Source organism: Paenibacillus albidus, assembly GCF_014644435.1.
In the GTDB taxonomy this organism is placed as follows: Bacteria; Bacillota; Bacilli; order Paenibacillales; family Paenibacillaceae; genus Paenibacillus_AQ; species Paenibacillus_AQ albidus.
The window spans coordinates 1-57,671 of record NZ_BMKR01000045.1; the positions used below are offsets into that span (position 1 = coordinate 1).

Annotated in this window: 50 protein-coding genes, 1 tRNA gene and 1 other RNA gene (1 of these 52 running past the window's edge); 8 read left to right on the plus strand and 44 right to left on the minus strand. The window is 50.9% G+C overall.

Features of this window, described 5'->3' with window-relative positions:
* Window positions 1-1,001 precede the first annotated feature (1,001 nt).
* Both IEY53_RS30300 and IEY53_RS30305 read left to right on the plus strand, forming a co-directional pair.
* A complete protein-coding gene (locus IEY53_RS30300) occupies window positions 1,002-1,631 on the plus strand; it encodes a hypothetical protein (protein WP_189031509.1) in 630 nt (209 codons plus the stop codon).
* 75 nt (window positions 1,632-1,706) lie between these two features.
* A complete protein-coding gene (locus IEY53_RS30305) occupies window positions 1,707-2,495 on the plus strand; it encodes a hypothetical protein (RefSeq protein WP_189031511.1) in 789 nt (262 codons plus the stop codon).
* 198 nt (window positions 2,496-2,693) lie between these two features.
* Here IEY53_RS30305 and ssrA read toward each other — a convergent pair.
* From ssrA to IEY53_RS30355, 10 genes are all read right to left on the minus strand, one after another.
* Window positions 2,694-3,058: a transfer-messenger RNA gene (gene ssrA, locus IEY53_RS30310) on the minus strand.
* Window positions 3,059-3,251: 193 nt separating this feature from the next.
* A complete protein-coding gene (gene smpB, locus IEY53_RS30315) occupies window positions 3,252-3,731 on the minus strand; it encodes an SsrA-binding protein SmpB (RefSeq protein ID WP_189031513.1) in 480 nt (159 codons plus the stop codon).
* A gap of 826 nt (window positions 3,732-4,557) precedes the next feature.
* Window positions 4,558-7,392 (minus strand): ribonuclease R, encoded by a 2,835-nt coding sequence (rnr, locus tag IEY53_RS30320; protein ID WP_189031589.1) that lies wholly within the window; start codon window positions 7,390-7,392, stop codon window positions 4,558-4,560.
* Between the two features lie 397 nt (window positions 7,393-7,789).
* A complete protein-coding gene (secG, locus tag IEY53_RS30325; protein WP_189031515.1) occupies window positions 7,790-8,023 on the minus strand; it encodes a preprotein translocase subunit SecG in 234 nt (77 codons plus the stop codon).
* Between the two features lie 165 nt (window positions 8,024-8,188).
* Window positions 8,189-9,475 carry a phosphopyruvate hydratase gene (gene eno, locus IEY53_RS30330; protein ID WP_189031517.1) on the minus strand — a complete coding sequence of 429 codons (1,287 nt, stop codon included), beginning with the start codon at window positions 9,473-9,475 and terminating at the stop codon, window positions 8,189-8,191.
* A 59-nt stretch (window positions 9,476-9,534) separates the two neighbouring features.
* Entirely contained in the window at window positions 9,535-11,079 is a 1,545-nt protein-coding gene (gpmI, locus tag IEY53_RS30335; protein ID WP_189031519.1) for a 2,3-bisphosphoglycerate-independent phosphoglycerate mutase, read from the minus strand.
* 2 nt (window positions 11,080-11,081) lie between these two features.
* Complete coding sequence (gene tpiA / locus IEY53_RS30340; protein ID WP_189031521.1) at window positions 11,082-11,834, minus strand: triose-phosphate isomerase; 753 nt, start codon at window positions 11,832-11,834, stop codon at window positions 11,082-11,084.
* A gap of 25 nt (window positions 11,835-11,859) precedes the next feature.
* Window positions 11,860-13,041 (minus strand): phosphoglycerate kinase, encoded by a 1,182-nt coding sequence (locus IEY53_RS30345; RefSeq protein ID WP_189031523.1) that lies wholly within the window; start codon window positions 13,039-13,041, stop codon window positions 11,860-11,862.
* A 126-nt stretch (window positions 13,042-13,167) separates the two neighbouring features.
* Entirely contained in the window at window positions 13,168-14,178 is a 1,011-nt protein-coding gene (gap, locus tag IEY53_RS30350; protein ID WP_189031525.1) for a type I glyceraldehyde-3-phosphate dehydrogenase, read from the minus strand.
* Between the two features lie 117 nt (window positions 14,179-14,295).
* Window positions 14,296-15,348: a sugar-binding transcriptional regulator gene (locus IEY53_RS30355; RefSeq protein WP_189031527.1), complete on the minus strand. Its 1,053-nt coding sequence runs from the start codon at window positions 15,346-15,348 to the stop codon at window positions 14,296-14,298.
* A gap of 342 nt (window positions 15,349-15,690) precedes the next feature.
* On the opposite strand from IEY53_RS30355, the gene IEY53_RS30360 reads away from it, so the two are divergent.
* Together IEY53_RS30360 and clpP are read left to right on the plus strand one after the other, a co-directional pair.
* Window positions 15,691-15,765: transfer RNA gene (locus IEY53_RS30360), tRNA-Arg, on the plus strand.
* 192 nt (window positions 15,766-15,957) lie between these two features.
* Complete coding sequence (clpP, locus tag IEY53_RS30365; protein ID WP_189031529.1) at window positions 15,958-16,554, plus strand: ATP-dependent Clp endopeptidase proteolytic subunit ClpP; 597 nt, start codon at window positions 15,958-15,960, stop codon at window positions 16,552-16,554.
* A gap of 375 nt (window positions 16,555-16,929) precedes the next feature.
* Here the strand turns inward: clpP and IEY53_RS30370 are convergent, their stop codons facing one another.
* From IEY53_RS30370 to IEY53_RS30500, 27 genes are all read right to left on the minus strand, one after another.
* On the minus strand, window positions 16,930-17,568 hold the full coding sequence (locus IEY53_RS30370; RefSeq protein WP_189031531.1) for a GDSL-type esterase/lipase family protein: 639 nt from the start codon (window positions 17,566-17,568) through the stop codon (window positions 16,930-16,932).
* 123 nt (window positions 17,569-17,691) lie between these two features.
* Window positions 17,692-18,792, minus strand: a complete 1,101-nt coding sequence (locus IEY53_RS30375) for a PdaC/SigV domain-containing protein (protein WP_189031533.1) — start codon at window positions 18,790-18,792, stop codon at window positions 17,692-17,694.
* Window positions 18,793-18,976: 184 nt separating this feature from the next.
* Window positions 18,977-19,729 carry an SIMPL domain-containing protein gene (locus IEY53_RS30380; RefSeq protein ID WP_189031535.1) on the minus strand — a complete coding sequence of 251 codons (753 nt, stop codon included), beginning with the start codon at window positions 19,727-19,729 and terminating at the stop codon, window positions 18,977-18,979.
* 170 nt (window positions 19,730-19,899) lie between these two features.
* A complete protein-coding gene (locus IEY53_RS30385) occupies window positions 19,900-20,169 on the minus strand; it encodes an HPr family phosphocarrier protein (protein WP_019914358.1) in 270 nt (89 codons plus the stop codon).
* A gap of 98 nt (window positions 20,170-20,267) precedes the next feature.
* On the minus strand, window positions 20,268-21,197 hold the full coding sequence (whiA, locus tag IEY53_RS30390) for a DNA-binding protein WhiA (protein ID WP_189031537.1): 930 nt from the start codon (window positions 21,195-21,197) through the stop codon (window positions 20,268-20,270).
* A gap of 31 nt (window positions 21,198-21,228) precedes the next feature.
* Window positions 21,229-22,221, minus strand: coding sequence for a gluconeogenesis morphogenetic factor MgfK (gene mgfK, locus IEY53_RS30395; protein WP_505820370.1), 993 nt, complete (start codon window positions 22,219-22,221; stop codon window positions 21,229-21,231).
* Window positions 22,222-22,239: 18 nt separating this feature from the next.
* Window positions 22,240-23,139 (minus strand): RNase adapter RapZ, encoded by a 900-nt coding sequence (gene rapZ, locus IEY53_RS30400; protein WP_189031539.1) that lies wholly within the window; start codon window positions 23,137-23,139, stop codon window positions 22,240-22,242.
* Window positions 23,140-23,185: 46 nt separating this feature from the next.
* Window positions 23,186-24,136: an ROK family glucokinase gene (locus IEY53_RS30405; RefSeq protein ID WP_189031540.1), complete on the minus strand. Its 951-nt coding sequence runs from the start codon at window positions 24,134-24,136 to the stop codon at window positions 23,186-23,188.
* Between the two features lie 184 nt (window positions 24,137-24,320).
* Window positions 24,321-25,583, minus strand: a complete 1,263-nt coding sequence (locus IEY53_RS30410; protein ID WP_189031542.1) for a DUF438 domain-containing protein — start codon at window positions 25,581-25,583, stop codon at window positions 24,321-24,323.
* Between the two features lie 15 nt (window positions 25,584-25,598).
* Entirely contained in the window at window positions 25,599-25,817 is a 219-nt protein-coding gene (locus tag IEY53_RS30415; RefSeq protein ID WP_229696439.1) for a DUF1858 domain-containing protein, read from the minus strand.
* Between the two features lie 213 nt (window positions 25,818-26,030).
* Complete coding sequence (locus IEY53_RS30420; RefSeq protein WP_189031593.1) at window positions 26,031-27,521, minus strand: UxaA family hydrolase; 1,491 nt, start codon at window positions 27,519-27,521, stop codon at window positions 26,031-26,033.
* Between the two features lie 37 nt (window positions 27,522-27,558).
* On the minus strand, window positions 27,559-29,031 hold the full coding sequence (locus IEY53_RS30425) for a tagaturonate reductase (RefSeq protein ID WP_373293961.1): 1,473 nt from the start codon (window positions 29,029-29,031) through the stop codon (window positions 27,559-27,561).
* A 175-nt stretch (window positions 29,032-29,206) separates the two neighbouring features.
* A complete protein-coding gene (locus IEY53_RS30430; RefSeq protein WP_189031546.1) occupies window positions 29,207-30,211 on the minus strand; it encodes a LacI family DNA-binding transcriptional regulator in 1,005 nt (334 codons plus the stop codon).
* Between the two features lie 113 nt (window positions 30,212-30,324).
* Window positions 30,325-31,740: an MFS transporter gene (locus IEY53_RS30435; RefSeq protein ID WP_189031548.1), complete on the minus strand. Its 1,416-nt coding sequence runs from the start codon at window positions 31,738-31,740 to the stop codon at window positions 30,325-30,327.
* 162 nt (window positions 31,741-31,902) lie between these two features.
* Window positions 31,903-33,321 (minus strand): glucuronate isomerase, encoded by a 1,419-nt coding sequence (gene uxaC / locus IEY53_RS30440; protein WP_189031550.1) that lies wholly within the window; start codon window positions 33,319-33,321, stop codon window positions 31,903-31,905.
* A gap of 257 nt (window positions 33,322-33,578) precedes the next feature.
* Window positions 33,579-34,532, minus strand: a complete 954-nt coding sequence (gene trxB / locus IEY53_RS30445) for a thioredoxin-disulfide reductase (protein WP_189031552.1) — start codon at window positions 34,530-34,532, stop codon at window positions 33,579-33,581.
* A 56-nt stretch (window positions 34,533-34,588) separates the two neighbouring features.
* Window positions 34,589-36,337: a tetratricopeptide repeat protein gene (locus IEY53_RS30450; protein ID WP_189031553.1), complete on the minus strand. Its 1,749-nt coding sequence runs from the start codon at window positions 36,335-36,337 to the stop codon at window positions 34,589-34,591.
* A 243-nt stretch (window positions 36,338-36,580) separates the two neighbouring features.
* Window positions 36,581-37,528 (minus strand): ribose-phosphate diphosphokinase, encoded by a 948-nt coding sequence (locus IEY53_RS30455; RefSeq protein WP_189031554.1) that lies wholly within the window; start codon window positions 37,526-37,528, stop codon window positions 36,581-36,583.
* Between the two features lie 23 nt (window positions 37,529-37,551).
* Entirely contained in the window at window positions 37,552-38,379 is an 828-nt protein-coding gene (hisJ, locus tag IEY53_RS30460) for a histidinol-phosphatase HisJ (RefSeq protein WP_189031555.1), read from the minus strand.
* A 19-nt stretch (window positions 38,380-38,398) separates the two neighbouring features.
* On the minus strand, window positions 38,399-39,142 hold the full coding sequence (hisIE, locus tag IEY53_RS30465; RefSeq protein ID WP_189031556.1) for a bifunctional phosphoribosyl-AMP cyclohydrolase/phosphoribosyl-ATP diphosphatase HisIE: 744 nt from the start codon (window positions 39,140-39,142) through the stop codon (window positions 38,399-38,401).
* Window positions 39,139-39,897, minus strand: coding sequence for an imidazole glycerol phosphate synthase subunit HisF (gene hisF / locus IEY53_RS30470; protein ID WP_189031557.1), 759 nt, complete (start codon window positions 39,895-39,897; stop codon window positions 39,139-39,141). The genes hisIE and hisF overlap by 4 nt, the downstream gene beginning before the upstream one ends.
* Before the next feature lie 299 nt (window positions 39,898-40,196).
* Entirely contained in the window at window positions 40,197-40,934 is a 738-nt protein-coding gene (hisA, locus tag IEY53_RS30475; protein WP_189031558.1) for a 1-(5-phosphoribosyl)-5-[(5-phosphoribosylamino)methylideneamino]imidazole-4-carboxamide isomerase, read from the minus strand.
* A gap of 68 nt (window positions 40,935-41,002) precedes the next feature.
* Complete coding sequence (gene hisH / locus IEY53_RS30480; protein WP_189031559.1) at window positions 41,003-41,617, minus strand: imidazole glycerol phosphate synthase subunit HisH; 615 nt, start codon at window positions 41,615-41,617, stop codon at window positions 41,003-41,005.
* Between the two features lies 1 nt (window position 41,618).
* Window positions 41,619-42,227 (minus strand): imidazoleglycerol-phosphate dehydratase HisB, encoded by a 609-nt coding sequence (hisB, locus tag IEY53_RS30485; RefSeq protein ID WP_189031560.1) that lies wholly within the window; start codon window positions 42,225-42,227, stop codon window positions 41,619-41,621.
* A complete protein-coding gene (hisD, locus tag IEY53_RS30490) occupies window positions 42,214-43,524 on the minus strand; it encodes a histidinol dehydrogenase (RefSeq protein ID WP_189031562.1) in 1,311 nt (436 codons plus the stop codon). The genes hisB and hisD overlap by 14 nt, the downstream gene beginning before the upstream one ends.
* 25 nt (window positions 43,525-43,549) lie before the next feature.
* Window positions 43,550-44,206 (minus strand): ATP phosphoribosyltransferase, encoded by a 657-nt coding sequence (gene hisG, locus IEY53_RS30495; RefSeq protein ID WP_189031564.1) that lies wholly within the window; start codon window positions 44,204-44,206, stop codon window positions 43,550-43,552.
* A 46-nt stretch (window positions 44,207-44,252) separates the two neighbouring features.
* On the minus strand, window positions 44,253-45,470 hold the full coding sequence (locus IEY53_RS30500; protein ID WP_189031566.1) for an ATP phosphoribosyltransferase regulatory subunit: 1,218 nt from the start codon (window positions 45,468-45,470) through the stop codon (window positions 44,253-44,255).
* A 543-nt stretch (window positions 45,471-46,013) separates the two neighbouring features.
* On the opposite strand from IEY53_RS30500, the gene gnd reads away from it, so the two are divergent.
* The 4 genes from gnd (at window position 46,014) to gntK (ending at window position 50,863) form a co-directional block, all read left to right on the plus strand.
* Complete coding sequence (gnd, locus tag IEY53_RS30505; RefSeq protein ID WP_189031568.1) at window positions 46,014-46,910, plus strand: phosphogluconate dehydrogenase (NAD(+)-dependent, decarboxylating); 897 nt, start codon at window positions 46,014-46,016, stop codon at window positions 46,908-46,910.
* A 141-nt stretch (window positions 46,911-47,051) separates the two neighbouring features.
* Window positions 47,052-47,723: a GntR family transcriptional regulator gene (locus IEY53_RS30510; protein WP_189031570.1), complete on the plus strand. Its 672-nt coding sequence runs from the start codon at window positions 47,052-47,054 to the stop codon at window positions 47,721-47,723.
* Between the two features lie 147 nt (window positions 47,724-47,870).
* Window positions 47,871-49,232 carry a GntT/GntP/DsdX family permease gene (locus IEY53_RS30515; protein ID WP_189031572.1) on the plus strand — a complete coding sequence of 454 codons (1,362 nt, stop codon included), beginning with the start codon at window positions 47,871-47,873 and terminating at the stop codon, window positions 49,230-49,232.
* 101 nt (window positions 49,233-49,333) lie between these two features.
* Complete coding sequence (gntK, locus tag IEY53_RS30520) at window positions 49,334-50,863, plus strand: gluconokinase (RefSeq protein WP_189031596.1); 1,530 nt, start codon at window positions 49,334-49,336, stop codon at window positions 50,861-50,863.
* A 76-nt stretch (window positions 50,864-50,939) separates the two neighbouring features.
* Here gntK and IEY53_RS30525 read toward each other — a convergent pair whose 3' ends face one another.
* The 7 genes from IEY53_RS30525 to IEY53_RS30555 all read right to left on the minus strand — a co-directional run.
* Window positions 50,940-52,115, minus strand: a complete 1,176-nt coding sequence (locus IEY53_RS30525; protein ID WP_189031574.1) for an acyltransferase — start codon at window positions 52,113-52,115, stop codon at window positions 50,940-50,942.
* 54 nt (window positions 52,116-52,169) lie between these two features.
* Window positions 52,170-52,682 (minus strand): acyltransferase, encoded by a 513-nt coding sequence (locus tag IEY53_RS30530; protein WP_189031576.1) that lies wholly within the window; start codon window positions 52,680-52,682, stop codon window positions 52,170-52,172.
* Window positions 52,667-53,329 carry a pyrophosphatase PpaX gene (gene ppaX, locus IEY53_RS30535; protein ID WP_189031578.1) on the minus strand — a complete coding sequence of 221 codons (663 nt, stop codon included), beginning with the start codon at window positions 53,327-53,329 and terminating at the stop codon, window positions 52,667-52,669. Before ppaX ends, IEY53_RS30530 begins: the two co-directional genes overlap by 16 nt.
* A 6-nt stretch (window positions 53,330-53,335) precedes the next feature.
* Entirely contained in the window at window positions 53,336-54,370 is a 1,035-nt protein-coding gene (gene lgt / locus IEY53_RS30540; protein ID WP_189031580.1) for a prolipoprotein diacylglyceryl transferase, read from the minus strand.
* A gap of 12 nt (window positions 54,371-54,382) precedes the next feature.
* Entirely contained in the window at window positions 54,383-55,321 is a 939-nt protein-coding gene (gene hprK, locus IEY53_RS30545) for an HPr(Ser) kinase/phosphatase (protein ID WP_189031581.1), read from the minus strand.
* A 265-nt stretch (window positions 55,322-55,586) separates the two neighbouring features.
* Window positions 55,587-56,708: an ABC transporter ATP-binding protein gene (locus tag IEY53_RS30550; RefSeq protein ID WP_189031583.1), complete on the minus strand. Its 1,122-nt coding sequence runs from the start codon at window positions 56,706-56,708 to the stop codon at window positions 55,587-55,589.
* Between the two features lie 109 nt (window positions 56,709-56,817).
* On the minus strand, window positions 56,818-57,671 hold the 3' portion of the coding sequence (locus IEY53_RS30555; protein ID WP_189031585.1) for a PucR family transcriptional regulator. The gene runs 235 nt beyond the window's last position; only the last 854 of its 1,089 coding nucleotides appear in the window; its start codon lies off the right edge, out of view — the gene reads right to left on this strand; the stop codon is at window positions 56,818-56,820.

Here is a 57,671-nt window from a genome sequence, read left to right on the forward strand (position 1 = left end):
CGCTGGATACCGTTGATCGCTTGCTTGTCAGGTTATGATCTTAATTGCGGTCTATATAGAATTAAATACTGCTACTTTTTTAGAAACCTGGATTTACAAAAAAGACACCCCTAAAGGTGTCTTTTAGTTTACTCCATATGGAGCCGAGGGGAGTCGAACCCCTGTCCGAAGATAACGGCACATAAGTTTCTACGAGTGTAGTCACAGTGTATAGAATCTATGCTTTCTTAAACAACTAATCTATAACTTTCATGCGTGATCATAAGTCTTACAAAGCTAGAGAGATGATTTGCTTAATAAGAGTGAATCATGGATTCGTCTTCAAAGAGCAAATGATCGATCTTTTAAGCCCCCACCTGCTTCTTGAGCTGTCAAGGTTTGCTTTTTAAAAATGCTTGAACCTCTTCGTCGGTATTGGTAAGCGTACGTCGGCGACGAAAGAGTCTAGGTGTACCGGGCTTCAAATTTGCGGGCTGTTGCTGTTCGAGCATTGAGGCTCACTGATGACGTTGTTCCTCCGTAAGTTTTTTGGTTGTCCAGGAGAACGATTCAGGTTCAGACCAGTCATACCTTGCGTTTGATAGGTTTGCCTTTAAATTCTTATGGTTTCCCTGCTCATTCTTCAAGAACTAATAGTTAAAAAATGTTAGTCGTCACACATTTATTCAACTCCGGAAACTAACCTCAAACGAAAAAGACACCCTAAAGGTGTCTTCACTGATATTCCATTGAGCCGAGAGAGGACTTGCAAGTCCAAAATCACATATATCCAGTTTTACATCCTTTAAAAATTTTCCACTCAACTAATACTATCCATTCTTTGAAACAATCTATTAAAAATACTGATTAAAATTATTCTGAACGCTTTCTATTGAGAAACCTTTTAAAACACCTAAAATATTTAATATAATCCAAATAAAAAAACAGATGTATTTTTTTGGTATATATGATATATTTGGAAACAGGTTGGCCAATCAAATATTGCTAACGGAGTTGTTATTATGAAAAAAACAGCCAAAATCTTGCTGGGAGCATTGTTATTATCAAGTGCAATCTCCACATCTGCTTTTGCAGCATCAGAAGACACTGAGGTTACCGGACACTTTAGAGCACCTGTTGAAACATATGATGAAGATGGCAGGTTATACATTGATGGTACCCCCTACGCCTCACAAGAAGATCTAGAACAGATTTCTGAGCCCTCTGTTAGTAATCGCATTTCATTATTAGCTACACCTACAAACACCTGGATTATGGAAGGATCAGAAACATATTATTCAGGACAAAATATGGATACTTACAACAATGATTCTGATAGTAAAATTAAAATCACCCTTCAAACAAGCTCTTCATTAACCGCAACATTAACTGGCAGCCTTGAATACGGATTTTCTGCTGTTGCAAAAGCATCCATGAGTTTAGCTGTAGGACAGACTTTTTCCAAAACATTTACTCAAGAGTTTACTACTGAAGGATATCATGTTTACTCTTTAAAAAGTGCTGTAAAAACCATTAAGCGTAATTATGTATATTACGATACTGCATGGATCAACGAAACATTCCGTTCTTCGAGCATTGATTTAAATGGAGGCTCTGAGTTTTGGTTCTGGTCTAATCCTATTCCTCACTAAATAGAATGAACAGAGTGGTGGCCACTTTAAGTAAAGTGGCTTCTCTTTTTATATTAAACAAGGATGTGTGCGCTATTGAAACGTTTACTTACTATAATGTCTCTAGTTCTAATTGTATTTATAGCTGTGTCTTGCACTTCGCAGAAAAATATTACAAAAAAAGATCAAGTTGAAGATACTATTCTTAAAAAGATTCAATCATATACACTTAATGAATCAAATTATCTTCTGTTTGTGGAGAGCCCCACAACGGCTAATAAAAAAATCACTCTTTTCCTACCATATTCTGTAAATAATATGAATATTAAAGAAATTTCTCTTATTCAAGATAATGAGCAGGTCACCAATAAAACTACTGTTAATTCTCCTAACATTCTTGATAACAAACTTTACTTTACTTTGAATGAATTTATACCTTCTTTTAATAAAGCACAACTAACTCTTGATAATGGAAAAACTGTTGTAATTAATACGGGTCAATACATTTTACAAAAGTATATATCAGAAGAAAACATACCCGAAAACAAACTTAAGTTCCTTGATTCAGGAAATTTCCAAAATAAATTAGGCAAAATCACTTATTCTGCTAAATTTAATTACAAAGAGAAAAGTGCGGAGCAAGATGTTGATATCATTCTTCCTGATGATTTAATTTCTCTACGTAAGACTATTGATTTTAAACAAGTCAGTGTTAGTGATACTTTAGCCACATTTAAATTGGGCCTGAGTTTTCCTAAGAGCGAGTTCACTAAACTGCATGTAAATTCCTTAACCTTTGAAGTATTATGGTTTCAGAAATATAGTGATAAGAATGCAGTAATTTTAATTGGATCCATTCCCATTACATTAAATGATTACCAATAGCATAACACTTAAAATGAACAGGAGATCTCTCCCTCTTCTTTTCAGCTACCATCCAGCGATTTTCATGCGGCAAAATTCTAGATAATGTGAATACAAATAGTAGGTTAATCTATTATGATAACAAGCTGACTAACCATTTTTCAAAAATATTTAAAAGTAAAAAAAGACACCTTTAGGGGTGTCTTTTACTTTTACTCCATATGGAGCCGAGGGGAGTCGAACCCCTGTCCGAAGATAACGGCACATAAGTTTCTACGAGTGTAGTCACAGTTTTGATGTCACCCGAGTATCGCCCCGTAACCGGCTATACGTTGGGTCAGCCTGATTGTCTTCTTCTGCTGACCCCAGGCGGAGACCAGACAGCGTATCCCACTACTTGTTAGCCCCTATCCCTGTCACATGGGCGATGCAGGGTAGAAGCACGCACACAGGTTATTAAGCTGCGAAAGCGTAGTTGTTTTGTTGTTTGCCGTTTAATAGGCTTTAGCGTTGATGAAGCGGACGCGTCCCCACTACTCGCTGCTCATGCTCGAACTACCCCCGTCGAATCCAAGAACGGCCCCTCATTAGAAAAGGGCGCTTCGGATCAAGCGGATCATCCAGCAAGAGAGATCCAATCACAGCCTCTATTCCAGAGGACTGTCACGAAGCAATTAACTTACTTACACAGTATAGCACATTTATCAACACTTTAACACGTGGGTTAAAGGAATTGAAGGTTGAATCTGGAACGTCAGGCACAGCCAGGTATCCGGCTTATCTGGCGATCTTTTGTTTCTCGCGCAGCGCACGCTGGATATCGCGTTGAGCATCTTTTTTGGCGGCGGTGTCGCGCTTGTCGTATTGCTTCTTCCCTTTACCCAGGCCGATCAGCAGCTTCGCATACCCATTACGCACATAAATCTTTAGCGGCACAATCGAATAGCCATCCTGTTTGGACAGTCCAAGCAACTTGTGAATCTGCACCTTATGCATCAGCAGCTTGCGTGTACGTGTCGGGTCCAGCGGATTATTGCGGTTCCCTTGTTCAAAAGGGCTGATGTGCATATTGTGCACATGAATCTCGCCATTACGAATGGTGGCAAAAGCGTCACCAATGTTCGCACGACCGTTACGCAGCGACTTAATCTCGGTTCCCGTCAGCACCAAACCGGCTTCATAGGTGTCCTCGATAAAATAATCATGGGATGCTTTTTTGTTCTGGGCGAGTACTTTCCCGTCTGCTTTTTTACCCATGAGGATCACTCCTTGAATCATATTTCCTGTATCGAACGTCAGATCTATATTGTAACAAATGCACTCACCGAAGCGCAAGGAAGCGCCCCAATGAAACTTGATTATAACTATTTAATACTGACTTCTGTTAAAAAACAACGCCCTTCCCATAAAGGGAACGGCGCGTTAGGGTAATGTATTCTCATCAGACTAAAGCTGCTTACTCCCCCATAATGGGTTTTTTTGGACTGTTGAGAAACCTTTGCAAGTGAAAGATAGATGGATCAAGTTCCGTGCAGCAGACGACTGAGATCGGCTATGAGAAGAGAGGGAATTTCACCCGTTAATTCAGGCCGTTACCTTAGAGCGGGATGACTACAGGGAAATATGCCCGCTAATTTTGTGGAAATACCTATTATTGGGGGTTCTTGTCGATGTTAACGGGCGATATTCCCGTTACCCTGCTTGGAACCGGCTTTCTACCTTATTTAGCGGGTGGATTTCCCTCTAAGCTCTTCCGCCCCGCCTTCACTCCTCCGTTAGAGTGAGTGTCAGTAGTTAAAATAGACTTTCTCAACAGTCTAATTTCGCCCACCTATTCTTCTAACGATCTTGAGGCTTTATCAACAAATAGTCGGAGAATACGGCCTATTTCCAGCCCCTTAGGCTAAATCGAGCTTCGACAGCAGGATTAGTTGGATCCCCTCTCCACCCAAAAAGCTCAATTTACCTAAAAATGCAGATTTAAGCGGATTTTCTCCGACTAAGATCAAATCTAACTGTCGCGTTCACGTACTATTCGGGCATAGGGTCAACTATCCTGCCGAGAAAGCCGTTCGTTACTTAGTTACTTCTTTTTCTTCTTGCGCCCGCCGCCCTCGCGGCTAGCCGAGACCTGCTCCGAGGTCTCCACGTTGCCAGGAGTCACGGACTGGCCGATGAAGACGCCGCCTTTGGCTTTTTTCTTCTTGCCGCGGCCTTTGCCCGCACCGCCTGCAGCATCGCCACCGTTCGGGCCGCGGTCCTCGCGGCTGCGGAACTTCGTGCTGGCGTCCACGCCGCGGTAGTTGCCGCGGCCGTTGCGGTCGTGCCCGCTGCCAGGCGCGCTGTAGCCGCCCTTGCCGGAGCCGAAGCCGAAGTTGATGCCTCCGGCTCCACTTCGGCCCTGCTCCCGCTCGCCGCCGCCAGCGGGGCGCTCAGCAGCGGCATCGCCGCGCTCCGCACCCGCGCTCACGCCGGGTGCCAGCACCGCCGCCGCCCGGCTCGCGTCCTCGCCGGCGCCACGCCCGCGCTTACGCTTAGCGCGGGCGCTTGGCGCAGCCCCTGCGGCGGCTGCCCGTGGCCCTTCCCCGGCGCGCGCACCTGCGCCGGGCTTACCGAAGCCCGCGCCGCCAGCAGCGCCGGGCTTGCCTTTGCCGCTCCGGCCTTTACCGCCGCCGGCCTTACCCCCGGCGGCTGGCTTGCCGAGGCCGCCAGCGCCACGTCCGCCCTTGCCACCCGGGCGGCCGCCGAACCCGCCGCTGCGGCGCTCGCCTGCCGCGCGCGGCTTCATGTCCACGAGCTCAAAGTCGATCGTATGATCGTCCATGTTCACCTTGGCGACCCGGATCTTCACTTCGTCGCCAATACGGAACACCTTGGAGGTGCGCTCACCGATTAGCGCCATATGAGCTTCGTCGAAGTGGTAATAATCATCGGTCAGCGCACTGAGCCGGATCAGGCCTTCGACCGTATTATCCAGCTCAATGAACATGCCGAAGCTGGTCACACTGCTGATCATGGCGTCGAATTCCTCGCCCACCTTATCGAGCATATACTCCGCTTTCTTGAGTTGCTCCGTATCCCGCTCCGCTTCTACCGCTACACGCTCGCGCTCTGAAGACTGCTGGGCAATGTCCGGCATCCGGCTGGCTAAGTAATCGAAGCGCTTTTGGCTCAGTGTCCCGCCGCTTTCGATGACCTCACGCATTACCCGGTGAATGACCAGATCGGGATAACGGCGGATCGGCGAGGTGAAGTGGGAATAATATTCGGCAGCGAGGCCGAAATGGCCGGTGCTCTCCGAGTCATATTTCGCCTGTTTCATAGAGCGCAGCATCATCGTGCTGATGACTGTCTGCTCCTTGGTGCCATGGATCTCCTCAAGCAGGGTTTGCAAGGCACGCGGATGGACAGAATTGCCACGGCCTTTGACGTGATAGCCGAAGTTGGCGGCGAACGCCATAAAATTCTGCAGCTTCTCCGGATCAGGATCTTCGTGAATCCGGTACAGGAACGGAACCTTCAGCCAATGAAAATGCTCCGCCACCGTCTCATTGGCCGCCAGCATGAATTCTTCGATAATCTGCTCGGCCACCGAACGTTCGCGTTTCACAATATCTATAGCTTTGCCGTTCTCATCGACGATGATTTTGCTTTCTTCAAAGTCAAAATCAACCGCTCCCCGCCGCATCCGCGCATCGCGCAGCTTCATCGCCAGTTCTTTCATCACCATGAAGTCGTCAATCAGCGGGCTATAACGCTCCAGCAGTTCGGGGTCCTGGTCTTCCACAATCTTACGGACATTGGAGTACGTCATTCTCTCTTTGGTGCGAATCACGCTTGTGAAGACATCATGCTTCACAACCTTCATATGCTCATTGAACTCCATTTCACAGGACATCGTCAGCCGGTCTACCTGCGGGTTTAAGCTGCAGATCCCGTTCGACAGCCGGTGCGGCAGCATCGGAATCACGCGGTCAACCAAATACACACTGCACCCGCGGTCATAGGCTTCCTTATCCAGCTCCGAGTTCTCGCGGACATAGTAGCCGACATCGGCAATATGCACGCCCAGCTTGTAATGCCCGTTCTCCAGACGTTCGACGTTCACTGCATCATCCAGATCCTTGGCATCCTCGCCGTCAATGGTGACAATGTTCAGCCCGCGCAGATCGCGCCGGCCCTGCTGGACAATCTCTTCTTCCGTAATGGAGTCCGGAGCCTGCTCCGCCTCATTCATGACTTCGGCGGGAAAAGCCTCCGGCAGCTGATGCTTGCGGATAACCGACAGAATATCAACACCCGGATCATCCTTGTGCCCCAGTATCTCGATGACTTCCCCTTCGGCCGCAGCGCGTCCTTCCGGATAATTCACAATGCGGACAACGACCTTATCCCCGTCTACTGCCCCTTTAAACGATTGCTTGGGAATAAAAATATCCCGGTTAATCCGTTTGTCATCCGGCAGCACGAAACCATAGGTCTCCAGACTTTGGAATACACCTACCGTCTGCTGGACGCCTCTCTTGATGATCCGCTCCACTTCACCTTCCATGCGGCCGCCCGAAGGACTTTTGGAGGTTACACGCACCAGAACGATATCGGCATTCATCGCGCCTTTGAGATCATTCGCATGGATATAGACGTCGGGATGGTCCCGGTCGTCCGGAATCAGAAACGCAAAACCCTTGGCATGCGCCTGAAGCCGTCCACGCAGCAGATCCATCCGTTCAGGGACACCGTAACTGGCCCCGCGAGTCAGAATAATTCTGCCGTCCTGCTCCAGTTCCATCAGCAGCTGCTCTAATGCTTTAAGTTCCGAACTGTCCCCTATGGCGAAGTGGGCTACTAATTCTTCGTAAGTCATTGGTTTATAAGCGGTCTCCCGCATAAAATCGAGTAATACTTCCTGTGTTATCATGTGCGTCACCTCGGCCCTCCGCAGCTTTAAGCCGCTGGCATCTATGTATGTCTTGTCCCATTCGGCAAAAAGCCTTGCAAGCAAAATTTACCTTCATACTACTTCATACCCCTGTAGCGTGTATTCTAACCCAAGTTAACTGCCGGACTTAAATACACCTGCCAGAGCTTATATTCAGCCCAGCCCTTGCGGGGGCCGAATTCACCTTTCTTGAGCGTGTATTATAACCTGTCTTCAAAGGTTGTAATTCACCTCTTTAGTATACACGAAATTAATCCTCTGCATTCCCATATCCTCATCCAAAGCTTAACACTGCACATAAATGAGGCGGGTCATAACAAAAAAGCCTTCGCTCCATTCCATTCAGAAGAGAGCAAAGACTTAGGTTGTGAACCATTTAGTCAATTAGGACAGCTACAAGGATTGACATAATAAAGAATCCGGCAGCGAGTGCCACTGTTACGCGTTGCAGTACAAGTTCCATACCACGCGCTTTTGTTTTGCCGAAGAGATGCTCAGCACCGCCGGAGATGGCACCGGCCAGACCTGCGCTTTTCCCTTTTTGCAGAAGAACGACCACAATCAGACCGACGGAAAAAATCAGGAGCAAAATTTTCAAAAAGATATCCATTCACTTCCACCTCCTACGCCTAAGCATCACTATCTATGGTAAATTTGCTTTTCACGATTCATAAACAGCATTCTTATTTTATCATAGCACAAGATTTAACACAACAGCAAAAAGAAAGGCCCGCCGAACCGGCAGGCCTTCCGCACCTCTGCTTGCAGAAGTGAATTATCTCTTAAGGTTGTAGAACGACTTCATGCCGTTGTATTGAGCCAATTCGCCCAGCTCATCTTCGATGCGCAGCAATTGGTTGTATTTCGCGATACGGTCTGTACGGGAAGGAGCACCAGTCTTGATTTGGCCGGCATTGGTAGCCACGGCGATATCAGCGATTGTGCTGTCTTCGGATTCACCGGAACGGTGGGAGATTACTGCAGTGTAACCTGCACGTTTAGCCATTTCGATTGCATCGAAAGTTTCAGTCAATGTACCGATTTGGTTAACCTTGATCAGGATGGAGTTACCGATGCCTTCTTCGATACCTTTGTTCAGGCGCTCAGTGTTCGTAACGAACAAGTCATCACCCACGAGTTGGATTTTGCTGCCCAATTTTTCGGACAGCAATTTCCAGCCTTCCCAGTCGTCTTCGGAGCAGCCATCTTCGATAGTGATGATTGGGTATTTATCCACCCAAGAAGAGAGCAGATCAACGAACTCAGCCGGTGTGAAGGATTTGCCTTCGCCTTCCAGGTGATACTTGCCATCTTTGAAGAACTCAGTGGAAGCTACGTCCATACCCAGGAATACATCAACGCCTGGTTTGTAACCGGCTTTTTCGATCGCTTCCATGATGGAGGACAATGCATCTTCGTTGGAGGTGAAGTTAGGAGCAAATCCGCCTTCATCGCCAACTGCAGTGTTCAGGCCTTTAGCTTTCAATACCGATTTCAGAGCGTGGAAGATTTCCGCGCCTGTACGCAGGGCTTCTTTGAAGGTAGGAGCGCCAACTGGCAGAACCATGAACTCTTGAACGTCAACATTGTTGTCAGCGTGTGCGCCGCCGTTAACGATGTTCATCATTGGAACTGGAAGTTGTTTGGCGTTGAATCCGCCCAGGTATACATACAAAGGCACATCCAGAGCAGCTGCAGCAGCGCGGGCTACGGCCATGGATACTGCCAGGATTGCGTTAGCACCCAGTTTGCCTTTGTTGTGTGTGCCATCCAGGGTGATCATCAATTTGTCGATGCCCAGTTGATCCAAAGCGTCCATACCGATTACTTCCGGAGCAATCAGTTCATTTACGTTCTCAACAGCTTTCAGAACACCTTTGCCGAGGTAACGGTTCTTGTCTTCGTCACGAAGCTCTACAGCTTCATGAGCGCCTGTGGAAGCGCCGGAAGGAACGATAGCGCGGCCTTTAGCGCCGGATTCCAGATAAACGTCGACCTCTACAGTTGGGTTACCACGGGAATCGAGAACCTCGCGAGCATACACATCAGAAATAATAGTCATGTAAGTTAGTCTCCTTTTAAAGAAAGTTTGGGTCTTGCCTGGTGATGCTTATTCCTTGCTTATTTCCGGCTGGCAATCATGGATTGTCCGGTCATCTCCGCAGGCTGCGGCAGTCCCATCAAATCCAGAATAGTTGGGGCAACATCGGCAAGAATACCGGAGTCGCGCAGGACGACATTCTCATCGGTCAAAATGAAGGGTACCGGGTTGGTGGTGTGGGCCGTGAATGGACGTCCATTCTCGTCGAACACCATATCCGCGTTGCCGTGGTCAGCGATAATAATCGCTACGCCGCCTTTGGCCACAACAGCATCCACTACCTTGCCTACACATTCATCTGTTACTTCTACAGCCTTGATGGTTGGTTCCAGCATACCGGAGTGTCCTACCATGTCCGGATTCGCAAAGTTCAGAATGATCGCATCCTGTCTCTCCGCTTCAATCTCGGCCACACAAGCAGCAGCAACTTCATAGGCGCTCATCTCTGGCTGCAGATCATAAGTTGCCACTTTAGGCGAATTGATCAGAATCCGGGTCTCGCCAGGAAGTTCCTCATCGCGTCCGCCACTGAAGAAGAAGGTCACGTGCGGATACTTCTCAGTCTCGGCGATGCGCAGCTGCTTCTTGTTGTTCTGCACCAGCACTTCACCCAGGGTGTTATCCAGGTTCTTTGGAGAATACGCCACATATCCCTGCACCGTTTCGCTGAAGGTGGTCAAACATACAAAGTGCAGGTTCTGCGGGAACAAAGGACCACGGTCAAAACCGCGGAAATCCGCATTGGTGAACACTTGGGACAGCTGAATGGCACGGTCCGGACGGAAATTGAGGAATACGACAGAATCGCCGCTCTCTACAGCCGTCAACGGCTTGCCTTCACTGTCAACAATAACGCTTGGTTCAACAAACTCATCAAAGACCGAGTTCTGGTATGATGCTGTAACAGCTTGCAGCGCATCCGTATATTTCGGGCCTTCGCCATACACCATAGCGCGGTAGGCTTTCTCTACACGTTCCCAGCGTTTGTCGCGGTCCATTGCAAAATAACGACCGGACACGGTAGCGATGCGGCCTACGCCAACTTCTTCGATCTTGGCCAGCAGGTCCTGAATGAACTTCTGTCCACTGTCAGGAGCTACGTCGCGCCCATCCATTAAGGCATGGATGAACACCTCATGCATGTCTTCCTTCTTCGCCAGATCAAGCATAGCGAACAAGTGCTGAATGTGGCTATGTACCCCTCCGTCGGATACCAGCGCATACAGATGAAGTTTTTTGCCGGTAGCTTTGGCATTTCTTACTGCCGTAACCAGCGTCTCGTTGTCAAAAAATTCTCCCTCACGGATAGACTTATCAATGCGGGTCAGATCCTGATACACGATCCGGCCGGCACCGATGTTAAGGTGACCCACTTCAGAGTTCCCCATTTGTCCTTCCGGAAGTCCCACAGCTTCACCGCAAGCGGTAAGTGTAGTATTCGGATATTGAGTCAGGTAACGGTCGTAGTTAGGCTTGTTGGCTTGAGCAACAGCGTTGCCTTCGCTTGTTCCGCGCAGCCCGAATCCGTCCATAATGATTAATGCTACAGGTCTTGGAGCTGACATCCTTACTTCGCCCCCTCAACCAGGGCAACGAAGGAATCAGGCTGCAGGCTGGCGCCGCCGACAAGTGCACCGTCGATGTCGCTTTGACCCATATACTCCGTTACATTCTCAGGCTTCACACTGCCGCCGTATTGAATGCGTACCGCATCCGCTGTTGCCCCATCATACAGGCCTTTAATCAGGCTGCGGATATAGGCAATAACTTCGTTGGCATCTTGGGAAGTAGAGGATTTACCTGTGCCAATGGCCCAGATTGGCTCATAAGCAATAACTACCTTAGCCGCTTGCTCCGCACTCAGGCCTGCAAAAGCAGCCTCTGTTTGCACTTTGCATACGTCTTTGGTTTGATTGGCTTCACGCTCTTCGAGCTTTTCGCCTACGCATACGATTGGAGTAATGCCATGACGGAAAGCTGCGTGCAGCTTCTTGTTCACGATTTCGTCCGTTTCGCCAAAATAAGCACGGCGCTCGGAGTGGCCGATGATTACATAATCTACACCCAGGTCTTTCAGCATGATGCCGCTGATTTCGCCGGTGTAAGCACCGTTGTCCTCAAAGTGAAGATTTTGTGCGCCGATCTTGATATTTGTACCTTTAACTGCTGCTACCAGGGCAGGCAGGTTCGTGAAAGGTGCGCAGATAACCGTTTCTACGCCTTCAACTTCTGCTTTGCCTTTGATATCGGCAATGAAGCTTTCGGCTTCCGGAACCGTTTTGAACATTTTCCAGTTGCCCGCAATAATCGGTGTTCTCATGACTTGATTGCCTCCTTCTTGGGTCTTACTTGTTGTTCAGTGCTTCTACGCCTGGAAGAGCCTTGCCTTCCATGAATTCGAGCGATGCGCCGCCGCCAGTGGAGATGTGATCCATTTGGTCAGCCAGGTGGAATTTCTCTGCAGCTGCTGCGGAATCTCCGCCGCCGATGACAGTGTATCCTTCTGTGGTTGCGCAAGCTTTGGCTACAGCAATCGTACCCTCAGCGAATTTGTCGATTTCGAACACGCCCATAGGTCCGTTCCAAACCACCAGCTTGGAGTTTTTGATCACGTCGGCATACAGTTCACGGGTTTTCGGTCCAATATCCAGACCTTCCCACCCTGCCGGAATTTCGTTCACATCCACAACTTTGGTATTGGCATCTGCACCGAACTTGTCAGCAACTACAATGTCAACAGGAAGCAGGAAGTTTTTGCCGAGCTTCTTGGCTTTTTCGATAAATCCAAGCGCTACGTCAATTTTGTCGTTGTCTACCAGGGATTTGCCGATTTCATGGCCCAGAGCCTTGGTGAAGGTATAGGACAAGCCTCCGCCGATCAGTACATTGTCTGCCAGAGTCAGCAGGTTGTCGATCACGTCGATTTTGTCTTTAACCTTGGAACCACCGATGATGGCTGTGAAAGGACGTTCCGGATTGGAGAGGGCTTTGCCCAGTACGGACAGCTCTTTCTCCATCAAGAGACCGGATACGGCCGGCAGCAGGTGAGCGATCCCTTCTGTGGATGCATGTGCGCGGTGAGCGGCACCAAAGGCGTCGTTGACGAACAGGTCCGCGAGTTCCGCGAATTGCTTGGCCAGTTCAGGATCGTTTTTCTCTTCACCCGGATAGAAACGCACATTCTCAAGCACAAGAACGTCGCCTTCGCCCAGCTCGGCGATTTTAGCTTTAACCGCTTCGCCAACCGCTTCATCCACTTTAGCTACCGGTTTGCCGAGCAGCTCGGACAGACGCTCAGCTGCTGTAGTCAAACGCATCGAATCTACGAATTGACCCTTCGGACGGCCCATGTGGCTGGCCAGAATGACCTTTGCACCGTTCTCAATCAGGTATTTAATCGTAGGGAGCGTTTCACGGATACGTGTATCATCTGTAATTTTACCATCTTCTACAGGTACATTGAAATCTACCCGTACAAATACGCGTTTACCCTTTACTTCTACATCACGGACACTCTTTTTGTTCATGACTTTTCCTCCACACCCATAGTTTTTGCGGAAACAGGAATCCAAGGAATGCATTTAGAAAGAGCGGAAACAAGGAATTTCTGTTTCCGCTCTATTGAGATGTAACTTATATGCAGTCGCTGCTATTTACTTAGCCAGTTTTGCGAATTTCTCCAAAGTACGAACCAATTGTGCAGTGTAGGACATTTCATTGTCATACCAAGCAACGGTTTTAACCAGTTGTTTGTCGCCAACAGTCAATACTTTTGTTTGTGTAGCATCGAACAGGGAACCGAAAGTCATACCTTTGATATCGGAAGATACGATTTCATCTTCAGTGTATCCGTAAGTATCAGGATCGGAAGCTGCTTTCATAGCTGCGTTGATTTCTTCAACAGTAACGGTCTTGTCCAGAACAGTTACCAGCTCAGTCAGGGAACCCGTTGCAACTGGAACACGTTGTGCTGCGCCGTCGAGCTTGCCTTTCAGCTCAGGGATAACCAGGCCGATGGCTTTAGCAGCACCAGTTGTGTTAGGGATGATGTTCTCAGCAGCTGCACGTGCGCGTCTGAAGTCACCTTTGGCATGTGGAGCATCCAAAGTGTTTTGGTCGCCAGTGTAAGCGTGGATTGTAGTCATCAAGCCTTCGATGATACCGAACTTGTCGTTCAGGACTTTGGCCATTGGAGCCAAGCAGTTCGTTGTGCAAGATGCGCCGGAGATAACAGTCTCAGAACCGTCAAGAATGTCATCGTTAACGTTGTAAACGACAGTTTTCATGTCGCCAGTAGCTGGAGCAGAGATTACTACTTTCTTAGCTCCGCCTTTCAAGTGTTTCTCAGCTGCTTCTTTAGTTGTGAAGAAACCTGTACACTCCAGAACGATGTCTACGCCGAGGTCGCCCCAAGGAAGTTCTTCCGGGTTGCGGTTCGCCAGAACCTTAACTTCTTTGCCGTTGACTTTGAAGAAGCCGTCATGCACTTCAACATCACCTTGGAATTTACCTTGAGTTGTATCATATTTAAGCAAATGAGCAAGCATCTTAGCGTCAGTCAAGTCGTTGATCGCTACCACTTCGATACCTTCTACATTTTGAATACGGCGGAATGCAAGGCGTCCAATACGTCCAAAACCGTTAATACCAACTTTTACACTCATTGAATAGTTCCTCCTAGAGTTCGATTTATTTATTCAAGACAAGCCGTTAAGCCTGTCAAGACAACAATGTTAAGTATAATGCAAAATAATCTTCGCTGCTCCCCATTTTATGTAAAATTATAGGGAGCTCTGTACTTCCATGTCGATACGTCTGCCAATTTCCTGGGCCGCTGCTTCATCCGTAACCAGGATATTCTCCTGGCCGAACCGTAGCATGGCATGGATAGCCGTAGCTTTGCCTTTGCCTCCGGCAATTCCAATGACGACTTCCGTCCGCATAATATCCTCCAGACGCATACCCATCCGCAGCATAGTGTGAACGATCTTGCCATCTTCATTGAAATAGTAGCCGAACGATTCGGCAACCGCTCCTTCTCCCTGGATTTCCGAGACGGTGCTCTCATCCAGCTTGCGGCGGCGGGTCATCTCAAAAGCTTCCCCGATGCCGTGCACGATAATCCGTGAACTGCGAATAATGTTCACAATCTCTCCAATATTGGAGTCGAGGGCCAGTGACTGGTAGGCATCCTCACTCAGCAGATCCGGCACATGCAGCAGACGGTAATTCGCCCCGACCCGTTTGGCCATTGTGGAGGCAATCGTGTTGGCTTGAATCTCCATGCTCTCTCCCAATCCTCCGCGCGCCGGAACAAACCAGGCGTTCTTATAGGAAAGGGGAAGCAGCGTTGTTAGCTGGTCCGCCATTTCAGCCAGTGTGGAGCCGCCTGTAACGGCAACAATATCGTCGGGACGCAGTACACCGAGCAATGCCTTGGAGCCTGCACGCCCGAGCTCACGTTTTGTGAACGGGGAGGTTTCACAATCTCCGGGCACAACAATCACTTTACTTAGCCCATAGGTAGAACGGATCTTTTCTTCCAGCTCATCCAGGCCGAACAGGCTCTTGGCAGCTGGTTCCAGCAGGTCAAGCAGTCTGCGACCGGCATCGCTAATGCGCATGCCCACGCTCTCGATCTCGATGAGCCCTTGCGATTTCAGAAGATCTGTCTCGGCACGCAGCACCCGCTCAGTCATATCCAGCGAAGCGGCCAGCGTTCTGCGGCCTATAATATCCGACAGCATAATCTGATGAAGAATGGTATACCGCCTCTTAAGGGTTTCCATGAGATCAGGCAGAAGCTGCTTTTGGATTTCTAATAAATTACGCATGCTTTCACTCCTGCAACTTCGTCTTTCTCTTTCCCCTAGTTCATGGTCTTAAAATGTCCCGGGTTAACTTTTTAAGTCCCACCCATATTCTACCCAAATTTTGCACGAAGCGCAAGTCTTCCGAGAGTAGAATTCACAACCTCTTTTCATCTTATACATAGATCGGGACATGAAGCGGCCCCACAGTCAGGTTTACAAGCCCCGAAACCGTGTTTCAGCTGACTTTGGACGATCCCCTGCTTGTCCGCTAACCCTTGTAATTACTAGCTTCTGCAGGGATATTTCCGCTATCCTAAAATTGCATTGCAATTATATAATTTTTGTATTATAATAATTTCTGTTGCGCCCGTGGTCCAATGGATATGACGTAGGCCTCCGAAGCCTGAGATCCAAGTTCGATTCTTGGCGGGCGCGCCATTATTTTTAATTTTGCATATAATTTAACAGTATCTATACTATTGTTTAACCAAAGAGCCCCTTGCGGGCTCTTTTTTTGTAAGATAAGTTTGACTTTCTTTGACTTTTTGTTTGAATTTGTTTATCATGTGGTTAATACGGTAACAGTAAAAATGAACACATTCGAAGATCCATATCAAGGAGGTTTTCCACGTGAGTTATATTCCAATGGTAGTAGAACAGAGCAACCGCGGTGAGCGTGCTTATGACATCTATTCCCGCCTGCTGAAGGACCGCATCATTTTCCTCGGAACGGAGGTTAATGACGTGGTTGCCAATTCCATCATTGCACAAATGCTGTTTCTGGCTGCCGAGGACCCTGAGAAGGACATTCACTTGTATGTGAATAGCCCTGGCGGTTCCATTACTGCGGGTATGGCTATTTTTGATACAATGCAATACATTAAACCGGATGTATCCACCATTTGTGTGGGGATGGCCGCTTCCATGGGGGCCTTCCTGCTGAACGCCGGAGCCAAAGGCAAGCGTTTTGCACTGCCAAACAGCGAGATTATGATCCACCAGCCGCTTGGCGGCGCCCAAGGTCAGGCTTCGGACATCGAAATCCGTGCCCGCCGAATTCTGAAGCTGCGCGACAAGCTGAACCGTATCCTCTCCGAACGTACCGGCCAGCCGCTGGAGCGCATCGAAAAGGATACCGACCGTGATTACTTCATGAGTGCAGCAGACGCAGCCGAATATGGTATCGTCGATAAGGTGATTGAGAAGACACTGCCAAGCGGCGTGTAAGCAAGCATTCACCTTAGTCCTAACAACTGTAATAGTCGGCAAAACAGCGATTCTCCGTTACCTGGAGAATCGCTGTTTTGTATTTTCGGGTCATGGAGGGCTTATTTCAGCGGAGGGGACTTCGGAAAATGCAGACTGGATAGTGTCCAATCTATATAACAAGTAGTAGTGGACCGAGGTGCGCTTATTTTCAAAATAAACGCATTTTTGCCAAGCTTACGGACTCAGATGCACCTATTCACGGAATCCCCCTTCACATAAGACCGCTAAACAAGCAATAAGAGCGACTCAGTCCGTAAGCTCAACCAGATACGCCAAATAATTGCAATAAGGGCTGTACGGTCCGTATTGTGCTAGAAATCCCGTCCACCCTGCTCAGCCCAGCCTGCCGTAACCCAGTGCACTTAACTTCTCGGCAATAACACGATAGCCTCGTCCATTTGGATGCACATGATCGATGAACAGCAGGTTTCCTTCATTTCCGGAGAAGTCATTGTAAATGGAGGCAAACCCGACTACATGGCTGCTGTAACGGGCAGCATGGCGATTGAACTCCAGTACCCAGTCTGTCGCTGCCGCTATCCGAGGATAGGGATTGTACAAGCCTACAATTCTTATAATGCAGGGCTTACGGTCACCAGCCTTCAATTGCTCCAGCGTACCGATAAGTCCACTGAAGTTCTGTTTGCATTCCTGCAAAGCACTGCGCAGCACCCGGCCCTGGCTTCCCGGGTAGTTTGCTGCTCCTCTGGCCGCACGTATCAGATCATTGCCGCCAATGGACAGCGTGATGATGTCTGCCTCGCGGATTGCCTGCCTGTACATACTGCTTCCACGCAGCCGCTGCATGAGCTCTGCCGTCGTCAGCCCGTTTATCCCCAGGTTAGCGGTAGCTATGGCAGCACCCAGTCTATTCTCCGCCATCCTGCGGTATACCGGAACAAAACCGTGGCCGGGCAATGCCCCGAATCCCTTCGTCAATGAATCGCCAATGGCGGTATATTGATAGCCCATTGGTTCTCCCTCCCTGTCCCCTAAGCTGGCATCTCCTTCAGCATATGAATATACCAGGAAAAGGGTAACGGGGAGATGTCCGCAGGCGCTATTAGCGGAGCCCGGGTCTCTCAGCCTTCGATTCTACTTTAAAGCAGCGAACGGGCTGCTACCATCTGGCAGTAGCTCTTTGAAGCTGAAGGTGTATTCAGGGAATCCTGCGGCGTAGGCTGTGTATTCATAGACCTGGAAGAATATTGTAACCTTGCCGTCTTTTAAGTAGAACTGCTTCTCTGTAGCCAGCCCGTTGAAGCCACCCAGATAACCGTCATGATTTTTGATCAAATTGCCCAGCTTGGTGTTAAGTTCCACTTTGTAATTGGAATTGGCCCCGAACAGATCCTTGAGCAGCAGCCGTTTGCCGTCCTTCAGCGAGAAGGTGAAGGCTTGACGGGTATCCATGCCGTGTGCTCCGCCCATATAACCGTACTGATTAGTAATCAGGCTAAGTACCCCGTTCTGGTTATAAGTCACCACATAGGAGGCTTGATATTCATAAGGGCGGTCTTCCTTGTTTCTTTCGGCAATCTCTTTTTTGGCGCTTTTTTCAAAATTCGTTGCGGTCAGCTTTAATTGGCTGTTGATGGAATTCTGTACCTTAGTATCGGCCAGTCCGCTGATTTGCGGATAATCCAGCTTTAGGGTAACGCCTTCCCGGTTATTTTCAATAGTTGCCGTAGTGATCTTTAATGCATTCTGAGGTCTTGCCGTCATATTCAACCGGCCCGAGGCCGCATTCCAATCCCCTTGATAGCCCATGTAGTCACTCAAGAGGTCAAACGGAACAAACATGCGGCCATTCAACAGCTTGGCTTCATACTCCTTAATATAGAACCCGTTCACCGAAATCGTTACGCCGCCCGGATAGGCCATTAGTTGAGCCTTCTGGGTCCCCTTTCCCACGACATACGCATTGTCCGCCTTATTGTAAGTGACCGGGAGCTTCAGTACATCACGCAGAAAGCTTACCGGCACCCAGACCTTTCCTTCCTTATACAGCCCGGTCTGCTGCGTAAGCGCACCGTTAAATTTCAACACTACGCTTGACCCCGGTTTGCTCTGTGCACTGCTGGCTGCAGCCGCATGCCCCGTTTCCGCCGGAATTACGCCTCCGGTCAGCAAAAGACCAGCCGCCAGCAAACCCACACCCCATTTACGGGCATTTTTGTTCATTTTGTTCATCATCGCTTGTTTCCCCTTTCGTGATCCGTGCTTCCCATTATAATGGGACCAGGTGTTAAGATTGTTACAATGATTACAAGACCATATGACATTTTATTAAACTATAAGAGAGCTTCGTTACTTTTCACAGTAAAAAAGGAGGCGCCGTCTGCAATCAGCAGCGAAGCCCCCTTTATTAGTCCGTTACCTATTTCAATTCGTACATTACGCTGAGCTGAGTCGATACCTTAACCTCTCCAGGCTGTACCGCTGTGCCTGCCGCCGAATCCGCTGCAGACATCATCTTTGCATTCTGTTCAAAATAGACCGGCGTGGTGTTACCATCGTTCTGGCTGACCGTAAGCACCTGACCGAGTGTACGTCCCGCCGCTTTGGCAATTGCTCCTGCTTTGACTCCGGCATTGGCCATCGCCTTTTCAATGACCTGAGCTTCCAGCGTAGAAGGGTCCTCCACTGCAAAGCGGACATTACCGATGTTGTTTGCGCCCGCGGTGGCCGCAGCATCCAGCAATTCGCCTACCTTGGCCAGATCGCGATAGGCAACCGTCAAGGTATGATTGGCATTATAGCCTTTGACCTTCTGGCCTTCCTTTTCGGTGTAGGTGTAATTCGGTTGCACATAGAACTGTGTGCTCTGAATATCCTTGTCTGCAATTTTCCAGGTGTCCTTCAACAGGGCTGTGATTTTCGAGATCTTGGCCGCATTGCCCTTCTGCGCTTCCTGCGCTGTTGCAGCGGTAGTGTCCACTGCGATGGACAGATACACAATGTCCGGCTTGATGGACAGTTCCCCTTTGCCTACGACGCTGACTACGTTGCGCTGTACTTCATCGGCATAGGCCTTCTGCGGGCCCTGAACAACATCGCTCACCAGCACCCCTCCCAGTAACAAACTTCCCGCCAGCAGCACCGCTCCTACTTGTTTACCCCATTTATTCACGTTTGCCATCCCCTTTTCATCAATTAAAATTGTTGGTACCCTCTAGACGGCACGGCTTGGCAAAAGTTGCATAGTAATCGGGAAGGGAATAAATATTTTTGAACCCTTCTTTTCATATTAAAAAAAGCCCCGAGGGGCTTTGGGTCAGACTTAAAGTTGAGGCCTTGCCATTACTGGTTCTCAAGCTCCTCTTTGCTCACCAAACTTGTCAAAGCGGTTACAGCTTGATCCGCATCGGCGCCATCCGCGCTAATATAAATCTCCGTGCCGGAACTGATCGCGAGGCTCATAATCCCCATAATACTTTTGGCATTAACTTTTTTATCATCTTTTTCCACGAAAATCTCCGACGAAAACTTGTTAGCCTCTTGCACAAACAATGCTGCCGGCCGAGCATGGAGCCCCGTCTTCAACCGAACAACTACCGGGTGCTTTGTCATGAAACGTTTACCCCCTATTTGAGATCTGCCCAAAAATTTCACATTAAATTTTATAATATTATATCATTATAACGGAATCCACACTAGAAAAAAAATCTTTAGCCGCCCCGGACCTTGTCAGCCAGCTCATCAATTTTGCGCAAACGGTGATTGACTCCCGATTTACTGACCGAGCCTTTAAGCATTTCACCCACTTCTTTGAGGTTGATATCGGGATGGGCCAGCCTGATTTCGGCGACCTCCCGCAGCTTATCCGGCAAGCTCGCAAGCCCAACCTCTCGCTGCAGCAGCTTGATGTTCTCAATCTGCCGCACAGCTGCACTGATGGTTTTGTTCAGATTGGCCGTCTCGCAGTTGACAATCCGATTCACCGAGTTGCGCATATCGCGCATAATCCGGACATCCTCAAATTTGAACAAGGCTTGATGCGCGCCGATCAGACTGAGGAATTCGATGATTTTTTCGCCTTCCTTGATGTACAGGACAAAACCTTTCTTCCGCTCAATGCAGCGGGCATTCAGATGAAATTCACCGGCCAGCTCCACAAGGGCCTTGCAGTGCTCTTCATACATTGAGGAAATCTCCAGATGATACGAGGAGCCCTCCGGGTTATTGACGGATCCGCCCGCCATAAATGCGCCCCGCAGATAAGCCCGCTTGCAGCAGTTCTTACCCACAATTTCTTCATCAATCCCGTCGGTGAAAATAAAGCCCTCGGATACAATCCGCAGGTCTTTCAGGATCTCCTGCACCTGGCTTGGGATTCGGACGATGTACACGTTATTCTTCTTCAAACGCATTTTTTTACGCACAAGCAGTTCGATATGAACCTGGTAATATTTCTTAAGTAAAGAATATACCCGCCTTGCAATCGCGGCGTTCTCCGTCGAAATGTCGAGGACAACCTTTTTGCTCGAAAGCTGCACCGAACCGTTCATCCGGATCAGTGCGGACATCTCCGCTTTTTCGCAGCAAGGCTGGCTCTCCACCATCGTCAGCTCTTTTTTGGTAAGGGCCGCAAAAGACAAGGGTCTCACCTCTTTCTCCAGTATACAGAATTTACGGATTCCCAGCCGGTGATCTGGAGATCCAGTCTTGGACAAGCTGATAGATATGGTGACTCAGCTTATCTGTATCATGCCTTAAATACGTCCGGAATAATACCAGCCGGTCTGCTATAACTTTGTATCCGTGCTGTTCCAGCGCCTCCCGGTCCAGCAGCACCGGCCGCGCACCTTTCTCCGCGTATTTGGTCTGCACCTTCTCCGGAATGACGCCATCGTTCACGATAACATAATCGAATAAATGCAATCCGATATGGTCATATACGGCCTGCAGATGATCGCTGACTGTATAATTGTCGGTTTCACCGGGCTGGGTCATTACATTGCAGACAAAAATTTTGATCGCCTTGGAGGAGACGACCGCCTCCGCCAGCTTAGGTACCAGAAGATTCGGCAAAATGCTGGTATATAAGCTTCCCGGTCCAATCAGAATTGCATCCGCATTCTGGATCGCCTCCAGCGCCTCCGGCAGCGGCTCGACATCCGCCGGCTCCAGGGATACCCGTCTGATGATACCGCCGGCCTCAGGGATCTTCGATTCCCCGGTGATGATCCTGCCGTCCGCCATCTCGGCATGCAGCACTACCGCATCTTCCGCAGCGGGCAGCACGCGGCCCCGCACAGCGAACAAGCGGCTGAGCTCCCGTACAGCGGTAACGAAGTCACCGGAGATATCGGTTAGCGCAGCAAGGATCAGATTGCCCAGGCTGTGGCCGGCCAGACCTTCGCCGCTGCTGAAACGGTACCTCATGATGTCAGCCATCAGCGGCTCCACATCTGCCATAGCGGTCAGCACGTTGCGGATATCGCCGGGCGGCGGCATCTGCAGTTCGCTCCGCAGAATGCCGGAGCTTCCGCCGTCATCAGCTACAGTTACAATCGCAGTGATATCCAGCGGTTTCTCCTTCAGACCGCGCAGCATCACGGACAGACCGGTTCCCCCGCCCATCACGACAATGCGCGGACGCTGTCTCGGTTCTTCAGCCAATGTAGACCCCTTCTCTCGTTAGTGCCGATCGCGCTCGGAATCGCGGTGACTGACCGCTACCGATTCTGTCTCGCTGACCCCGAGCATTTTGCCCAGATATTCGGAAATGGCTACCGAGCGGTGTTTGCCGCCTGTACAGCCAATCCCGATAATCACCTGGGATTTACCCTCTTTACGGTATTGCGGAATCAGAAAATGCAGCATATCCAGCAGTTTAGTCAGGAACGCCTGTGTTTCCGGCCACTTCATTACATAATCGTAGACTTCACTGTCCTGGCCCGTCTTGGGCCGCAGCTGGTCCACATAATGCGGATTAGGCAAGAAACGGACATCGAACACCAGATCGGCATCGATGGGAATCCCATATTTGAATCCAAACGAAGTGATGTTGACGGAGAGGGTGCTTTTGCCCAGATGGGAAAAACGCGATACAATCCTCGCCTTCAGTTGTGCCGGCTTCATATTGCTCGTATCCAGACACAGAGTAGCCGAATTCTTCAGCTCCTCCAGCATCTTGCGCTCCAGCCGGATGCCGTCAAGCGGCATGCCCTTTGGTGCGAGCGGATGATGCCGCCGGCTCTCCTTGTAACGCTGCACAAGCACGGAATCGGTGGCATCCAGAAAAAGAATTTCACAGCCGATGGTAGACTCCGCTTTGATATAAGATAGAGACTCCGACAGAGCCGTGAAGAATTCCCGGCCCCTCAGATCAATCACAAGAGCTACCTTGGCAATCTTACCTTTGGACTGCTCAATCAGCTCCGCGAATTTGGGAATCAGTACTGGGGGCAGATTGTCGACACAGAAGAAACCCAGGTCTTCCAGACTCTGCACAGCAATGGTTTTGCCTGCGCCCGACATACCTGTAATGATAATCAGGGTGGCCCCTCCGGTTGGAGGCATCTCCAATTCGGTCATGAAAGCGTCCCCTCCCTAGAATTAGTGTATGAATAAATTCGGTCCTTTAAGAACGCAGCAGCAGTCCCGCAGCGCCGACAATACCAGCATCGTTGCCAAGCTCTGCAGGGATAATGGTCACGCCTGTCTGAAGCGGAGCCGGAGCCAGCTTGGCAAATACACGGCGTACCTCATCGAACAAAATATCTCCGGCTTTAGAAACCCCTCCGCCGACGATGAATACTTCAGGGTTAAGCACGGCGGCTACTGCTGCCATGGACTTGCCCAAATAATAGGCCGCCCGGTTCACAATGCGGATGGCCACTTCATCTCCGGCCTTGGCAGCATCGAACACTTCCTTGGCCGCTATCTTCTCCACGGTCGACAGCGATGTCCGGTCTCCGCGCTCCACGGCATCACGGGCCATACGGATGATCCCTGTAGCCGAGGAAACCGTTTCCAAACAGCCCATGTTGCCACAGCCGCATTGGATGGCTTCCAGGTCCGGCACCACTGAAATATGCCCCAGCTCACCGGCCAGACCGGCAAATCCCTGATAAATCTTTCCGTTAATGATAATCCCGCCGCCAACACCTGTTCCCAGGGTATAGCAGACACAATTCTCAATGCCCCGCCCCGCACCGCTCCAGGCTTCGCCCAAAGCAGCGACGTTCGCGTCATTGTCTATTTTGACAGGCTTGTTCAGCCGACCTTCCAAGATGGAGCGGATCGGCACATCTCTAAATCCTATGTTAGGCGCAAGGATGATGATTCCTTCACGGATATTCGTGAACCCGGCCAGGCCCGCACCTACACCGGCAAGCTGATCCCAAGAGTATGGAGAATCCTCAACAATCTGACGCACATACTTCTCGATGTTGCCGATAACAGCATCGACACCGTCGGCAGTTCCTGTAGGTCCTTCATACGTATGAAGCAGGTTCCCCTCGGCGCTGCAGATCCCAACCTTAATCGTAGTTCCGCCTAAATCCACGCCAACGTAGATATTTTCAGACATGTAACAAGCCACCTTTTTCTATGCTAAAATAGTTAATCCTACGTACCCACTATAATAGAACCCCTCCCTGCGGTCAAGGAAAGGCGACACACCCGGGCTTTCCCTTTTTTCGACATTCCTGCTCCTGTCCAAAAAAGACCCTCTTGCTTGAATGGCAAGAGAGTCCCGGCGGTATATTTAACTCTTAAACTTCTGACAGAATGCGCTTTTGTCCTTCCAGTGCACGGATCGGGGCGATATTCTGCGTGAATTCCAAAGTCCCCATATACCGGCCCGCTTCATCACGGACAGCAAAGTAGCGGATGTAAATAAACTTGTCCTTGATGTTAATCCAGAAATCCTCGGCATCCTTACGTCCAGCCTTGAAATCTTCCAATAGCTTCTCTACCACATGCACACTTTGCGGCGGATGGCAGTTCTGCACGGTACGGCCAATAACAGCTTTGGTCCGGGCGAAGATGCGCTCCTTGCCGTGGGAGAAGTAACGCACCACATCATTCTCATCGATAAAGGTCAGATCTACCGGCAAATGGTTCATGAGGGTCTCCAGCTGATGCAGGGACAACAGACCTGTCTCGAACCGGATGAACCCCTGCGGCGCCGTTCCTGATGCCTGCTCCTCAGCGGAAGCCCCTTCGGGTTCTGCAGCCCGCTCCGGCACCCACTCCTGCTCCGGCGAAGTCAAGCAAAAGCCGATTTCGTCGCTCTCCCGGGCAATTTTGACCCATTCGTCCTCCGTCAGCTTATCAAGGGCCATAGGCAGCAGTATGTTCTCTTCCTTAAAGATCATCTCGTTGACTTCCTGAATAATCTGCTCCAGCCGCGTGCCGATTTCTTCTTTCTCGCCTTTATAGCTGCTAAGCATCGCCTTGGCTTCTTTAATCATGCTGCGGATGCCATCGTCCACGCCCCACATTACTTTGGTAGGTCCGTAGATCCCGTATTTCTCCAGGTAAGGGAACAGCAGATTCTCTTTACGGCTGTAGTGTTTGTCCAGATCAAGCAGCAGGCTGAGGTCCTCCAGCAGCTTAAAGATGATCTCCTCGCTGTCCTGCTTAAGGAACTTTCCGGCATGAAGCTCCAGACGAAAGTTGACGAGCCGTTCAATCTCTCGGTTCTCAAGCTTGAAGGTGTGAACAGGGTGGCCCGGCTGCTCTTCCGGCTTCGAGGAACGGTGAATCTCCTCAATGGAGCCCTTAAAGATCGCGGTATGCACCGAACAGAGCCGCTGCACCTCCGATACAGGGATTCCTTCCTCCGTCATCAACGAGTGCTCCATCGCAGAGATCTCCGCTACAGTGACATCCCCGACCGCTTCAGCAAAGCGGGCTTTCACTTCCTCCACACTTTTGCCTGCATGCAGCTCTTTGATAATTTCCTTCAGCATCTCCTGGCGGCGATTTTGCTCTGGTATACTGATCTCACGGTTGTTAATCAACTCACTCATTTCTTATTCCCCCTTCTATTCAATCACATGAAATCCATGCTGCTGAAAGGTCAGCCGTACAGTTTCCATGTTCATTTTCTTTAACTTCATCCCTTTGGATAACGTCATAATTCGGCCTGCAGTCTGCAGCATACCCGGTTTCGCAATGTCCTTAAAACCCAATTCCACCATAATTCCGACCACCTCAGGATGCCGGCTTACCATATCGAAGATGGACTCATGAATATTCAACACTTTTTCCAAATGACTGGCCTCCTTCCATCACTGAGAACTCTTCTCAACATCAGATTAGCACAGCTTTTCAGGGGACCTTGTGATTGTAATCACAAATCATCAGAGAGTTTTAAATTTTAAATTAAAGATCGGTTTATTCCTTTAAAATAAAAAACTGCCCCCTCGCCTGTTAGAGCTCCGGAAGCAGTTTTTTCAATTGCATTTAGGACTGAATTATAGCGTTACACCTGTCTTGAAAATGGCGATTTCACGGAAATTGTTTTTCTCATTGTTCACAAGCCCGCCGCTGGCTACCTCGATAATGTAGCTGATGAAATCCTTCAGCACCTCATCCGCAGAGCCATCCTCCACCAATACGCCGGCATTAAAATCAATCCAGTGACGCTTTCCCTCATACAAAGGCGAATTGGTGGATACCTTCATCGTAGGCACAAAAGTGCCAAACGGTGTGCCGCGGCCCGTGGTAAAGATCACGAGCTGACAGCCTGCGGCCGCAAGTGCAGACGAAGCTACGAGATCATTACCGGGTGCATTGAGCAGATTAAGCCCTTTTTGACTGATGAATTCTCCATAATTAAGCACATCCATCACTGTCGACGTTCCCGATTTCTGCGTGCAGCCCAGCGACTTGTCTTCCAGCGTTGTAATCCCGCCCGCCTTGTTCCCCGGGGAGGGGTTCTCGTACACCGGCTGTTTATGGTCCATAAAATATTGCTTGAAATCGTTGATCAAATCAACAATCTTATGAAATACAGCCTCATCCGCCGCCCGTTCCATCAGAATTTTCTCCGCCCCGAACATTTCCGGCACTTCGGTCAGCACTGTCGTTCCGCCCTGGGCAGCCATGTAGTCAGACAACCGGCCAAGCAGCGGGTTAGCCGTAATGCCGGACAGCCCGTCAGAGCCGCCGCATTTCAGGCCAATCTTCAGTTCGGACAGAGGGACCTCTTCCCGTTGGTCGTTCTGCACCGCCTGAAAGATTTCCTTCAGCAGCTTTACGCCTTCCTCTACCTCGTTGCCCACTTCCTGGGAGACCAGGAACTTCACGCGCTCTTCATCATAGCTGCCAAGGGATTCTTTGAATTCCTGCAGGTTGTTGTTCTCACAACCCAGACCCAGCACCAGCACCCCTGCTGCGTTGGGATGCTTCACCGCATTCCCCAGGATGGTGCGGGTGTTGACATGGTCGTCTCCCAGCTGGGAACAGCCGTAATTATGTTTCAGCACCAGCAGGTTGTCAAAAGGGGCAATATCCCCAACCTCCGCCTTGAACAGCTGGAGCATCTGCTCAGCCACTCCGTTCACACAGCCCACGGTGGGTACAATCCACAGCTCGTTACGGATGCCTACGCTGCCATCCCGGCGTCTGTAGCCCCTGAAGGTCAGATTCTCAGCTGTAAACGGGTTTTCGGACAGCTTCTGGGCAAAGCTGTATTCCTCCACCCCGGTCAGGTTGGTTTTGGTGTTGTGGGTGTGCACCCACTCTCCCGGAGCGATGGGCTTGATGGCATGACCAATCGGGTACCCGTATTTGAGTACATCCTCACCTTCGGCAATGGCATTCAGGGAAATTTTATGTCCTCTGGCAATGTCCTCAGCGATGACGACATGCTTAGTTCCGATGAGGATGGTTTCCCCGGCTGCATAGTCCCTAAGCGCAACAGCCACATTATCGGCCTCATTAATTTGCAGTACCTCTTTCATCGTCTTTATCATCATTGTCCCCTCCTGGAGCAAACGGTTAGTTATGGGCAGGCTTTCTGTCTAATGAATGCAATGCTTCCTTCATTCCTGTCTTCTTAATGGCAATCAGCCCCTCAGCCACCTGTTCGGCAAGTCCTTCCAGCTCATTCAGATTACGGCCCCAGCGGTTATCCGCCGCCAGCACATCCGCCACCAGTCTGTGCAGTCCTTCGTCTGTCCCATCCCATCCGTTCCACAGTCCGGCGAACCAGTCCAGTATATCCGCATCATCGGCGAGCGGAATCGGCTCTTCTCCCCGGCGCCCGCTGTAAAAAGCGATCAAGGCACTTAAGGAAAAGACCAGCTTCCCGGGCAACTGTCCCCGGGTTTCCACATATTGCAGCAAGGATGGTAGATCTCTCGTCTTGAACTTGGATACGGAGTTCAGCGAGATACTAAGCAGATAATGCTGTACAAAGGGATTGAGGAACCGTTCCCATACCGCATCCGCAAAGGATTGCAATTCCGCTGCCGGCAGATCCAGAGTCGGAATAATTTCTTCATCTATTAGTGATTTGACATACGCGCCTACTTCTTCATGCCCGACCGCTTCCGCAACCGTATCAATTCCATACAGGTAGGCCACAGGCATCATCGCTGTGTGCGCACCGTTCAGAATTCTGACCTTGCGCGTGCGGTAAGGTGTCATATCATCCACCACCAGCACATTTAGTCCGGCCCGGTGCGCCGGAAATTCATCCTTGATCCACTGCGGTCCTTCAATTACCCACAGATGGAAAGGCTCGCTGACCACAACCAAGGCATCCTCGTAGCCCAGCTCTGCCGTGATCTCATCCATGGAGTCCCGGGGATAGCCCGAAACAATACGGTCAACCAGACTGGAGCAGAAGGTGTTGGCCTCATGCAGCCATTGTATAAATCCTTCCCCTAAATTCCACAACTTGGCGTATTGAAGCACCGTGGCCTTCAGCTCATCGCCATTGCGGTCGATCAATTCGCAGGGAATTAGCACGAACCCTTTGGAAGCGTCTCCATTAAAATATTCATACCGGCGGTGAAGCAATGCCGTCAGCTTGCCCGGAAAGCTGCTTGGCGGCGCATCCGCCAACTTGTCATTGGCTTCATAAGCAATTCCGGCCTCCGTGGTGTTGGATACGATAAAACGCAGTTCCGGGTTCTCGGCGAGCTCCAAATACTCATTATATTGGGAATAAGGATTAAGCGTCCGTGTGATGCAGTCAATAACCTCATGTTTCCTGCAGACCTGGCCGTCCTGGATGCCTTGCTGATAGAGCGTGAACAATCCGTCCTGTTCGTTCAGACGATCAGCCATCCCGCTGGCCAGGGGCTGCACAATAACCACCCCTCCATTAAAATCAGTTAGCCTGTTCATAGTATGAATCTGCCAATCTACAAAAGCGCGCATAAAGTTGCCTTCTCCAAATTGCAGCACTTTCTCGGGATACTGATTAAACGCCTTCCCCTGTTCACGGTCTAATCTCATCTTCATTATACCTCCTCAAAGGATATTATGCACACGTTAAACTTAAATTTAACTCTTTATTATATTTAATTTTTTGGATTAGTCTGCGACTGAATGCACACGTTATAATTTTAAGCGGGGACGAAGGCCTTAACACTAGCGTGGTTCGTCTTTATCCCTTCTTGCTAATCTCCCTAACCGGTTAACCCAAAGGCTCACTGACCGATTTTCTAATCACTAATTTCGTATTGATGAACAACGGGCCGTCATCTTTCACAGGTTTACTGATCAGATTCAGAATTTTGCGGGCGCCTTGCTCGCTGATCTGTTCAATCGGCCGTTTCACGGTAGTCAGTGAAGGAGTCGTGAATAAGGAAACTCCGCTATCGTCAAAACCAACAATGGATATATCTCGGGGTACCTGCAGCCCGCGCTCGAATACACAGTTCATAGCCCCGATAGCCATATCATCATTGGAGCAGAAAACAGCAGTCGGCCGGTCTTTCAGATCCAGCAGCCGACCCATGGCTTCATAGCCGCTGGGCATATCATAATTACCGCGGACCATGTACTCATGGCGTACCGGAATTTTGTGGTCGATCAACGCTTTGATGAAGCCGTCTCTGCGTTCCTGGGTAGATTTGAACCCCTCGACACCTTCGATAATCGCGATTTCCCGGTGTCTGCATTTAATGAGGTATTCCGCTGCATTGCAGGCCCCTTCCCGATCGTTGGAAACGATATTGAAGATGGACCGGTCTTCAACCTGACGGTTCAGGACCACAATCGGAATGCCCTGTTGGACCACATGATAAATGAACTTATTGTCGGCTTCGCTCTGACTCATCAGGATAATCCCATCGAACCGTTTGCGGTGGATCGAGGAATAATCGACATAATCATCAATGCCGCGGATGAATAAATTATATTCGACATCGATAACACTGTTCACGCCCCGGATCGTATCCGAAAAGAAACTGGAGGATGTCCCCGTGGCAATGCTGGTAAAAAACAGACCGATGGTGTAGGAACGCTGCATCACCAGACTTTTGGCGTTATAATTCGGCACGTAACCGACCTGTGAAGCGATCTCGGCAATTTTCTTGCGGGTCACCTCTTTGATTAACGGGCTGTTGTTGAGTGCCCTTGATACCGTTGTATGTGATACATTCGCCAGCTTGGCGATATCCTTAATAGTGGGTGCCATGGAGTCTACCTTCCTTATTAAACAGGTTTAGCTTTTCCATGTAAGGATATCATAACCCTAGGCTTTTTTCACAGAACCTTCCGCCACTTCTAACTTACTTCACACAATATTCCTCATTGAAGCACTTTAGCCTGTAATTCCAAGATAATCTCTGCATGCTTCTTGTCTGTTAGCTTATACATAAATCCGATGATGATCATCGCGATCGCAAGAGCGACTGCGGGATATAGCATAAGCAATCCTCTAATCCCGAGCAGTGCAGTCGAGGTCTGAGCCACGTTAGGCACATAGCCGACGAGTGCAAGACCAATACCGGACAGGAAACCGGACAAAGATTGTGCCAGTTTACGCGAGAAGTTGAACAGGGAGTAGGTTGTAGCCTCTTTGCGCTCTCCGGAGCTCCACTCGCCGTAGTCAATAATGTCGGACACAAGTGCCCAGGTAATGCCGTTAGGAATACTGATACCGATAAAGGCGATACTGGCCAGGAAGGTAAAAATGTATACGTTGGGCGGCATCATGAAGTTTATTGAGTCGGCAATAATGCTGACTCCGAGGCCGAGCATGACTGTTTTCTTCTTGCCGAACAATTTAACCAGTTTAGGCAAGAACAGCACACCAATAAACGAAGACCCGATAATAATGAAGTTCATGTACGCCATCAAACTTACGTTACCCAGATTATACTCTGCAAAGTAAACAAGCATAGCCGACTTAATGTTATAAGCTGAAATTGTGAAAATGGTCATTAACACAAGCACCAGCAGCGGCTTATTTGAAATAAAGGTTTTGACGATTACTTTGGCACTAAGCTTCTCTTTAGGGGCATGCTGTGCAACCACTCTCTCTTTTGTATTGCGATAACAGAAGATAAAGGCGAGAATACCCACTATCGACATCATCCCCATTACTAGAGGGTAGGCTAATTTGTCATGAGCCCCGTGCTTGGTAAAAAACAAAATCAATGGCATAACGATAATACTGGTTAGGAATAACGCACCAAGTGACCCTGCCTGCCGGAATGAAGCTAGCTTTGCACGTTCTTCCGAATTCTGTGTTACGACAGAACCAAGCGAACCGTAAGGGATATTCAAGAATGAATAGCCGATGCCCCAGATCATATAAGAAGCATAGGCATAGATTAGCTTGCCTGTACCTGAGAGGTTGGGAGAAATAAAGGTAAATACGGTCAAAATAGCCAAGGCAAGACTTCCAAAAATAAGATAAGGCCGGAACTTCCCTCTAGAGCCAATATTTTTGCGGTAGTCAATGGAAGAGCCAACAATCGGATCGCAGAATGCCGCGAACAGCTTACTGACAAGGAAGATCCCAGCGGCGTATTTAGCCGATATACCCGCTACGTCCGTGAAGAATTTAAGCAGGTACAATTGTCCAAGGTCAAACATAAAGCCGTTTCCAAAGTCACCCATTCCATAGGCCACTTTTTCTTTTAACTTTAGAGGTTCGTTCCCGCTTACTGCCAGCACCTCCTGCTCAACGCTTTTCTTAAGCGCCACTGTTCCCACCATTACACACTTCCTTAAATTTCAATTTTAATTAAAATATTATATTGTGATATATTTCACATATTTTCAAACAAGAATTCTATTTGTTCGCTGAATCAAGGGGAGAGGTATCAGTTATTATAGGCAAATCCCCCTCCCCAGCCCATTGCTATTTGAATTATTTAGTCACCGTACCGGCTGCGAGAAGTTAAAATACTGTTTAGCGTTGTTGTAGCAAATATTCTCGATCATATTACCGAGCAGTTCCGGATCATCCGGCGCTTCGCCATTCTCCACCCAGGTGCCGAGCAGATCACAGAGAATTCTTCTGAAATATTCATGTCTGGTATAGGATAAAAAGCTGCGGGAGTCGGTCAGCATCCCGACAAACTGGCTAAGTGCACCCAGGTTGGCGAGCGTTCTCATCTGCTCCAGCATGCCGTCCTTGTTGTCGTTGAACCACCAGGCGGTTCCGAACTGAATCTTGCCGGCTACACCGCCGCCCTGAAAGCTGCCCATCAAGCTGGCGATGACATGATTGTCATTCGGATTCAGCGAATACAGGATCGTCTTCGGCAGCGCATCTTCACGGTCCAGCGCATCCAGCAGACCGGCCAGCGGCCGCGCAATGAGACCGTCATTAATAGCATCATATCCGGTATCGGGACCCAGACGGCCAAACATTACGCTGTTGTTGTTCCGCAGGGCATGAATATGAAACTGCATAGCCCATCCCAGCTCATTGTATAACTTACCGAGAAAGACGAGCGTGAAGCCCTTGTATTGTTTCTCTTCCTTTTCGCTTACGGTTTCTCCATTCAGACCTTTGGCAAAAATAGCAGCCGCTTCCTCCAGAGTTGCCGGCTCGAACATCACCGCATCCAGCGCATGGTCAGACACACACCCGCCTGCAGCGTGGAAATATCTCACCCTGCTCTCCAGGGCGTCGAGGAATCCGCTGTAATCCTGAATGGCCTTCCCTGCAGCTTCCCCAAGCTGGGCGATCCAGGGCTTAAATGTAGCCCGGTTGATCTCCAGCGCTTTGTCGGGACGGAAGCCGGGAGAGACAATACAAGCAAAATCAGGCAGAGCCTTGATTTGTTTGTGGTATTCCAGATCGTCAGCCGGGTCGTCCGTCGTACATACCGTATTTACCTTCGATTTAATAATCAAATCTCGCGCGCCAAAACCCGGGCCCTGCAGCTGCCGGTTCACTTCCTCCCAGATCCGGGGGGCACTTCCCTCATTCAGAAGCTCATGCACACCGAAGAAACGCTGCAGCTCGAGATGGGTCCAATGATAGAGCGGATTGCCGATAATCATCGGCACTGTACGGGCCCAGGCCAGGAACTTGTCGTAATCATCCGCATCCCCGGTGATATACTTCTCTTCGATTCCATTCGCCCGCATCACTCTCCACTTGTAGTGGTCTCCGTACAACCAGGCTTCGGTAATGTTATTGAATGACTTGTTCTCATAGATTTCCTTAGGGCTAAGATGGCAGTGGTAATCGATAATCGGCATATCCTTCGCATGATTGTGAAACAGCTGAACCGCTGTCTCATTCGACAACAAGAAGTTCTCATCCATAAATCGTTTGCTCATGAGGTCTGCTGCTCTCCTTTAACATCAGATTGCGATCAAAAATGTTCACGTGAACATTTTAACTTTATTGTAAACGTTTTTTCGGGATGCGCAAGTCTTTTTCCCGGGCTAATGTTACATTTGCATGAACTGCAGCTCTCCCGCAGTAAGGAGTCATCAGACTATGGTCTAAGATAATGTAAGAATTACTGCAAAAAGCCGGGAACCTGTATTTCCAGGTTCCCGGCTTCACAGATAACGCTAAATGATTCAGCCGCTTATTTATCCAGCGATTCGCTCCAGTCATGCACCATGGTGCCCTCCAGGAACTTCTCGGCATCCATTGCGGCCATACAGCCGGTTCCCGCTGCCGAAATGGCCTGACGGTAACGGGTATCCTGCACATCACCACAGGCGAATACGCCCGGAATATTGGTTTCTGTTGTGCCTGGAGTTACTACAATATAACCATTGGCATCAGTGGTAATCTGGCCGCCCAGGAATGCCGTATTGGGAGTGTGTCCGATGGCCACGAATACTCCATCGGCCTCAATCAGCTCCTCGGCTCCTGTCTCGTTATTGCGTACAGTCAAGCCTTTGACCCCAGTATCGCCAACGGCAACCTCAAGCGGTGTACGGTTAAGCGCCCACGCCACCTTGCTGTTGTCACGTGCACGATCCTGCATGATCTTCGACGCGCGCAGCTCTTCACGGCGGTGAACCAGCGTGACACTGGAGGCGAAGCGGGTGAGGAAGCTGGCTTCCTCCATGGCGGAGTCGCCGCCGCCGACGACAATGATTTTTTTGTTGCGGAAAAAGAATCCGTCACAGGTCGCACAAGTGCTGACCCCGCGGCCCACATTCTCCTGCTCGTTCGGAATGCCCAAATATCTGGCGGAAGCGCCTGTGGAAATAATGACCGTTTCCGCTTCCAGAACACCAAGTCCATCAACGGTGACTTTGAATGGACGCTGCGAGAAATCAACGGATTCAACCCAGCCATTCTTGAATTCGGCACCGAACCGTTCGGCTTGCTTGCGCATGTTGTCCATCAGATCCGGACCCATAATCCCCTCAGGAAATCCCGGGAAGTTCTCGACCTCTGTTGTCGTTGTCAATTGTCCTCCAGGCTGCAGACCTTCAATCACCAAAGGGTTCATATTGGCACGCGCCAAATAAATAGCAGCAGTCAGCCCGGCCGGGCCTGTTCCGATTACAATGCTTTTGTACATAACAGTGGCCTCCTCACAAGGGTTTGTTTGGACACGGCGATGATCACCCTGCCCGTCTATCTATTCTCAGTGAACGGCGGAAAGCTGTCGTTCACGCTTTCCTTGACCCTGCATTCGTCATCAATGCGCCGGGCATACCGGCTGACCATGGAGACGGATACGCCATACTGCTGGGCCACTTCCCGGTAGGTAACCGGAAGGCCATGCAGCTTGGCAGTCAAATATTCCAGGGCGGCACACCAGCCTGCAGCATGGCGGATGAATGGCACATCCGGGTAGAGGCTGCCTACGAACTGCTTCCATAGCAGCTCGGCATCCTTCTTCTGGGCCGCATCATATCTCCGGTCCATCATGCCCAGCGTCTGTTCTATGATTCTTTGCCATTCCTCTTTCCACTCCGGCTGCGCCTTGTGGCGAAGAACAGGCGCCTCCTTCTGTTCCAGGGGCAGGGACGGCATCGCTTCATCCGCCCCGCTGCCCAGCAGCCGCTGCAGACTTAGCAGAGCCGCTTCCTGCAGCTTCTCTTCCTGCAGGGGCTGCTGCTCCAGCAGCTCCCGCAGAACCGAGGACATCTCCTCGTCCTCGATCCAGCGGAGCGCTTCGGTAACCTGCCGCTTCGTAGACGCATCGCCATAGCGGAGCGCCCAGAAGAAGGAAGAGCGAAGCAGCGGATTGCTCCGGACTTCTTCGGTAAAGCTGTCCTGATTGTTCTTCCACAGCTTGAGCTGCTCTTGAAACGGCAGCTGGTAATTATAGCTCACCGAAGGCATCGGCTTGCTCTCCACCTGTGCGTGCTGCAGCTGTGCCAGAAAGAACGGCGGCACAGCCGATTCAGGGTCCAGCTTGCCGGCCTGCCGCCAGCAGCGCTGGGCTTCGGCATACAAGCCGCTGTTGCTGGCAGCGGCTGCGCAGTAATGATACAAGCCGGCATCTCCCGCAACCTCTTCATCCTTCAGCAGACGGCGGAAATGACCATAGGCGGTTCTGTGGCTGCCCAGTATGCCCATGGTTGTCGCAAGCTTGAACACATGCTCCTGATGAAACGGCACCGTGGCTTCCAGCATCCGCAGCAGCCTGGCCAGCTGCTCCCGGTCCCCTTCATATTGCAGAAAGATCGCCAGGTTGCAGAGCGCATGCAAGTTGCCCTCGTCTTGCTTCAGCACCTCCGAGATGCATTCCTTTGCCTTGGTGAAGCGGCCCATATAGAAGTAGGCCAACGCCAGATTGTTATGAGCTGCCAGGAAGTCCGGCGTATTCTTCACGATCTCCTCCAGCAGCTGGACCGCTTGGGTGAACTTCCCTTCTTCAAGCAGCGCCCGGGCCCGGTCGTGCTCGACCACGCCTTCCCGGCTCTTGATCCGGTTCAGCGGAGCCGGACGGTCCAGCTCATACTGCAGCAGCTCCATGAGCTCTTCCGATTCAGCCAGAAACTCGCCCTTCACGTCCTCTTCGAGATACGTGACAAGGGCGCGTTCCGCTTCTTCGAAGCTATCCATATTGGCGAAATTGTTGGCCATATAGAAATGGCATTCCGTCATCACCGGATCAATCTTCTCCAGCACATGGGTTAAAATGTCGTTAGACGCTTTATAATCCCCCATCTCTGATAATATACCCGCCATGTTACAATGATTCACCGGATTGTCCGGTTCATACTCTACAGCTTTGCGAAAATTCTTTAATGCCTTATCATATTGAAGGCGGTCCAGAGACCGGACGGCTCGTTCAAAGAAAAAATTGGCATTCAGAGTGACGGGGATAATCTTGTTGCTGCCCTCATCCTTCTCTGAAGTTCTCTCTATCATGGAAGCAAGGCACCTCCCTTGTAAGCTTCCTTATCCTCATGCAAAATAGGAGGGCGGCGCCATTCTTGGCATGCCGGAACTCCCGACTTAAGCATTCTCCGTTTCCAAGCTATGGTCCCGGCTGTCTTCACACAGTATACCACATGTAGCAGGGAGATTCTCAAGTTGGAAGCCCCCCAAATGATAGGAAATTCGGAAAGGCGAAACACCTTGATTTGAAAGACAAGAAAAAAGACACGGGGATCAAATCCCCGCATCTCTGAACAGCTTATCAATGGAACCGCCTTCGATAATAATACGCGTAGCCTGTGCCAGCATTGGTGCCACCGACAGCACCTTGAATCTTGCAGAATGATCATCCGGCAAAGCGATCGAATCCGTAACCACAACTTCCTGGATATTCGGATGATCCAGCTTGGTCAGCGCATCCCCGGAGAACAATCCGTGCGTGGCACAGATAATACTGTCCTTTGCTCCGCGCTCCTTCAGGCCTTCGACGACATTAACGATCGTTGTGCCCGTATCAATCAGATCTTCGATAATAATGGGAGTGCGCCCCTCCACATCGCCGATCACATGCGTGATTACCGATTCATTGTGAGCCGGACGTTTCTTGATCATGATTGCAAAAGGCGAATCCAGGCGGCTGGCCAGCTTCTCCGCCATAGAGGCACGCCCCGCATCGGGAGAGACCACGACCAAATCGGTTAATCCCTGCACCTTTAAGTATCCGCTGATCAAATCCAGAGCCGTCAGATGATCGACAGGAATATTGAAGAATCCCTGGATAGCGGCAGCATGTAAATCAAGCGTGATCACTCGGGTAGCCCCGGCTGTTGTCAGCACATCAGCGACCATCTTGGCGGATATCGGTTCACGGGGAGCGGACTTGCGTTCCTGCCGGGCGTATCCGTAATAAGGCACAATGATATTGACAGTTCGCGCCGATGCCCGTTTGGCGGCATCGATCATCACAAGCAGTTCTACGAACAGCTCATTGATGGGATGGGAGAGGGATTGCACCAAAAAAACGTCACAGTTCCGGATGCTCTCTTCGTAGTGAACGTAAATCTCGCCGCTCTTGAAGCGGGTCAGCTTGATCTGCCCCAATTCCACACCGAGCCGTTCCGCAATATCAGCAGCCAGCTTTGGATTGGATGAACCGGAAAAAATACGTAATTGATGATGCATGATGCCCTCCTGCGAATTAGATTTTAAATTTCATATGGAACAGATGTGCGGCGGCGCCCCTCAAATACAGCCAGCTCCCGATATCCGGTCTCCCAAAGCTGCTTGCGGGCCTCCTGAAGGCCTTCGCCGAGCTTGGCAGGGTTGTGGGCGTCGGAGCCCAGCGTGAGCGGAATGCCAAGCGCCAGCGCCTCCTGCAGCACATGCCGCGCCGGGAACATCTCCGCGCAAGGTTTGGTCAGCCCCGAAGCATTCAGCTCCATGGCTATTCCGGCCTCCGCGATCGCCTCCAGGGTACTGCGCTCAAGCGCTCTCACTTCAGCTTGCCCCTCCGCTGTCTGCGGGCCATAACCAAAACGCTTGATCACGTCCATATGTCCTATAATATCATATAATCCGGATAACGCCGACTTCTGAACCGCTGCGTAATATCTGCGGTAGACCTCCAGCACATCCTTGCCTTCCCATCCATGTACCTGGCGGTGATCTGTAATATCCCATTCCCCCAGAAAATGCACGGAGCCGATGAGATAATCCCACGGATAGGGCGACAGCAGCTCGCGGATCTGTTCTTCATATCCCTCGATATAATCGGCTTCCAGACCTACACGCAGTTCAATATCGCTCCGGTAGCGTTCCTTAAGCGTCAGGCACTCCTCCACGTAACGCGGAAGCTCGGCCAGAGGCATGGCCATTTCCGGATAATAGCTGGCAGGGTCCACATGAATAAGCGGCAAATGATCAGATAACCCCAGCTGCTCAAGCCCCAGCTCGATTCCGCGCTGCACATATTCCTCCAGCTTGCCTACCGCATGCCCGCAGCGCTCGTGATGGGTATGATAGTCGATATGCATGACTTCGAAGGCCCCTTTCTTAATCGCGGCGCGGCCGCTCGTGCCGTGCGCTCAGCTCTTCCATGATTTCGTCCAGCGGCAGCTTGCGCTCCTGAAGCAGCACCAGCAAGTGATAGATCAGATCACTGATCTCCAGGCGCAGCTCGGCATTGTCTTTGTTTTTGGCGGCAATGATGGTTTCGGAGGCTTCCTCGCCCACCTTCTTCAGAATCTTATCGACGCCCTTATCGAACAGATAGGTAGTATAGGCCCCCTCCGGACGTTCCACCTCACGCTCTGCAATTACACGTACCAGTTCCCCCAGTACAGCGAAACGTTCGCTGTCTTTCTGAACATCAACAGCTTGCGCTCCTGAAGCAGCAGCGGCTTCCTTGGCCTTCTTGGCACTTGCAGCCGCAGCTCCCTCCAGCGGAATTTCACGGTAGAAACAAGAGGTCTCCCCTGTATGGCATGCCGGACCTTCGGGAACAACCTTTACCAGCAGCGTATCGCTGTCACAATCATAGTGGATGGAGGTGATGGCCTGCGTATTGCCCGATGTTCCACCTTTGTGCCATAATTCTCCGCGCGAGCGGCTCCAGAACCAGGTCTGTCCACTTTCCAGCGAAAGCCGCAGTGATTCCGGATTCATATAAGCGAACATTAATACTTCCAGACTGTTCTCATCCTGTACGATGGCAGGCAGCAGCCCGGCCTCATTCCAGCGGATGCCCCCTAGAATCCCGTTAGGGTCCAGGGCTGTATTCTCTTGTGTTTGACTCATCGGATCTCCACCCCTTTTTGCTTCAAATCGGCCTTCAGATCATGAATGGCAATCTCTTTATAGTGAAAAATGGTAGCGGCCAGACCGGCATCAGCCTTACCCTCTGTAAACACATCATAAAAGTGCCCGTTATTCCCTGCCCCGCCCGAGGCGATCACCGGGATACTGAGCAAATCGCAAACTGCCGCGGTCAGCTTCAGGTCGAAGCCATCCTTCGTCCCGTCGGCATCCATGCTAGTCAGCAGAATCTCGCCGGCTCCCAGCTTCTCGGCTTCCTTGGCCCAATTCAGCGCACGGATTCCGGTAGGCTTGCGCCCGCCATGCGTATATACTTCCCACTCGCCCCAAGCCTCATTATATTTGGCATCTATCGCCACTACAATACACTGTGACCCGAACCGCCGCGCGCCTTCGAGAATAAGCTGCGGATTCGTGACAGCAGCCGTGTTAATGCCTATCTTGTCCGCACCGGCACGCAGGATGCGCTTCATATCATCCGGAGCGGATATCCCGCCGCCAACCGTAAATGGAATGGCAATCTCCCCGGCGGTCTGCCGTACGACCTCAACCATCGTAGCCCGGCCTTCCACAGATGCAGAAATGTCCAGGAACACAAGCTCATCGGCCCCCTCGCGGTCATACAGCGCCGCCAGCTCCACCGGATCTCCGGCATCACGCAGATTCACAAAATTAACACCTTTGACCACCCGTCCGTCCTTAACGTCCAGGCAGGGTATGATACGTTTCGCCAACATGTGGTAACCTCCTTATTACTAACGGTTCGCTCCCCCTAAATCCCCCTTAGCCAAGGGTACACAATAGGCCCCGGCCTCACATACAACTTTAGCGGTACTTCTACAACTATTTTTACAATTCAAAGCCCACACTCAGCTGCTCATCTCTTTTGACAGATCTCCTGCCTGCAAATAGCGGGAATCCAGCAAAACCGGCTGCATTCCGCAAGCCGGTTCATTGCTTTGTTTCTGCACAAAGCCACCAACTGGTTACTTCTGGTCAGCAAACGGCCCGGTGAATAGGGAGCGATACGCGAAAGCTACTTCTGTGCCAATGCCTGCAATGCTTCAGCCAGGTCGATATTTCCGGTGTACAGGGCTTTGCCGACGATGGCGCCGCCCACACCGCTGCCGCTATGCACGTTAAGGCGCAGCAGGTCATCCAGGCTGGTTACACCGCCGGAGGCAATGACCGTCTTGCCGCTGGTAGCGGCCATGGACAGGATGCCCTCCACATTCGGGCCCTGCATCATCCCGTCCCGGGAGATGTCAGTGTAGATGAAGGTTTCCGCGCCTTTTCCAGCCAGCTCCTTCGCCAGATCCTCGGCGCGCACCTCGGAGGTTTCCAGCCAGCCATGAGTGGCTACATACCCGTTGCGGGCATCAATACCGATAGCGACCTTGTCGCCGTATTTCGCGAGTACCGCTTCCGTAAACGCGTGGTCATTGATTGCCGCTGTGCCAATAATGACACGGCTGACGCCCAGCCCCAGCAGCTTCTCGACATCGGCAAGACTACGCAGACCGCCGCCAACCTGTACAGGCACATTCGCTTTGGCTGCAATTGCCCCAATAATAGCATCATTGACCGGATGTCCAGCCTTTGCTCCATCCAGATCGACAAGGTGAATGAACTTGCCCCCCTGCTCCTCCCAGGACTTAGCTACGCTCAGCGGGCTGTCGTTGTAGACTGTTTCCTGATTATAATCACCTTGCTTCAGTCTCACACACTTACCATCCCGGATATCAATCGCCGGATATACAATAAAAGAAGACATTGACGCTCCCCCGCTCTCGTTACAATATGTGTACAGCGCAGCCTCAAGCTAACCCGAGGCCCGCCAGATTATCTTGTCAGCTTCAAAAAATTGCCGAGCAGCTTCATGCCCAGCTCCCCGCTTTTTTCCGGGTGGAACTGCATCCCGAACACCTTGCCGCGCCCAACAACCGCCGTCACCGGATGCCCGTAATCGGTCACCGCAAGCAGGTCACTCTCCTGTTCCACTTCGGCATGATAAGAGTGGACAAAATACACATGACCCTCTTCCAAGCCTTGCAGCAACGGACTCTGCGGCTGACGGAACTCCAGCTTGTTCCAGCCCATATGCGGCACCTTGTAAGCGTCTCTTGGCGCGAACCGCACCACCGAGCCCGGCAGAATGTCCAGTCCTTCGTGGATGCCGTGCTCCTCGCCGCGGCTGAACAGCAGCTGCATGCCGAGGCAGATCCCGAGCAGCGGCTGATCTCCGGCGGCGGCCTGCTTGACCACACTCGCAAGACCGCTCTCCCGTAAATGCGCCATTGCATCGCCAAACGCACCAACACCCGGCAGAATGACACTGTCCGCAGCCAAAATGCGCTCCGGGTCACCCGTCACCAGACTCTCCGCTCCGAGACGCTCCACCGCCTTGCTGACACTGTGCAGGTTGCCCATGCCATAATCGACGATCGCAACGGCCATCTTACAGCACTCCCTTCGTAGAAGGCACACCCTTCACTCTTGGATCAACCAGCGTAGCTTCATCCAGCGCACGGCCCAGCGCCTTGAACACCGCTTCAATCATGTGGTGCGTGTTGGTACCGTAGTGGACAATCACGTGCAGCGTAATCCGCGCCTCCAGCGCAAATTTCCAGAGGAATTCATGCACCAGCTCCGTGGAGAAGCTGCCTACCTGCTGTGACGGATACTCTGCCCGGTACTCAAAGTGGGGACGGTTGCTGATATCAATCACCACTTGGGCCAGCGCTTCATCCATCGGGACGAAGACACTCGCGTAACGCTTGATGCCTTTTTTGTCGCCGAGTGCTTCACGCAGCGCCTGTCCAAGGCAGATTCCGATATCCTCCACCGTGTGGTGGTCGTCGATCTCGATATCACCACGCGCTTCTACGGACAGATCGAACTGCCCGTGCTTCGCGAACAAATCCAGCATATGGTTAAGAAAAGGAACATCTGTCGTAAGCTCCGCCTCTCCGCTGCCATCTACAGCCAGAGACAGCTTGATGTCCGTCTCGTTCGTTTTGCGGCTAAGCCCGGCCTGTCTTGCGGCCTGTTCCTTATTGTTGTCCATTCCCGTCTCCACCCTTCGCTTCGTTCTCCAGCCTGATCTCAATCGCGCGGGCATGGCCTTCCAGCCCCTCACGTCTGGCGAGTTCAATAATCGTCTGCCCGTCACGCAGCAGCGCTTCCTTGCTATAGTAAATTAAGCTTGATTTCTTAATAAAATCATCCACGTCCACCGGCGAAGAGAAACGTGCCGTGCCGTTCGTAGGAATGATATGGTTCGGTCCGGCAAAATAATCCCCTACCGGCTCCGAGCTGTACGGCCCCAGGAAGATCGCCCCGGCATTCTCGATGCTGCCCGTCAGGCTCATCGGGTCCGCTGCGATAATCTCCAGATGCTCCGGTGCCAGCCGGTTCACTACGGAAATCCCTTCCTCGATGGACTCCACGACGATGATCGCGCCGTAATTCTCTATGGACGCGCGGGCAATCGCCTCGCGCGGCAGCTCCTGCAGCTGCCGTTCCACCTCGGCTGCCACCGTGTCCGCCAGGCTCTGCGACGGTGTCACCAGGATGGCCGAGGCCATCTCGTCGTGCTCCGCCTGCGAGAGCAGGTCGGCCGCGACGTAAGCCGGCTCGGCGCTGTCGTCCGCCAGCACCACGATCTCACTCGGTCCGGCGATGCTGTCAATATCAACAGCGCCGTAGACCTCACGTTTGGCCAGCGCAACGTAGATGTTGCCTGGCCCGCAGATCTTGTCCACCGGCGCGATGCTCGCCGTGCCGTAGGCCAGCGCGGCGACCGCCTGAGCGCCGCCTACGCGGTACATCTCGGTAACGCCCGCTTCCGCGGCGGCGACCAGGATGTACGGGTCAATGCCCGCCTTGCCGCCTGTGGATGGCGGCGTCACCATCACAATCTCCGGCACGCCTGCAATCTGTGCCGGAATCACGTTCATCAGCACGGAAGACGGATACGCCGCCTTCCCGCCGGGAACATATACGCCCACGCGTTTCAGCGGGCGGATGATCTGGCCGAGGATCGTGCCGTCCGGCTGCAGATCCATCCAGGAATTGCGTTTCTGCCGGGCATGAAACGCCCGGATGTTCGCGGCGGCCGCACGGATCGCCGCAACAAAAGAATCCTCCACCCGGCTGTAAGCCGCCTGGAGCTCCTCCGGGGTCACCCGCAGCTGCTCCGGCAGCAGCGACACCCCGTCAAACTGCTCGGTGTAGCGGAGAAGCCCCGCGTCACCTTCTTGTTGGACAGCGGCCACAATTTCCTTGACCGCCCGGTTCTGTTCGGGCGTCCCGTACTCCACTTCCCGTTTCAGATCAAACTCCTTGCTTGATTGGACCTTCACCGCTGGTTCCTCCCTTAAGACAGCCTTAACGTTGATTTCCGCCTACCTGCAGGCCCGGTGCTGCAATAACCGCCTGCAGACGGTCGCACAGCTGCTGGATCTGCTCATTCTTCATCCGGTAGCTTACCCGGTTAGCCACAAGCCGGCTCGTAATCTCGAAGATGCTTGTCATTTCAATCAGCCCGTTGTCCCGCAGCGTCTGACCGGTCTCCACCATATCCACGATACGGTCGGCCAGACCAATCAGCGGCGCGAGCTCAATGGAGCCGTTCAGCTTCACCACTTCAACCTGTTGTCCCTGCTCCCGGAAATACCGGGAAGCCACGTTCGGATACTTGGTCGCTACACGCTGCTGAATCCCCGGCTCCCAGCCCGGCAGTCCGATGATTGACATGCGGCAGCGTGCAATGCCCAGATCGAGCAGCTCATACACATCACGGTCTTCCTCCAGCAGCACATCCTTGCCCACAATGCCAATGTCCGCCACGCCGTATTCTACATAGGTAGGTACATCTACCGGCTTGGCGAGGATAAATTCCATTCCCGCTTCCGGAATCGGGATGACCAGCTTGCGTGAGGCTTCTCCGTCCGGTGGAATCGGCAGTCCGGCCTGACGGAACAGCTCTGCTGCTTTATTGTAAATCCGGCCTTTGGGCATGGCCACCTTTAAGATCTGTCCCATTGAATATTGCCTCCATTTCCGGTGCGTGTCTATAATTCATCCAGCCTTAGCTATGCTCGCTTACAAAAGAGACGAACGTGTAAATCTTCCTATACTGTGCCCCGGCCGATTCAACCGTCTCCGGGTCCAGCCGCTTGACGGTCTGCAATTCTTCCGGTCCCGTAGCCAGCCGGGTTACGACGGCATGGCCTTCCGCCCGAAGACGGGAAGCTTCCTGGAGACCTTCTCCCCGGCGGAGCGCATCATACTGGACCAGGATTGGCAGCTCTTCGCTCTCCGGCGTGCCTGCTACGCCATCCAGAATCCGGTTGGTCTTAAGCGAGAACCCTGTGGAAGGAACCGCCCGCCCGAATTGCTGCAGCAGATTGTCGTACCGTCCGCCGCTGCATACCGGGAAGCCCAGCTCCTCCGCATACCCTTCAAAGGTCATGCCTGTATAGTAAGAAAAGTCCCCGATCATGGTCAGATCAATCAGCACATGCTGCGAAACCCCGTAAGAGACCAGCACTTCCCACACCTTGCACAGATGGTCGATCGAGGTGCGGGCCAGCGGGTGGCTGCTGAGCTCAAGCGCCTGGCCGCAGATTTCCTTGCCGCCCCGCAGCCGCAGCAGCCCGTCCAGCTCCTGCTTTTGGGCTTCCGGCAATGCAAGCTGCCGCAGCGTCTCGCGGAAAGCCACATAATCGCGTCCCAGCAAATGGCCTTTCAGCTCCTCCTGAGCCTCCGGCAAGCCCGGTACTGCTTCCTGGAACAAGCCGTTCAGGAAACCGACATGGCCCATGGCGATTTTGAAGGACTTCACTCCTGCCGCCTGCAGCGAAGCAATCGCCAGCGCTACCACTTCGGCGTCCGCTTCCGCTGAATCATCGCCGACCAGTTCCACGCCGGTCTGGAAGAATTCCGCTTCCCGGCCGGCTTCTTCTTCAATAGCCCGGAAGACATTGGCGTGATAGGACAAACGCAGCGGCAGCGGCTCATCTTTTAATAAAGAAGACACTACACGGGCCACAGGCGCTGTCATCTCAGAGCGCAGAACCAGGGCCTGGCCCCGGTTGTTCAATAATTTATAGAGCTTCTGATCGGACGTGGAGCTGGCTACGCCGACCGTATCATAATATTCCAGTGTGGGGGTAATCATCTGCCGGTATCCCCAGCGGCTCATGCAATGCAGCACATCATTCTCAATCTTGCGCAGCTTCGTTACCGCACGCGGGAGATAATCCCTTACGCCAGCCGGCTTCTCGAATCCCTTCGGTTTGGACATCTTCACAGGTCACCTCATCCGATATCATTAAGAGTTCTCCGCCCTCCACTTTACCATGGTAAAGTGGTAGCAAATTAAAGTATTTTCAACATCGTATCACGGACAACACTTTTACGTCAATCAACCCTTGCTTATAGCATAGCATTTATAATTCCTATATAAACTGAACTAATAATTTTTCTATAGGGTTTAGATCGTGACTACGGCGAATGTTTGGACTTCCGGCCGCTGCCCGTCTGCAGATTTCTTTATTTATACCACCCTTCGCGGTTGAAATCTCCAGACAAAGGCGGTCGCTACCGCTCCTACAGTTCCAAAATCCCCCTCTGTCACTTTTCCCTTATTCTTAATTGTTCAGGTTCAATCTATATATTATTAAATATACCGTTCTTCCCTTTACGCGTATAGCTCTTCCCCTGCATTAATGAACCGCTTACAATTTTCCTCTTTACAAAACTGCCGTTCGCGAAGTAAGATACTCAATAAGTTGTATACAAGTATACATCGAAACACATTCAAAACTTTGTAAGGAGTGAACGGACGATGAAGTTGGGCATGATTGGCCTCGGAAAGATGGGATTCAACCTTGCGTTAAACCTGCTGCGTCTCGGGCATGAAGTAGTAGTCAGTGATATCCATCCGGAGAAGGGTGCGGAGCTGGCCCGGCATGGAGCACTATCCGCTTCATCCATAGAAGATCTGGTCAACAAGCTGGAGCGCCCCCGGATCATTTGGCTCATGGTTCCCGCCGGCGTTGTTGAAAGCGTAACCGAAACGCTCGCCGGGCTGCTCGAAGCGGAAGACATTATTATCGAAGGCGGCAACTCGCATTACCAGCAGTCCATTGCACGTGCAGAGAAGCTGCAGAAGCTTGGGATTCACTTTTTGGATACAGGCACCTCCGGCGGCACCGAAGGAGCCGAGCACGGAGCATGCCTTATGATTGGAGGCAATCGTGAGGTATTCACCAGCGTAGAGCCTCTCTTCAGAGATCTTGCTGTCGATCAGGGCTACTTGTATGCCGGGGAAAGCGGCAGCGGGCATTTCCTCAAGATGATTCATAACGGCATCGAATACGGCATGATGCAGTCGATTGCCGAAGGCTTTGAGCTGCTGGAGAAAAGCAGCTTTGACTTCAACTACGAAGACGTTGCCCGCCTATGGTCAAACGGCTCGGTGATCCGCGGATGGCTGATGGAGCTTACGCAAAGTGCTTTTTCCAAAGATCCCAAGCTTGCCGGAATCCGCGGCGTGATGCAAAGCTCGGGAGAAGGCAAATGGACCGTGCAGACCGCCCTGGACCTGCAGGCCAGTACCCCGGTGATTGCCTTGTCACTGCTGATGCGTTACCGCTCCTTGGAGGAGGATACCTTTCACGGTAAAGTTGTAGCCGCACTCCGCAATGAATTCGGCGGGCATGCCGTAGTCAAAGAAGACTGAAATCGGGACACCCTCTCCTTTTGCGGACGGGGCAGCGGTACATTTTAAAGCGATGACCCTGAAGACATTGTATGCTAAAATCGTTAAAGTACCCTTGTACCTTAGCCTGCAATTTCATCATACCTAGAGGAGTCGTTTAGAATGCAATACCCTTCTGCCTGGCTGCAAGGAGTCTCTCTCGGAGAATCAATCGCCTGTGAACTGAGGCTGCAAATAATAAATGAGAAGATTAAACAAGGAGAGGTCCTCTCCGAGAATCGGATTGCTGCGGACTTCGGCACCAGCCGTTCGCCGGTTAGGGAAGCGCTTAAATCGTTATCCAGTGAAGGCTTGATCCGTCTCGAAAGAATGGGAGCCGTTGTCGTCGGCCTTAATCTGAAGGATGTCAAGGAATTATACGATGTACGTTATCTTATCGAAAGTTTCGCCCAGAAGAGACTGGCCGGAAGGAACAATGAATCGCTTATCAAGCAATTGGAGCAGATCATCGACAAAATGAAGCTTTCCGTCAAATACAATGACTTTGTTGAATTTGCCTATCAGGACTTTTCTTTTCACGAGGCTATAGTTACTGAGGCGAGTCATACCCGGATTTTGCATTTATGGAACAGTATTCGCCAAATCGTCATGACTGTCATTCTGATCACAACTGAAAAGGGCTTCGACAACGGGGAGGAACGCATGAACTGGGTGGCTGAGAAGCATTGCTCTGTAGTTGAGGCTCTTCGTACCGGGAATATCGAGACCATTGACAAAGTGGTACAGGAGTATTTTGCCGACTCGGGGCAAACGCTGATCCGAAGTCTGCCCTAAGCAGACTTCGACCGGTAGACGGTGCGGATTTTTTTCCTCTATGTTGTCGACAAGTATACCGATTATATTTTATTAAAACACTTTCGGTTCGGGTATCGTAACCTAATCAGCATTTGTTTAAGTCACCCTTAGGAGGGAATAACCATTATGGAAAGCTTATTTGGACTTAGTCATGATTCAACGCTGTTGATTTGGACGCTGCTGGTGATTGTTGTGCTGGTTATGCTTATCGCCAAATATAAATGGAATCCGTTTGTCACGCTGCTCGTTTCTGCGCTGGCTTTGGGCCTTTTGGCCGGAATGGAGTATCAGACACTGATTAAATCCATTACGGGTGGTCTGGGCGGCACCTTGGGGACGATTGCTATAGTTATAGGCCTTGGCACCATGCTGGGGAAAATGATGGCGGAGTCCGGCGGGGCAGAACGTATCGCCAATACGCTTGTAGATCGTTTCGGAGAGAAACGCGTTCACTGGGCTATGATGCTTGTCGGTTTTGTCGTGGGTATCCCTGTGTTTTTTGAGGTAGGCGTAATTCTGCTTATTCCGGTAGTGTTCATGGTAGCCCGCAAGACCAAAATGCCTCTGCTGCAGATCGGAATCCCGATTCTGGCTGGCCTGTCGACGGTGCATGGACTCGTTCCTCCGCATCCGGCACCTATGATCGCCATTGGTGCCTATGATGCAAATTTGGGTAAAACGATTTTATACTCCATCCTTGTAGGGCTGCCTACAGCTATTATCGCCGGACCGCTGTTCGGGAAATTTATAGGAAAGCGTATCCAGGTCACACCTCCCGCAGAACTGGCTGAACAATTTGCGGCCAAAAGCGTACGTGATTTGCCCGGCTTTGGCATTACACTGTTGACCATCTTGTTTCCTGTTATCCTGATGCTGATCGGTTCGGTAGCTGACATTCTGGATCCGGAGGCTGTGAATTCCTTTACTCCTTTTGCCAAATTTATAGGACATGAGGTCATTGCATTGCTAATTGCCGCTGTGTTCTCCTTCTTTTCGCTGGGTTTTGCACGCGGCTTCAAGAAAGAAGACATCTCCCGCTTTACCAACGAATGCCTTGCGCCTACAGCGACCATTATCCTGATTATCGGCGGCGGCGGCGCTTTCAAGCAGGTGCTGATTGACAGTGGAGTCGGCGGAGCCATTGCCGCTGTGGCTACTCAATCCCATGTGAACATTATCTTGTTCGCCTGGCTGGTAGCCGCACTTATTCGTGTAGCCACCGGTTCCGCAACAGTAGCGATGACAACGGCAGCCGGTATTGTTGCACCGGTACTCGCCGTAAGCACCGGCGTCAATATTGAACTGGTCGTACTTGCTACCGGTGCAGGCTCATTGGTGCTCTCCCATGTGAATGATGCAGGGTTCTGGATGATCAAGGAATTTTTCGGCATGTCTGTTGTGCAGACACTGAAGACCTGGACGGTAATGGAGACCCTCCTGTCCGTAGTAGGCTTGATTTTTATTATGATATTAAGTGTCTTTGTGTAACAATGGAATCAGTTACGGCAACGGGACGGCAGAGTATTCTGGCCGCCCCGCTTCCCATTCTCCGAAGCAGAAAGAAGGGCTGAAGATTGAGCAAACAGTATATGATTGGCGTTGACATCGGAACGACAAGCACCAAAGCGGTTCTCTTCGAGAAGGATGGAACCATCACCGCTCAAGCGAATGAAGGCTATCCGCTTCATCAGCCTTCACCATCCATAGCCGAGCAGGACCCCGAACAGATCAGCTTTGCCGTCATTCACACGATTTCGGAAGTGATGAAGAGCAGCGGCATTGCCCCCGAAGACGTCATGTTCGTCTCTTTTAGCTCGGCCATGCATAGTATTATCGCTGTTGACCACGCCGGAATCCCTCTGACTGCCTGTATCACATGGGCGGATAACCGCAGCGCCAAATGTGCGAAGCGTCTAAAAACGGAGCTGGGCGGGCATGAACTCTATTTGCGCACCGGCACTCCTATTCATCCTATGTCTCCGATTACCAAACTGATGTGGCTCCGCGAAGAGCAGCCTGAGCTTTTTTCACGGACCTATAAATTTATTTCCATGAAAGAATACATATTTGCCAAGCTGTTCGGTGAATATGTCATTGATCACTCTATCGCTTCCTCAACAGGCCTGTTGAACTTGGAGCAGCTTGACTGGGATCGTGAAGCCCTGGAGCTTGCGGGCATCACCCCGGACCGTCTTTCCACACTTGTGCCCACCACTCACATCATGAAGGGGCTGCAAGGCGGACTGGCGGAGGAACTAGCCCTGCTGCCCTCCACCCCGTTTGTGATTGGAGCAAGCGACGGTGTTCTCTCCAATCTTGGCGTGGGCGCCATAAAGCCGGGTGTAGTGGCTGCAACCATCGGCACCAGCGGGGCCATCCGTACCGTTGTCGACCGCCCGCTTGTAGATCCCAAGGGACGTATCTTCTGTTACGCTTTAACCGAAAAGCTGTGGGTGATCGGCGGACCGGTGAACAATGGCGGAATGCTGTTCCGCTGGGTCCGTGATGAATTCGCAGCCTCCGAAGTCGAAACCGCCAAACGTCTGGGGATCGACCCTTATGAAGTGCTCACACGCATTGCCGAGCAGGTGCCCCCGGGGAGCAACGGCCTGCTGTTCCATCCTTATCTGAACGGGGAACGGGCTCCGCTGTGGAATCCGGATGCACGCGGCTCTTTTTTTGGTCTATCGATGAACCACCACAAGGAGCATATGATCCGTTCCGTACTGGAGGGCATCATTTTCAACATGTATACCGTCCTGCTGGCGATGGAGGAGATTATCGGACGTCCGAGCCAAATTCTCGCAACCGGGGGATTTGCCCGCTCTTCCCTCTGGCGGCAGATGATGGCGGATATCTTTGACCAGGAGACGATTGTACCCGAAAGCTTCGAGAGCTCCTGCCTTGGAGCCGTTGTTCTGGGCCTTTATGCTACGGGAGAAACCGCTTCGCTGGATATTGTATTTGAGATGATCGGTTCAACGCACAAGCATACTCCGATGGATGAGCATGCTGCGATATATAAGAAGCTGCTGCCGATCTATATCTCGGTCTTCCGCAGTCTGGAAAGCCAATACGAGGCGATCGCCGAATTTCAAAGAGAGCAGGCAGGAGAGTAGCCATCGCAAGGTTGCCTTCGCCTCATTCAAAAAAGCGCCGGCCCCCCTTAAGGGGACCGGCGCTTTGGGTGTTATTCTACATTTGTTTGGCTTGCGCTCCTGAACGCTGAACGCCCGGCTTCGGCTTCTGCGGTGCAGATCCGAACACTACCCAAGCTGCATTCACATAACGGAAAGCTAAGGCGACTACAAGCCATGAGCCCAGCAGGGCTACCAGCCAGCCCCCGGCAATCGCTGCCATATAGGCGAGCGAGCCGCCGTGAAATGGCAATTTGCGATACAGGAAGAGCAGGGCCGGATGCAGCAGATAAATACCGAATGAACAAGCTCCAATCGACAACAGCAGCCTTGTAAGCAGGCTCCTTCCGGCACCATACAGAAGGAAGGAGACTTGCAGCAGCACGATACAGGAGAGCAGGGCATGCAGATTGGAGAAACCTTCGTACCACAGGCTGTTGATGACCGTCTTTTTGGTATAGTTGTTAAACCACAGCTCCACATGCACGGTCCCAGCGGCAGCCCATAACAGCCATAACGTAATCCACACTGGACCTTTGCCTGTGCGCCAGCCCTCCCGCGTTAGGATCAGCCACTTTTTCAGGATCGGATAATAGGCAGCGATAGCAGCCCCAAGCAGAAAGTACGAGAAGTAAGTGATCGCCAGACTGCCCTTGGAGAGCTTCCAATATCCGTGATTCACCATGTATTTGTTGAGCAGCACAAAACCCCATTGGATCAGCAGTCCAATGATAGGCGCCCATGCCGCCAGCCGGCGGACTTTCTGAAGGCACCACAGCACCAGCGGAAACAGCACATAGAACTGAATAATGATAATGACATAATACAGATGTGTATAGGCCGTTCCCGTCCATAAATACTTCCACAGCTTCGCTGCCAGCTCCAGTGGAGGCAACCCCCAGGTATGACCGGCAGTCATTTTCAAGGCAAAGTAGGCCAGCGAGAATACGATATACGGCACAATGATGTAGATCATTCTCCGGCCATAGAATTTCCCCAGAGTTTTGCCGCTTAACGGGCGGTCTATATAATTGTAGAACAACACGAACCCGCTTAAGAATACAAAAGACGGCACGGCAAACTGGCTGAATTTATTAATGAACAAAAACGGATGGAACATCGAAGTATCCAGCGTTTCCGCCAGTGTGCGCGAAGTGGCATGGATAGCGAGCACCGCCAGAATGGCGATCGCCCGGTAGATGTCCAATTGAGGTATTCTTTCTTTTTGTCCCATCAGATTTCCTCCTGTAAAGCTATGCATCGCATTGGTGCCCTATCCCGGCAGCAGTTATCCTTGTTCGGCAGGCTCCACGTCCGGTCCCCGTTTCAGCTCCCGCAAGGGATTGCCTCCTACAAAAGCACCCGCAGCCACATCCTTATGCACCACAGAACCCGCGGCGACAACGGCCCCGTCCCCAATGGTGACGCCGGGAAGAATGGTTGTATTGGCACCGATCAGCACATTCTCCCCAATGACCACCTCACCCAGACGGTACTCCTTAATCAAGTATTCATGGGCCAGGATAGTGGTGTTATAGCCAATAATGGAGTTATCGCCCACTGTTATTTTCTCGGGAAAAAACACATCGACCATAGCCATTAGCCCAAAAGCCGTATGTTTGCCCACCTTCATCCCGAGTATTTGCCGGTAAATCCAGTTCTTAAGGGGCAGTATAGGACAATAGCGGGCAATTTGGATAAAAATAAAATTCTTAACGCCCTTCCAGGGACTAACTGTACGATAAATATACCATAATGAATTATGTCCCTCTGTAGGATAGCGTGTTACTTTTCTGGCCATTCGGTTGTCCCCTGCTCCACGAGCTCAAGAATATCCTTCATGTCATGGATAATATGATGTGGTTCATACCTGCGCAGCACTTCTTCACCTTTGAGGGACCAGGAGACTCCCGCCACGTATACACCTGCTGCCTTGGCCGACTCGATGTCGACTGCACTGTCACCTACCATCAGCGTTCTGCGCGGGTCCACACCCAAATTGCGCACAGCCGTAAGAACGGGCTCCGGGTGGGGCTTCGGCTCCGTAACATCGTTGACCGTCACAAGAGTATCCATGTATTTCAGCAGGTCAAACATTTCCAGTGCTTTAATGGTTGTCGGCCGGATTTTGGTGGTTACAATGCCAAGCTTAAATCCCCGGCGTTTCAGCTCCTCCATCGTCTCGTTGACATGCGGGAAGGGGCGAACCAGTCTGTCATGATGCTCATAACTATAGGCGCGGTAAGTTTTCTCCAGGGCAGAGATATCTTCAAGGCCTGAGAACACCTTCATCTGCTGCTGGAGTGTCGTCCCCATATGGGGAATGATCTCTTCCCGGGTTAGGGGAGCAAGAGCGTTCAACTTCAGCGTATGCATGAATGAATTGATAATCAATTCATTGGTATCGACAATCGTCCCATCCAGATCAAAAAGAACGCATTCTATCATAGTTGTTTACTGCTCCTTTTTCTCTTCACCCACCGGTTGATTCGGTTCGGCTCCCTTGCTGTGCGGCTTGTGCTGTGGTGTGTTCGCTGCACTTTCAGGAACTACAGTGTCTGCAGCCGCCGCCTTCGTACTCACGATAGGATCGGAGTAGTGTGCTTTAGGTTGCCCGGTCACGCGGCGGATAATTATAAGTGCTATTGCGGCTACAATAAGCAGCAGAGAAAGCAGCTGGGAAATGCGGATATCGCCATAATCCGGATCGAGATATCCCTGTTCAAATCCAAACCATGTCATTGGACTCCATAAACCGTTAATGAATGAGACCAGCCCGCTGCTGCCATTGAATGCCAGGCTGTCTGTACGCAAAGCTTCAATAAAGAACCGTCCGATCGAATACCAGATTAAATAAGACAGGAAAATTTCTCCGGCCCGCACAAACTTCTGCCGGCGAAGCACCATCAAGAGAGCGATGCCGAGCAGACTCCATAAAGACTCATAGAGAAAGGTGGGGTGGTGGAAAGCATCCTGTATGTACATTTGATTAACAATGAAGTCAGGCAAATGCAGCTTATCCCGTAAAAAAGATTCTTCAACCACTCCGCCGTACGCTTCCTGGTTCACAAAGTTTCCCCAACGTCCAATCATTTGACCGGCCAGCAAACCTGGGGCACAAATATCGACCACACGCCAGAACGAATACCCTTTGTAGCGGAAATAAATGATTCCGCATATAATCGCTCCGATCAGTGCTCCATAGATGGCTATGCCTCCGTTCCAGATCTTGAAGACATCCCAGAGATTATCCTTGTAATCTTCCCATTTGAAGGCTACGTAATAGATACGCGCTCCAATAATTGCCGAGGGCAGGCCCAGCAGCAGCATATCCATAAAAAACTCCTGTGAAATCCCATACCGCCGGCCTTCACGAATACACAGCAATAGTCCGGCCAGCGTACCTAAGCCCAGGATCAATCCGTACCAGTGAACCGGCAATGATCCAATGGAGAAGGCCACAGGATTTATCGCCAATGAAAAAAACATATACTCACGCTCCTAATCCAGATCATCCATATCTTCAGAGATGGTGGCTGTAAGTTTATTGGTAAACTGCAGGGCAGCGTTAAAGCCCATCTGCTTCAAGCGGTAGTTCATTGCTGCAACCTCAATAATGACCGCAAGGTTACGTCCAGGGCGTACAGGAATGGTAACCAGTGGAATATCGGTGTCGATAATCCGTGTAGTTTCCTCATCCAGTCCTAAACGGTCATATTGCTTGTCCTGCTGCCAGGCTTCCAGCCGGACAACAAGCGTAATACGCTTATGATTACGGATGGCTCCCGCACCGAACAACGTCATTACATTAATAATGCCGACTCCGCGAATCTCCAGCAAGTGGCGGATCAGCTCCGGTGCCGTACCATGCAGCTGGTTATCCGAAGTCTGCCGGATCTCGACTGCATCATCTGCGATCAGACGGTGTCCGCGTTTAACTAGTTCAAGAGCTGTCTCACTTTTACCAATTCCGCTGCTGCCGGTAATCAGCATTCCCACCCCATACACATCACAGAGCACGCCATGGATTGTCGCAGTTGGGGCAAGACGGCCTTCCAGAAAGCTGGTCAGACGGCTGGAGAAGATCGTTGTTGCCATTGCACTCCGCAGTACCGGCAACCCCTTCTCATTGCTTATATCAATTAGCTCCTGGGGCACTTCGAGGCCGCGGGTAATCACGATGCAGGGGGTATTGTCATTACAGATTCCCCGAATACGGGTCTTGCGCTCTTCTTCAGGCAGCATCGAGAAAAAGGCCAGCTCAGTCTTGCCGAGCAGTTGAACACGTTCTTCCGGGTAATACTCGAAATAACCGGCCATCTCAAGGCCCGGACGGTTCAGATCATCGACCGTAATCGGTCTTTTTAACCCTTCGTGTCCAGAGATAACTTCCAATTGAAAATTCTGCACCAATTCTGATACTTTAACTTTCTTTGCCATATATGTTCGTCCTTTCGTCATCCTGGGGATGAGGTTGTGCTCCACAAGCGTCCGGTTTGTCTCATTTTTTGCAAAAGGTCCCGGATGTTAATTCTCCTGCTATCTTAAAGGATTACGCCCCTTAATGCAATCATTATGGATCACAGGGCCCTTGGCAGACCAAAAGAAAAAAAGCTGCAGGAGCAATCTCCTTGCAGCCAATCTTAAGAACGATCCCTATCATAGAAAAAACCGCCCGAAGGCGGTCTTCTATTGCAGCAGGGTCTTATCCCAGCAAGATATTAAGTTCGGACTCTTTATCAAAGAGGTGAATTTTGTTCATGTCGATAGCCAGTTTAGGCTTGCTGCCTTCACGGGTAGTCGAACGTCCGTCTACACGGGCAATAACTGTGCCGCCACCCAGGCCGCTCAGGTAAAGGAGCATTTCATGACCCAGATTCTCGGTTACATCCACCAGGGAAGTGAAGATAGTGTTCGGGGAAGCTTCCAGGAATACTGGCTCTTCGTGAATATCTTCCGGACGAACGCCCATGATTACTTCTTTGCCAATGTATCCTTTGTTACGGATAATTTGTGCTTTGCCGCCTGGTACTTCAACATCCAGATTCTCTGCACGGAAACGAACAGCACCGCTTACTTCGGACAAAGTACCTGTAATAAAGTTCATTGTCGGGGAACCGATAAATCCGGCCACGAACAGATTAGTAGGCTCATTGTATAATTGCTCAGGAGAAGCTGCTTGTTGAATGATACCGTCGTACATTACTACGATACGGTCACCCATTGTCATGGCTTCCGTTTGGTCATGCGTTACGTAGATACAAGTAGTTTCAAGGCGTTTCACCAGTTTGGTGATTTCGGCACGCATTTGACCACGAAGTTTAGCGTCCAAGTTGGAAAGAGGCTCATCCATCAAGAAGACTTGCGGGTCACGGACGATCGCACGGCCCAAGGCAACACGTTGGCGTTGACCACCGGAAAGCGCCTTCGGTTTGCGCTCAAGCAAGTGTTCGATGTCGAGAATTCTTGCAGCTTCGCGCACTTTTTTGTCGATTTCTTCTTTCTTCACTTTACGCAGTTTCAGACCAAATGCCATGTTTTGGTATACGCTCATATGCGGATACAAGGCGTAAGATTGGAATACCATCGCGATATCGCGGTCTTTAGGAGCCACGTCATTAACGACACGGTCGCCAATGTACATTTTACCTTCAGAGATCTCTTCCAGACCTGCGATCATCCGCAAAGTTGTGGATTTACCGCAACCGGATGGGCCAACCAATACTAGAAATTCCTTATCTTTAATATCAAGATTGATATCGATTACTGTCGCTTTATCAGAACCCGGGTATTTTTTGAAAATATGCTCTAAACGTACGCCTGCCATTGTATTTCCCCCTCGAGTCATTTATTGTATTACAAGTTCATTGCATTTCTTATACATTTATCTTACTCCAGTTGAGTCAGGCTGGCTATTTGTAACGTTCACAAAAAACCTATTTCCTTTTCGTCACTTTATACAATAGCATGGTCAGCTTTACAATGGCTGCATCGCTGAAGCTTCGTACATCGGCACCCGTCTCCTGTTTGATTTTGTCCAGGCGGTAGAGCAGCGTATTGCGGTGAATATAAAGCTTCTTTGCCGTCTCGCTCACATTGCAGTCCATCTCAAAAAAGGTCTCCAGCGTCAGCAGCATTTCTTTATCGGCCAGCAGGGAGGTATAGTCTCCAATCTGTCCAAGCAGCTGTCTGCGACGGACCACGGGAATACTGTTGACCAAACGTTCCAAATGCAGCTCCCAAGGCAAATGGATATACTCCCCCACCTGAAAAATGCGTCCAAGCACAATCGTCTCTCTCAGCAGAGCTACAGAACCTGTTAGTCCTTTGACCGGTACTATAGCCGGTGCCACTGCTAAATGAAAAACACCGACCCATTCGCTGGCAATCAATTCATGAAGACCCATACAAGTCTGTGCCAGCAGATCATCTTCATTGTCTTCCTCATCTTCTTTATCATCCCCGCCTGTAAGGAGTTCCTTACGGGCTAATATTAACCATTCTTTCTCCAGCAGCGGGATCAACAGGATCTCTTTCTCAAAATAGCTGCGCAGGAGCTTCATCAGTGACCGGTAAGTAATCTGTGGACTGTGCACATTCTCACTGCTAAGCAGAAACGGAATAGTATCCCCAAACAAACGGCCCTTCAGGGCAATGTCGTCCGGAATTTCAATATCGTCCTTTTCCTGCTCCAACTGGGAGTTCAGCCAGCTTCCAAGCTGCCTGGCTTCGACTTCGCCTTCCTCCTTGACTCCCGTTGCCTGAAGCGCAATGGCAAAATTGCGGGCTG

Excerpts from the sequence above, each read along its gene's own strand:
- IEY53_RS30300 (WP_189031509.1), top strand. The coding sequence starts at position 1,002 with ATGAAAAAAACAGCCAAAATCTTGCTGGGAGCATTGTTATTATCAAGT.
- smpB (WP_189031513.1), bottom strand. The coding sequence starts at position 3,731 with ATGGGTAAAAAAGCAGACGGGAAAGTACTCGCCCAGAACAAAAAAGCA.
- rnr (WP_189031589.1), bottom strand. The coding sequence starts at position 7,392 with ATGATAACACAGGAAGTATTACTCGATTTTATGCGGGAGACCGCTTAT.
- secG (WP_189031515.1), bottom strand. The coding sequence starts at position 8,023 with ATGGATATCTTTTTGAAAATTTTGCTCCTGATTTTTTCCGTCGGTCTG.
- eno (WP_189031517.1), bottom strand. The coding sequence starts at position 9,475 with ATGACTATTATTTCTGATGTGTATGCTCGCGAGGTTCTCGATTCCCGT.
- gpmI (WP_189031519.1), bottom strand. The coding sequence starts at position 11,079 with ATGTCAGCTCCAAGACCTGTAGCATTAATCATTATGGACGGATTCGGG.
- tpiA (WP_189031521.1), bottom strand. The coding sequence starts at position 11,834 with ATGAGAACACCGATTATTGCGGGCAACTGGAAAATGTTCAAAACGGTT.
- IEY53_RS30345 (WP_189031523.1), bottom strand. The coding sequence starts at position 13,041 with ATGAACAAAAAGAGTGTCCGTGATGTAGAAGTAAAGGGTAAACGCGTA.
- gap (WP_189031525.1), bottom strand. The coding sequence starts at position 14,178 with ATGAGTGTAAAAGTTGGTATTAACGGTTTTGGACGTATTGGACGCCTT.
- IEY53_RS30355 (WP_189031527.1), bottom strand. The coding sequence starts at position 15,348 with ATGCGTAATTTATTAGAAATCCAAAAGCAGCTTCTGCCTGATCTCATG.
- IEY53_RS30370 (WP_189031531.1), bottom strand. The coding sequence starts at position 17,568 with ATGGGCTATCAATATACCGCCATTGGCGATTCATTGACGAAGGGATTC.
- IEY53_RS30375 (WP_189031533.1), bottom strand. The coding sequence starts at position 18,792 with ATGATGAACAAAATGAACAAAAATGCCCGTAAATGGGGTGTGGGTTTG.
- IEY53_RS30385 (WP_019914358.1), bottom strand. The coding sequence starts at position 20,169 with ATGACAAAGCACCCGGTAGTTGTTCGGTTGAAGACGGGGCTCCATGCT.
- rapZ (WP_189031539.1), bottom strand. The coding sequence starts at position 23,139 with ATGACCGAATTGGAGATGCCTCCAACCGGAGGGGCCACCCTGATTATC.
- IEY53_RS30405 (WP_189031540.1), bottom strand. The coding sequence starts at position 24,136 with ATGTCTGAAAATATCTACGTTGGCGTGGATTTAGGCGGAACTACGATT.
- IEY53_RS30410 (WP_189031542.1), bottom strand. The coding sequence starts at position 25,583 with ATGAGTGAGTTGATTAACAACCGTGAGATCAGTATACCAGAGCAAAAT.
- IEY53_RS30420 (WP_189031593.1), bottom strand. The coding sequence starts at position 27,521 with ATGAAAGAGGTACTGCAAATTAATGAGGCCGATAATGTGGCTGTTGCG.
- IEY53_RS30425 (WP_373293961.1), bottom strand. The coding sequence starts at position 29,031 with ATGAAGATGAGATTAGACCGTGAACAGGGGAAGGCGTTTAATCAGTAT.
- IEY53_RS30430 (WP_189031546.1), bottom strand. The coding sequence starts at position 30,211 with ATGGCACCCACTATTAAGGATATCGCCAAGCTGGCGAATGTATCACAT.
- IEY53_RS30435 (WP_189031548.1), bottom strand. The coding sequence starts at position 31,740 with ATGGTGGGAACAGTGGCGCTTAAGAAAAGCGTTGAGCAGGAGGTGCTG.
- uxaC (WP_189031550.1), bottom strand. The coding sequence starts at position 33,321 with ATGAGCAAACGATTTATGGATGAGAACTTCTTGTTGTCGAATGAGACA.
- trxB (WP_189031552.1), bottom strand. The coding sequence starts at position 34,532 with ATGTACAAAAGCATTGTAATCGGAACAGGCCCGGCCGGGCTGACTGCT.
- IEY53_RS30450 (WP_189031553.1), bottom strand. The coding sequence starts at position 36,337 with ATGATAGAGAGAACTTCAGAGAAGGATGAGGGCAGCAACAAGATTATC.
- IEY53_RS30455 (WP_189031554.1), bottom strand. The coding sequence starts at position 37,528 with ATGCATCATCAATTACGTATTTTTTCCGGTTCATCCAATCCAAAGCTG.
- hisJ (WP_189031555.1), bottom strand. The coding sequence starts at position 38,379 with ATGCATATCGACTATCATACCCATCACGAGCGCTGCGGGCATGCGGTA.
- hisIE (WP_189031556.1), bottom strand. The coding sequence starts at position 39,142 with ATGAGTCAAACACAAGAGAATACAGCCCTGGACCCTAACGGGATTCTA.
- hisF (WP_189031557.1), bottom strand. The coding sequence starts at position 39,897 with ATGTTGGCGAAACGTATCATACCCTGCCTGGACGTTAAGGACGGACGG.
- hisA (WP_189031558.1), bottom strand. The coding sequence starts at position 40,934 with ATGTCTTCTTTTATTGTATATCCGGCGATTGATATCCGGGATGGTAAG.
- hisH (WP_189031559.1), bottom strand. The coding sequence starts at position 41,617 with ATGGCCGTTGCGATCGTCGATTATGGCATGGGCAACCTGCACAGTGTC.
- hisB (WP_189031560.1), bottom strand. The coding sequence starts at position 42,227 with ATGGACAACAATAAGGAACAGGCCGCAAGACAGGCCGGGCTTAGCCGC.
- hisG (WP_189031564.1), bottom strand. The coding sequence starts at position 44,206 with ATGGGACAGATCTTAAAGGTGGCCATGCCCAAAGGCCGGATTTACAAT.
- IEY53_RS30500 (WP_189031566.1), bottom strand. The coding sequence starts at position 45,470 with ATGTCCAAACCGAAGGGATTCGAGAAGCCGGCTGGCGTAAGGGATTAT.
- gnd (WP_189031568.1), top strand. The coding sequence starts at position 46,014 with ATGAAGTTGGGCATGATTGGCCTCGGAAAGATGGGATTCAACCTTGCG.
- IEY53_RS30510 (WP_189031570.1), top strand. The coding sequence starts at position 47,052 with ATGCAATACCCTTCTGCCTGGCTGCAAGGAGTCTCTCTCGGAGAATCA.
- IEY53_RS30515 (WP_189031572.1), top strand. The coding sequence starts at position 47,871 with ATGGAAAGCTTATTTGGACTTAGTCATGATTCAACGCTGTTGATTTGG.
- gntK (WP_189031596.1), top strand. The coding sequence starts at position 49,334 with ATGATTGGCGTTGACATCGGAACGACAAGCACCAAAGCGGTTCTCTTC.
- IEY53_RS30525 (WP_189031574.1), bottom strand. The coding sequence starts at position 52,115 with ATGGGACAAAAAGAAAGAATACCTCAATTGGACATCTACCGGGCGATC.
- IEY53_RS30530 (WP_189031576.1), bottom strand. The coding sequence starts at position 52,682 with ATGGCCAGAAAAGTAACACGCTATCCTACAGAGGGACATAATTCATTA.
- ppaX (WP_189031578.1), bottom strand. The coding sequence starts at position 53,329 with ATGATAGAATGCGTTCTTTTTGATCTGGATGGGACGATTGTCGATACC.
- lgt (WP_189031580.1), bottom strand. The coding sequence starts at position 54,370 with ATGTTTTTTTCATTGGCGATAAATCCTGTGGCCTTCTCCATTGGATCA.
- hprK (WP_189031581.1), bottom strand. The coding sequence starts at position 55,321 with ATGGCAAAGAAAGTTAAAGTATCAGAATTGGTGCAGAATTTTCAATTG.
- IEY53_RS30550 (WP_189031583.1), bottom strand. The coding sequence starts at position 56,708 with ATGGCAGGCGTACGTTTAGAGCATATTTTCAAAAAATACCCGGGTTCT.